53 protein-coding genes (1 of these 53 running past the window's edge) are annotated in these 56930 nt (G+C 69.8%); 27 read left to right on the top strand and 26 right to left on the bottom strand.

The window, feature by feature from the left end; translation table 11 throughout:
• Both AC5592_RS21815 and AC5592_RS21810 read right to left on the bottom strand, forming a co-directional pair.
• Positions 1 to 429, bottom strand: the beginning of a protein-coding gene (locus tag AC5592_RS21815) for a TFIIB-type zinc ribbon-containing protein (protein WP_198163909.1). The gene continues 708 nt to the left of window position 1, outside the view; 429 of the gene's 1137 nt are visible here — the first part of the coding sequence; it begins with the start codon at positions 427 to 429; the stop codon falls past the left edge of the window.
• Positions 430 to 986: 557 nt separating this feature from the next.
• Complete coding sequence (locus tag AC5592_RS21810; RefSeq protein WP_063065282.1) at positions 987 to 2159, bottom strand: SPFH domain-containing protein; 1173 nt, start codon at positions 2157 to 2159, stop codon at positions 987 to 989.
• Between the two features lie 84 nt (positions 2160 to 2243).
• Here AC5592_RS21810 and AC5592_RS21805 point away from each other — a divergent pair, with 84 nt between their 5' ends.
• Complete coding sequence (locus tag AC5592_RS21805; protein WP_036501087.1) at positions 2244 to 2759, top strand: NUDIX domain-containing protein; 516 nt, start codon at positions 2244 to 2246, stop codon at positions 2757 to 2759.
• A 30-nt stretch (positions 2760 to 2789) separates the two neighbouring features.
• Here AC5592_RS21805 and AC5592_RS21800 read toward each other — a convergent pair whose 3' ends face one another.
• Positions 2790 to 3617: an SDR family NAD(P)-dependent oxidoreductase gene (locus tag AC5592_RS21800; protein ID WP_036501086.1), complete on the bottom strand. Its 828-nt coding sequence runs from the start codon at positions 3615 to 3617 to the stop codon at positions 2790 to 2792.
• Positions 3618 to 3654: 37 nt separating this feature from the next.
• Complete coding sequence (locus AC5592_RS21795; RefSeq protein ID WP_036501085.1) at positions 3655 to 5226, bottom strand: succinic semialdehyde dehydrogenase; 1572 nt, start codon at positions 5224 to 5226, stop codon at positions 3655 to 3657.
• Positions 5227 to 5356: 130 nt separating this feature from the next.
• On the opposite strand from AC5592_RS21795, the gene AC5592_RS21790 reads away from it, so the two are divergent.
• Positions 5357 to 6061, top strand: coding sequence for a TetR/AcrR family transcriptional regulator (locus tag AC5592_RS21790; RefSeq protein WP_051024566.1), 705 nt, complete (start codon positions 5357 to 5359; stop codon positions 6059 to 6061).
• Positions 6062 to 6082: 21 nt separating this feature from the next.
• Here AC5592_RS21790 and recD read toward each other — a convergent pair whose 3' ends face one another.
• The 3 genes from recD to recC are packed head-to-tail and all read right to left on the bottom strand — an operon-like array spanning position 6083 to position 15005.
• Entirely contained in the window at positions 6083 to 7963 is a 1881-nt protein-coding gene (gene recD / locus AC5592_RS21785) for an exodeoxyribonuclease V subunit alpha (protein ID WP_063065281.1), read from the bottom strand.
• Positions 7960 to 11541, bottom strand: coding sequence for a UvrD-helicase domain-containing protein (locus AC5592_RS21780; RefSeq protein ID WP_084506992.1), 3582 nt, complete (start codon positions 11539 to 11541; stop codon positions 7960 to 7962). Before AC5592_RS21780 ends, recD begins: the two co-directional genes overlap by 4 nt.
• Positions 11538 to 15005, bottom strand: a complete 3468-nt coding sequence (gene recC / locus AC5592_RS21775; RefSeq protein ID WP_063065280.1) for an exodeoxyribonuclease V subunit gamma — start codon at positions 15003 to 15005, stop codon at positions 11538 to 11540. The genes AC5592_RS21780 and recC overlap by 4 nt, the downstream gene beginning before the upstream one ends.
• A gap of 364 nt (positions 15006 to 15369) precedes the next feature.
• Here recC and AC5592_RS21770 point away from each other — a divergent pair, with 364 nt between their 5' ends.
• Both AC5592_RS21770 and AC5592_RS21765 read left to right on the top strand, forming a co-directional pair.
• Positions 15370 to 15576, top strand: a complete 207-nt coding sequence (locus AC5592_RS21770; RefSeq protein WP_036501065.1) for a hypothetical protein — start codon at positions 15370 to 15372, stop codon at positions 15574 to 15576.
• 126 nt (positions 15577 to 15702) lie between these two features.
• Entirely contained in the window at positions 15703 to 16593 is an 891-nt protein-coding gene (locus AC5592_RS21765; protein WP_036501074.1) for a serine hydrolase, read from the top strand.
• Here the strand turns inward: AC5592_RS21765 and AC5592_RS21760 are convergent, their stop codons facing one another.
• A complete protein-coding gene (locus AC5592_RS21760) occupies positions 16594 to 18057 on the bottom strand; it encodes a cytochrome P450 (RefSeq protein WP_036501072.1) in 1464 nt (487 codons plus the stop codon). It abuts the gene before it with no gap.
• 86 nt (positions 18058 to 18143) lie between these two features.
• On the opposite strand from AC5592_RS21760, the gene AC5592_RS21755 reads away from it, so the two are divergent.
• Together AC5592_RS21755 and AC5592_RS21750 are read left to right on the top strand one after the other, a co-directional pair.
• Entirely contained in the window at positions 18144 to 18809 is a 666-nt protein-coding gene (locus tag AC5592_RS21755) for a TetR/AcrR family transcriptional regulator (RefSeq protein ID WP_157122108.1), read from the top strand.
• A gap of 138 nt (positions 18810 to 18947) precedes the next feature.
• Positions 18948 to 20486, top strand: a complete 1539-nt coding sequence (locus tag AC5592_RS21750) for an NAD(P)/FAD-dependent oxidoreductase (protein ID WP_063065279.1) — start codon at positions 18948 to 18950, stop codon at positions 20484 to 20486.
• A gap of 90 nt (positions 20487 to 20576) precedes the next feature.
• Here the strand turns inward: AC5592_RS21750 and AC5592_RS21745 are convergent, their stop codons facing one another.
• From AC5592_RS21745 to AC5592_RS21730, 4 genes are all read right to left on the bottom strand, one after another.
• Complete coding sequence (locus tag AC5592_RS21745) at positions 20577 to 21257, bottom strand: urease accessory protein UreD (RefSeq protein ID WP_036501061.1); 681 nt, start codon at positions 21255 to 21257, stop codon at positions 20577 to 20579.
• On the bottom strand, positions 21247 to 21960 hold the full coding sequence (gene ureG, locus AC5592_RS21740) for an urease accessory protein UreG (RefSeq protein ID WP_063065278.1): 714 nt from the start codon (positions 21958 to 21960) through the stop codon (positions 21247 to 21249). Before ureG ends, AC5592_RS21745 begins: the two co-directional genes overlap by 11 nt.
• Positions 21961 to 22057: 97 nt before the next feature.
• The gene (locus AC5592_RS21735; RefSeq protein ID WP_063065277.1) at positions 22058 to 22690 is read right to left on the bottom strand and encodes an urease accessory protein UreF; all 633 of its coding nucleotides are present in this window, start codon (positions 22688 to 22690) and stop codon (positions 22058 to 22060) included.
• 46 nt (positions 22691 to 22736) lie between these two features.
• Complete coding sequence (locus AC5592_RS21730) at positions 22737 to 23576, bottom strand: oxidoreductase (protein ID WP_063065276.1); 840 nt, start codon at positions 23574 to 23576, stop codon at positions 22737 to 22739.
• Between the two features lie 149 nt (positions 23577 to 23725).
• Here AC5592_RS21730 and AC5592_RS21725 point away from each other — a divergent pair, with 149 nt between their 5' ends.
• The 3 genes from AC5592_RS21725 to AC5592_RS21715 all read left to right on the top strand — a co-directional run bounded on the left by AC5592_RS21725 (position 23726) and on the right by AC5592_RS21715 (position 26250).
• A complete protein-coding gene (locus AC5592_RS21725; RefSeq protein ID WP_174372355.1) occupies positions 23726 to 24277 on the top strand; it encodes a TetR/AcrR family transcriptional regulator in 552 nt (183 codons plus the stop codon).
• Positions 24278 to 24310: 33 nt separating this feature from the next.
• Positions 24311 to 25285: a zinc-binding dehydrogenase gene (locus AC5592_RS21720; RefSeq protein ID WP_063065275.1), complete on the top strand. Its 975-nt coding sequence runs from the start codon at positions 24311 to 24313 to the stop codon at positions 25283 to 25285.
• Between the two features lie 137 nt (positions 25286 to 25422).
• Positions 25423 to 26250, top strand: a complete 828-nt coding sequence (locus AC5592_RS21715) for an alpha/beta fold hydrolase (RefSeq protein WP_036507680.1) — start codon at positions 25423 to 25425, stop codon at positions 26248 to 26250.
• Positions 26251 to 26282: 32 nt separating this feature from the next.
• Here AC5592_RS21715 and AC5592_RS21710 read toward each other — a convergent pair whose 3' ends face one another.
• Entirely contained in the window at positions 26283 to 27149 is an 867-nt protein-coding gene (locus tag AC5592_RS21710; RefSeq protein ID WP_232329492.1) for an SDR family NAD(P)-dependent oxidoreductase, read from the bottom strand.
• 64 nt (positions 27150 to 27213) lie between these two features.
• A complete protein-coding gene (locus AC5592_RS21705) occupies positions 27214 to 28740 on the bottom strand; it encodes an MFS transporter (RefSeq protein ID WP_063065274.1) in 1527 nt (508 codons plus the stop codon).
• 83 nt (positions 28741 to 28823) lie between these two features.
• Here AC5592_RS21705 and AC5592_RS21700 point away from each other — a divergent pair, with 83 nt between their 5' ends.
• Positions 28824 to 29540 (top strand): TetR/AcrR family transcriptional regulator, encoded by a 717-nt coding sequence (locus tag AC5592_RS21700; protein WP_084506990.1) that lies wholly within the window; start codon positions 28824 to 28826, stop codon positions 29538 to 29540.
• A 7-nt stretch (positions 29541 to 29547) separates the two neighbouring features.
• On the opposite strand, the gene AC5592_RS21695 is transcribed toward AC5592_RS21700, so the two are convergent.
• A complete protein-coding gene (locus tag AC5592_RS21695; RefSeq protein WP_198163908.1) occupies positions 29548 to 29952 on the bottom strand; it encodes a nuclear transport factor 2 family protein in 405 nt (134 codons plus the stop codon).
• 107 nt (positions 29953 to 30059) lie between these two features.
• Between AC5592_RS21695 and AC5592_RS21690 the strand changes: the two genes are divergently transcribed.
• Positions 30060 to 30629, top strand: coding sequence for a PadR family transcriptional regulator (locus AC5592_RS21690; protein WP_036501030.1), 570 nt, complete (start codon positions 30060 to 30062; stop codon positions 30627 to 30629).
• Here AC5592_RS21690 and AC5592_RS21685 read toward each other — a convergent pair.
• The 5 genes from AC5592_RS21685 to AC5592_RS21665 form a co-directional block, all read right to left on the bottom strand.
• Complete coding sequence (locus tag AC5592_RS21685) at positions 30619 to 31281, bottom strand: O-methyltransferase (protein ID WP_063065273.1); 663 nt, start codon at positions 31279 to 31281, stop codon at positions 30619 to 30621. The genes AC5592_RS21690 and AC5592_RS21685 overlap by 11 nt on opposite strands.
• A 78-nt stretch (positions 31282 to 31359) precedes the next feature.
• Positions 31360 to 33081 (bottom strand): urease subunit alpha, encoded by a 1722-nt coding sequence (locus AC5592_RS21680; protein ID WP_036501028.1) that lies wholly within the window; start codon positions 33079 to 33081, stop codon positions 31360 to 31362.
• Complete coding sequence (locus AC5592_RS21675; protein ID WP_051024561.1) at positions 33081 to 33464, bottom strand: urease subunit beta; 384 nt, start codon at positions 33462 to 33464, stop codon at positions 33081 to 33083. The genes AC5592_RS21680 and AC5592_RS21675 overlap by 1 nt, the downstream gene beginning before the upstream one ends.
• A 9-nt stretch (positions 33465 to 33473) precedes the next feature.
• Positions 33474 to 33776, bottom strand: a complete 303-nt coding sequence (locus tag AC5592_RS21670) for an urease subunit gamma (protein ID WP_036501026.1) — start codon at positions 33774 to 33776, stop codon at positions 33474 to 33476.
• 94 nt (positions 33777 to 33870) lie between these two features.
• Complete coding sequence (locus tag AC5592_RS21665; protein WP_198163907.1) at positions 33871 to 34329, bottom strand: PaaI family thioesterase; 459 nt, start codon at positions 34327 to 34329, stop codon at positions 33871 to 33873.
• Positions 34330 to 34543: 214 nt separating this feature from the next.
• Between AC5592_RS21665 and AC5592_RS21660 the strand changes: the two genes are divergently transcribed.
• Both AC5592_RS21660 and AC5592_RS21655 read left to right on the top strand, forming a co-directional pair.
• Positions 34544 to 35086, top strand: a complete 543-nt coding sequence (locus tag AC5592_RS21660; protein ID WP_036501023.1) for an OsmC family protein — start codon at positions 34544 to 34546, stop codon at positions 35084 to 35086.
• Positions 35087 to 35176: 90 nt separating this feature from the next.
• On the top strand, positions 35177 to 36502 hold the full coding sequence (locus AC5592_RS21655) for a bifunctional o-acetylhomoserine/o-acetylserine sulfhydrylase (protein WP_036501022.1): 1326 nt from the start codon (positions 35177 to 35179) through the stop codon (positions 36500 to 36502).
• 219 nt (positions 36503 to 36721) lie between these two features.
• On the opposite strand, the gene AC5592_RS21650 is transcribed toward AC5592_RS21655, so the two are convergent.
• Positions 36722 to 37429, bottom strand: coding sequence for a hypothetical protein (locus AC5592_RS21650; RefSeq protein ID WP_063065272.1), 708 nt, complete (start codon positions 37427 to 37429; stop codon positions 36722 to 36724).
• Between the two features lie 100 nt (positions 37430 to 37529).
• On the opposite strand from AC5592_RS21650, the gene AC5592_RS21645 reads away from it, so the two are divergent.
• From AC5592_RS21645 to AC5592_RS21615, 7 genes are all read left to right on the top strand, one after another.
• On the top strand, positions 37530 to 38600 hold the full coding sequence (locus tag AC5592_RS21645; RefSeq protein WP_063065271.1) for a FecCD family ABC transporter permease: 1071 nt from the start codon (positions 37530 to 37532) through the stop codon (positions 38598 to 38600).
• Positions 38601 to 38842: 242 nt separating this feature from the next.
• Positions 38843 to 39877, top strand: coding sequence for a FecCD family ABC transporter permease (locus AC5592_RS21640; RefSeq protein WP_084507013.1), 1035 nt, complete (start codon positions 38843 to 38845; stop codon positions 39875 to 39877).
• Entirely contained in the window at positions 39874 to 40761 is an 888-nt protein-coding gene (locus tag AC5592_RS21635; RefSeq protein ID WP_063065270.1) for an ABC transporter ATP-binding protein, read from the top strand. Before AC5592_RS21640 ends, AC5592_RS21635 begins: the two co-directional genes overlap by 4 nt.
• Positions 40762 to 40838: 77 nt before the next feature.
• Complete coding sequence (locus AC5592_RS21630) at positions 40839 to 41276, top strand: BlaI/MecI/CopY family transcriptional regulator (RefSeq protein ID WP_051024559.1); 438 nt, start codon at positions 40839 to 40841, stop codon at positions 41274 to 41276.
• A 63-nt stretch (positions 41277 to 41339) separates the two neighbouring features.
• Entirely contained in the window at positions 41340 to 42317 is a 978-nt protein-coding gene (locus tag AC5592_RS21625; RefSeq protein WP_036501017.1) for a M56 family metallopeptidase, read from the top strand.
• Between the two features lie 262 nt (positions 42318 to 42579).
• Complete coding sequence (locus tag AC5592_RS21620; RefSeq protein ID WP_232329491.1) at positions 42580 to 44229, top strand: DEAD/DEAH box helicase; 1650 nt, start codon at positions 42580 to 42582, stop codon at positions 44227 to 44229.
• 246 nt (positions 44230 to 44475) lie between these two features.
• On the top strand, positions 44476 to 44778 hold the full coding sequence (locus AC5592_RS21615; RefSeq protein ID WP_198163906.1) for a GNAT family N-acetyltransferase: 303 nt from the start codon (positions 44476 to 44478) through the stop codon (positions 44776 to 44778).
• A gap of 1 nt (position 44779) precedes the next feature.
• Here AC5592_RS21615 and eutC read toward each other — a convergent pair whose 3' ends face one another.
• Positions 44780 to 45664 (bottom strand): ethanolamine ammonia-lyase subunit EutC, encoded by an 885-nt coding sequence (gene eutC / locus AC5592_RS21610; protein WP_083870747.1) that lies wholly within the window; start codon positions 45662 to 45664, stop codon positions 44780 to 44782.
• A gap of 32 nt (positions 45665 to 45696) precedes the next feature.
• Positions 45697 to 47118, bottom strand: a complete 1422-nt coding sequence (locus tag AC5592_RS21605) for an ethanolamine ammonia-lyase subunit EutB (RefSeq protein WP_063065269.1) — start codon at positions 47116 to 47118, stop codon at positions 45697 to 45699.
• A gap of 146 nt (positions 47119 to 47264) precedes the next feature.
• Here AC5592_RS21605 and AC5592_RS21600 point away from each other — a divergent pair, with 146 nt between their 5' ends.
• The gene (locus AC5592_RS21600; RefSeq protein WP_063065268.1) at positions 47265 to 47792 is read left to right on the top strand and encodes a DnaJ family domain-containing protein; all 528 of its coding nucleotides are present in this window, start codon (positions 47265 to 47267) and stop codon (positions 47790 to 47792) included.
• On the opposite strand, the gene AC5592_RS21595 is transcribed toward AC5592_RS21600, so the two are convergent.
• The gene (locus AC5592_RS21595) at positions 47789 to 48247 is read right to left on the bottom strand and encodes a PPOX class F420-dependent oxidoreductase (RefSeq protein ID WP_063065267.1); all 459 of its coding nucleotides are present in this window, start codon (positions 48245 to 48247) and stop codon (positions 47789 to 47791) included. The two genes, AC5592_RS21600 and AC5592_RS21595, sit on opposite strands and share 4 nt — an antisense overlap.
• Positions 48248 to 48315: 68 nt before the next feature.
• Between AC5592_RS21595 and AC5592_RS21590 the strand changes: the two genes are divergently transcribed.
• The 4 genes from AC5592_RS21590 to AC5592_RS21575 all read left to right on the top strand — a co-directional run bounded on the left by AC5592_RS21590 (position 48316) and on the right by AC5592_RS21575 (position 53421).
• Entirely contained in the window at positions 48316 to 49752 is a 1437-nt protein-coding gene (locus AC5592_RS21590) for a GuaB1 family IMP dehydrogenase-related protein (RefSeq protein ID WP_063065343.1), read from the top strand.
• Between the two features lie 333 nt (positions 49753 to 50085).
• Complete coding sequence (locus tag AC5592_RS21585; RefSeq protein ID WP_063065341.1) at positions 50086 to 51468, top strand: hemolysin family protein; 1383 nt, start codon at positions 50086 to 50088, stop codon at positions 51466 to 51468.
• Positions 51461 to 52525 (top strand): hemolysin family protein, encoded by a 1065-nt coding sequence (locus tag AC5592_RS21580; RefSeq protein ID WP_063065266.1) that lies wholly within the window; start codon positions 51461 to 51463, stop codon positions 52523 to 52525. Before AC5592_RS21585 ends, AC5592_RS21580 begins: the two co-directional genes overlap by 8 nt.
• A complete protein-coding gene (locus tag AC5592_RS21575; RefSeq protein ID WP_232329490.1) occupies positions 52522 to 53421 on the top strand; it encodes a 3-methyladenine DNA glycosylase in 900 nt (299 codons plus the stop codon). The genes AC5592_RS21580 and AC5592_RS21575 overlap by 4 nt, the downstream gene beginning before the upstream one ends.
• Before the next feature lie 16 nt (positions 53422 to 53437).
• Here the strand turns inward: AC5592_RS21575 and AC5592_RS21570 are convergent, their stop codons facing one another.
• Both AC5592_RS21570 and AC5592_RS21565 read right to left on the bottom strand, forming a co-directional pair.
• Positions 53438 to 53911, bottom strand: a complete 474-nt coding sequence (locus tag AC5592_RS21570; protein ID WP_036500964.1) for a nuclear transport factor 2 family protein — start codon at positions 53909 to 53911, stop codon at positions 53438 to 53440.
• A gap of 58 nt (positions 53912 to 53969) precedes the next feature.
• The gene (locus AC5592_RS21565) at positions 53970 to 54344 is read right to left on the bottom strand and encodes a DUF8021 domain-containing protein (protein ID WP_227463122.1); all 375 of its coding nucleotides are present in this window, start codon (positions 54342 to 54344) and stop codon (positions 53970 to 53972) included.
• Between the two features lie 256 nt (positions 54345 to 54600).
• Between AC5592_RS21565 and AC5592_RS21560 the strand changes: the two genes are divergently transcribed.
• Together AC5592_RS21560 and AC5592_RS21555 are read left to right on the top strand one after the other, a co-directional pair.
• Positions 54601 to 56178, top strand: coding sequence for an LVIVD repeat-containing protein (locus tag AC5592_RS21560; RefSeq protein ID WP_063065265.1), 1578 nt, complete (start codon positions 54601 to 54603; stop codon positions 56176 to 56178).
• Positions 56179 to 56826 carry a DUF305 domain-containing protein gene (locus AC5592_RS21555; protein WP_063065264.1) on the top strand — a complete coding sequence of 216 codons (648 nt, stop codon included), beginning with the start codon at positions 56179 to 56181 and terminating at the stop codon, positions 56824 to 56826.
• The last annotated feature ends 104 nt before the right edge of the window (positions 56827 to 56930 follow it).

Genomic DNA, 56930 nt, shown 5'->3' with positions numbered 1-56930 from the left:
GAACGCGGTCGGGGCGAACCACCGTCCGGAGACCCACTTCTCGACGCGTTCACGCGCGGTCTTCTCGTCGATGCGGAACGGGACGACACCGTCCACCGGCAACCGGGCGGGAGCATTGTGCACGTCGTCACGCTGGATCGGCGTGGCACAGTAGGGGCAGCGGGTCGCGGTCAGACTGCCGACGAAAGTGGTTGTGCCACCGCAATTCTGGCACTTCACCTCTCGTTCCCCGGTGACCTCCGGCCCGGCGGTCACGGCCTGCAGCGCACGCAACTCCCCCATCGCCTGCCGCAGATCCCGCGCGACGACCGGCGCCCGCGGCGCCGACAGCGGCGAGTAGTTCCCGCAACTGGGACACCGCAACTGCTGCGAGGCGATATCGAACACCAACTGGCCACCGCAGGCCGTACAGGGGTAGGTACGCGTCATTTCGGTCCGGTGCAGCATGGCCTGATCTGCGGAACCCTGCGGGGCCATACGAGGTAGCGACCCATCCTCGAAGCCGCCGGATAGGTCGTTCCCGCGACCGAGGGGCGTCGTGGCGGGCGGCGGGACGGGCGGTGTCATGCCTGGCTGCGCGCCACCTGGTCGCGTGGCAGGCGGCGGAATGAGGGCCGTTGTGCCAGGCGTCGAGCCGAGTGGGGGCATGGCAGGCGGCGCGCCGAATGGCGTCGTGGCCGCCGGCGGATAGAGCGCCGGGCCGACGCCCACCGGTGGCGGCGTCGTGCCGTCCCGCATGCGGTAACCACCGCCCGGCATGGGTGACGGGGGCATACTCCCCGGCTCGCGATTGCCACCGGGCGCATGTGACCGCAACGGAGGCACCCCCTCGGTTTCGCGATAACCATCCAGCGCAGGCGGCCGCAGCGGAGGTGGCGTCATACCCTCGGATTCGCCGTCGCTGCCCCGGAGCGGTGGCGGCACCGGAGACGAGTTCGGTTGTGGGCGTGGGTCGTTCATCGGTCCCCCGGTTCGCTGGTGTGCGGCTAGCCGGCGGGAGGCGGCGGGGGCGGGGTGCCGGGCAGCGGCGGCGGACCACCGAACAACGACTGCAGCGCGGGGACGGTCGAGGCCGCGGCCCACGCGGACATGCCGGTGGTCCAGACGTTCGTCTGCGGGGTGAGGCGGCCGGCGGCGACGAACTGGCGTAGCTGGTCGACCGGGAAGGGACCCGCCGCCTGCCCGTCGAGGTCGATGTGGAACTGCTGCTGCACCGGAAGCGGCGGTGGCTGCTGCCCGTAGCCCGGCTGGGCGTAGCCGGCGGCGGGCTGGGCGAACGCGCCCTGCATCGCGCCCGCCATCTGCCCGCCCAGGGCCACGCCCATTCCGGCCTGCATCGCCGCGCCCATCGCACCGCCGCCGGGATTCTGCGCGGCGGCGAGCATCGCGTCGGCCGCCTGCACCTGCTGGTACCGGTTCGGATCACGGACGTTGTCGGCGAATCCACTGGCCTCGACGCCCCGGGCCACACCGCGGGTCATCGCCTGCTGGATCTCCTCCGGCAGCGAGATGGTCATGGTGACCGCGTCGACGCCCAGTCCGAACGGCGCCACCCGCTGCGCCACGAATTCGCGGAGCTTGTCGGACAATTCGACCTGACGCCCCTGCAGATCGATCGCGCCGAGACCGGTGGCGAGCACCATATCCGAGAACGCGAGCGCGACCGTGCGCCGCAGCAGATCGGTGATCTGCTCCATGTCGACGACGCTCTCGGTGCCGATCACCTGGCGCAGGAACACGGCCGGGTCGACCACCTTCACGATGGTGGTGCCGTTGGCGCGGACCTGCACCATGCGAAAGTCGGGGTCGCGCACCGTCACCGGTTGCGGTGTGCCCCAGCGGAAATCGGTGACCGGCCGGGTGTTGACGAAATACACCTCCGAGCGGAACGGGCTGTTGAACCCGTGCTTCCACCCCTGCAGGGTGGACATGATCGGCATGTTCTCCGTGGTCAGGGCGTAATGGCCGGGCTCGTAGCGGTCGGCCAGCTGCCCCCGGTAGACGAAGACGGCCTGCTGGCCCTCGCGCACGATCAGTTCGGCGCCGTTCTTGATCTCGTTGTCGTAGCGCGGGAATCGCCACGCCAGCGTGGAATTCGTATCGTCGAGCCATTCGATGATGTCGACGAATTCACCGCGGATCTTGTCCATCAGGCCCATGCGTACTTCCGTCCTCCCTCGGCGCATTCCGCCGCGCCGAGTATGGCACAAACGGATTCACCGCGGCCGCTAGCATGAGGCGTTGTGGAGCAGCGATACGTGCGCAGGTCGGGACGGGTGATCCTCGCGGACGCCGACGACCGGATTCTGCTCATCGCCTATCGCGGCACGCTGGATCCGCTGTACTGGATCACCCCCGGCGGTGGGATCGATGCGGCCGAGTCGCCCGCGGAGGCCGCGGCGCGGGAATTGGGCGAGGAGACCGGATTACGGGTCACCGCGGCCGATCTCGGACCGCAGGTGGCGGTGGCGGCCGGACATCTGGAGATTCCCGGCTGGCTGTCGGGCATTTTTCGCGAGGACTATTTCTTCTACCGGCTGCCCACCGCGGGCACCGACCTGGATACGAGTGGGCTGCTGACCTACGAAAGCACCGCCATCGACGAATTCCGCTGGTGGAGTGTCGATGAGCTCGCGAGCACCGATCAGGAGGTCTACCCGCTCGGTCTCGCCGGGCTCCTCGCCGATCTGCTGGCGGGTCGGATACCACCCGAACCGGTCACGCTCCCCTGGCGCGTCCGGCCCGGCGAAGCCTCGTGAATCGGCGAAGCCGCTGAAATCGACTGGGCCTCAGGACTTGCGGCCGGTGAATTCGTCCATCGAGTGATAGACACCCACCTTGTTCAGGTAGTAGTCGCGCACCTTCAGCGGCAGCAGACCGGAGATGGCGCGGTTGAGCCGGGAGGTCCACGGCAGCACGACCAGCGCCGCACCGTTCTTCATCTCCCGCCACGCGGTGTCGACGACCTCTTCCTGCTCCAGGATCGGCGTGAACCAGAAACCCTTGGCGCCGTCGAACATTCCGGTGTTGATGTAGGTCGGGCACACCGTGGTGACCTTCACGTGCTCGTTGCCGGACTGCTCGAGTTCCAGGCGCACCGAATCCGACCAGCCCAGCGCCGCCCACTTGGAGGCGGCGTAGACACTCATGCGCGGATTGGCCACCAGCGCCGCCGAGGAGGCGATGTTCAGCACCCGCGCCGGGGTCTTGCGGTTGACCATGGCGGGCAGGAATTCCAGCGCGATGTACATGGGCGCCAGTGAATTGATCGCCATCGTCTTGTCGATGTCGGCGCGGTTCTCGGTTTCCCAGAAGTAGCCGTTGCCGCGCACGATTCCGGCGTTGTTGACCAGCACGTCGATATCGCCGACCTCCGATCGCACCGCGGCGCCGGCCTCGATGATCGACTGCTGGTCGGCGACGTCGACCACGTAGTGGTGCACCCGGCTCACCGATCCGGAGGACAGTTCGGCGGCGGTCTGCTTCAGCGCGGTCTCGTTGACATCCCAGAGCACCACGTCGGCGGCCTGTTCGCGCACCGCCCGCTGGGCGAAGGATTTGCCCAGGCCCATCGCCGCGCCGGTGATCAGTACCCGCTTGCCCGCGACCGTATCCATATCCGTTCCCTTTCCCGATGTGCCCGAGCGGGCGAGATCATTTCTGCCGCAACGCCTTCATCACGCCGAAGTAGAGCGTCATGGTCTTCGCCCACAGTGCTTCCGACATGCCCGGCAGCGGCGCGATCGGCAGCGCGCGCTGGACCGCGATGGTCTGGGTGTCGACGTATTTGAGCAGCCCCTCCGGCCCGTGGCGGCGGCCGCTACCGGAGATGCCGAGCCCGCCGGAGGGGGCCGCGACACTGCCCCACGCGGCGATGAAGCCCTCGTTCACATTCACCGATCCGGCGTGGATGCGGGCGGCGATCTCCCGGGCGCGTCCGGTATCGCGGCTCCACACGCTGGCGTTGAGACCGTAGGCGGTGTCGTTGGCCTGCTCGACGGCCTCGTCGTCGCTGTGGACGCGGTAGATCGAGACGACCGGGCCGAAGGTCTCCTCGCGGTAGACGGTCATCCCCGGTCGCACCCCGGCCAGGACGGTCGGCTCGTAGAAGTACGGGCCCAGGTCCGGCCGCGCGCGGCCGCCGGCCAGCACGGTCGCGCCCTTGGCGACGGCGTCCTGGACGTGTTCGGTGACCGTGTCGAGCTGGCGCGGGAAGGTCAGCGAACCCATCTCGTAGGAGTAGTCGAGCGCCGAACCGAGCCGTAAAGCCTTTGTGGCGGAGGTGAATTCGCTGACGAACCGATCGTAGACGCGGTCGTGCACGTAGATGCGCTCGATGGATTCGCACAGTTGCCCGGCCGAGGCGAAACAGGCGCGCACCGCGATCTTGGCGGCCGCGCTCACATCGGCGTCGGCGAGCACCAGCAGCGGATTCTTGCCACCCAGTTCGAGCGAGTAGCCGATCAGCCGCTCCCCCGCCTGCCGGGCGATGGTGCGGCCGGTGGCGCTGGAGCCGGTGTAGTCGACGTAGTCGGCACGCGCGATCACCTCACCGCCGATCACCGAGCCGCGGCCCAGCACCGCCTGCCACAGCCCCGCGGGCAGGCCGGCGCGTTCAGCGGCGTCGATCGCCCACAACGCGGTGAGCGCGGTCTGGTTGTCGGGTCGCGCGACGACCGCGTTGCCGGCCATGAGCGCGGGCAGCGCGTCGGACACGGCCAGGGCCAAGGGGTAGTTCCACGGCGAGATCACCGCGACCACACCCTTGGGCCGGTTGCGGACCTCGATTTTGGTAAGCACCGGCAGCACACCGCGCGGGGTGCGCGAGGCGAGCAGCCGTTCGGCCGCGGCGGCGTAGTAGCGAGCGTTGACCGCCACATCCCCGACCTCGTCGAAGGCGTGCACGCGGGACTTGCCGGCCTCGGTCTGGACGATGTCGAGGATGGTGTCCTGCTCGGCCAGGACCAGGTCGTGGAAGCGGCGCAGCACACCCACGCGTTCGCGCACGGGAACCCGCGCCCACCGCTGCTGAGCGCTGCGGGCGGTCGCGAAGGCGGACTCGATATCGGCGGTGGACGACTGCGGCAGCTCGGCGATCTTGGCGCCGGTGGCCGGGGCGAGGACCGCCACCGAGGCAGCGCCACCCGCGGTGGCGTGCGCGAGCAGGCGGTCCACCAGCTCCTGCGGCAGGGCCGGAGCAGCGGCGAGGTCTGGGGCGGTCGTCATTGTCGGCCCTCTCGGTCGGCAGGCGCCAACAATTTGTTGAACACCAGTGTTAGATTAACACCGATGTTAGATTAATCGGGCGATGCCGGGCCATGTCAAGTCCGCACAACCGATCAGGGAGGTACCACGGATGCCGCAGGACGGGGTGCTCACCACTCACAACGGCGCCGCTCGCCGGGGCCGGCCGCCGCAGACGCCCGCACAGGCCGACGAGGTGCGCTCCCGCATCGTCGCCGCCACCGCCGCGGTGTTCACCGAATCCGGTTCGCGCGGACTGAGTGTCGCGCGCATCATCGAACAGGCCGGGATCTCGCGGCCCACCTTCTACCGCTATTTCGCCAATGCCACGGCCCCGCTCGACGTCGTCCTCACGCAGTCCAACGAGGGCCTGGTGGGCGGTATCCGCCGGGCACTGGAAGAGTCCGAGGAGCCGGTGGCGCTCGGCATCGGCATCATCGACGCCTACCTGGACTGGGCCCGGGGGCACGGGCCGATGCTGCGCCCGGTGTTCGCGGAACTGCACGATCCGGCCTCACCGGTCTCGGCGTACCGAGAGCAGGCCTTCGACGATATCCGCGCGCTGGTGCGGGAGAAGTTCGCCGTGCTGGGCCGGCAGTTGCCCGCACCGCTGGACCTCGACACGGCACTGCAGGTCTGCGCATTCGTGGTGTACCAGGTGTCGCTGGCCACCGCACCGGGAGACGATCCGGATCCCGAGGCGGTCGCCGAGGCCCGGCTGACGATGATCCGCACGGTGCTGGTCACCCTCGGTCGGCGCGAGGATGTCGAACTCGCCCTGACGATTCCGGGCATCTTCCTGCCCGTGCAGGGCTGAATCCCGCGACAACGCCCCGGATCAGCCGCGCAGCCCGCTCGCCCGCAGCACCCGCCGCGAGATCCCGGCCTCCAGCGCCTCTGCTGTACCGATGATGCGGACCCGCTGCCGGGCGCGAGTGATCGCGGTATAGAGCAGCTCACGGGTCAGCAGCGTCGACTCCGGGCCCGGCAGCACGATCGTCACCGCACCGTACTGGCTGCCCTGGCTGCGGTGGATGGTCATCGCGTACACCGTGGTGACGCCCGGGAACTGGGTGGGATGCACCAGATACGGTTCGCTGCCACGCTGCAGCGCCGCGCGCAGGCCACCGTCGCCGGACCGCACGATGACACCGGTGTCGCCGTTGTAGATGCGGGCCTCGTGGTCGTTGGCGGTCACCAGCAGCGGTTGGCCCGGAAACCACTGCCCGGCAGCGGATTCCGTGCCGATCCCGGCCGCGGCGACCCAGCCGCCGGCCATGCGGTCCCACCGTTCGACGCCGAACGGCCCCTGCCGGTGCGCGCACAGCAGGCGATGCGATTCCATCGCCCGCAGCGCCGCCGCGGCGTCCCCGGCCTCGGCGGCAGTGGTGGATTCGCGGGCGGCGCGTACCACGTCGGCACGCACATCGGCGATGTCGTCGGGTTCGTGGAGGGACAGCTCCGCACCGCCGTCGTGCAGCAGCGCGAGCGCCGTCTCGGCGTCGCCGGCGCGCACCGCCACCGCCAGATCGGCGATCCGGCCACCGAACCGGCGGCCGCGGGTCAGGCGAATCATGCCGCCGCGCAATCGGTTTCGTTCCCGTTCACTGAGATCCTCGGCACCGGCCACCGGACCGGAACCGGTGTCGAGGATCCGCTCGAGGATCGGATTCGGCGGCCCGGCCACCGGTCCCGCGACCAGATCGGCGAGGACCGCACCGGCATCGACCGAGGCGAGCTGGTCCGGGTCGCCGACGAGGACCAGCCGGGCGTCCGGGCGCACGGCCGGCAGCAGCCTGCTCATCATGGTCAGCGACACCATGGAGGTTTCGTCGACGACGATGACGTCGTAGGGCAGCCGGTTGTGGGCGTGATGGCGGAAGCGGGTGGTGCCGCCGCGCTGCCAGCCCAGCAGCCGGTGCACGGTGGCCGCGGTCAGCTCCGGCAGGTCGAGGTCACCGGCCTGTTCACGCACCGATTCCTGCAGGCGCGCAGCGGCTTTGCCGGTCGGCGCGGCCAGCGCGATACGCAGCGGTGCGGTGTCGGCGACCGCGCGCTGATGCGCGACCAGCAGTGCCAGGATGCGGGCGATGGTGTGGGTCTTACCGGTACCGGGACCACCGGCGACCACCGTGGTCCAGCTGGTGGCGGCGACGGCGGCGGCGATGCGCTGACGGTCCGGGGCGGCGGCGGGCCCGCCCGTGCCGGGGAACAGCCGGTCCAGTTCCCGGCGCACGGTGTCCGGGTCGACGAGCGGATGCCCGTGCGCACGGTCCGCCAGCACCTCGCGGATCGTCTGCTCCTGCCGGTAGTAGCGGTCCAGATACAGCAGCGGCCCGCCCTCGGAGTCGACCAGCCGCAGCGGGCACAGCGGCCCGGCCGGGCTGCCGCACACCAGTGGGCTCGCGCGCAACCGCTCGCACAGGCTGTCGACGTCCGGCCAGGGCAGCAGTGCGGGATCGATCGCTTCCGCCTCGCCGAGGTCGAAACCCTCACCGTCGACACCGATTTCGTGCATGCGCCGCAATTCCAGGCATACCGACCCCGACCGCACCGCACGCACGGCGAGCGCGGCGGCCAGCAGCACCTGCTCTCCGGATTCACCGCCGAGCTTGCCCAGCCGCAACGCCACGTGCACATCGGCCGCCGACAGCACGCCTGCGGTGTTGAAGGTTCGCAGCAGGCCGGTAGCGCGCTGCGCCAGAGCAATCGCCGTCATCGGTCCTCCTGGCCGGCCAGCAGATCCGACAGCGCCACGATCAGCTCGGCCGGGGGATCCCAGTCGAAGACGCCGTGGCCGGGTGGGGTGGCGGGGCCGATCATGCCGCGCACGAACAGATAGCGCACCCCGCCGAGGTGGCGAGCCGGATCGTAGTCGGGCATGCGCCAGCGTAGATAACGGTGCAACGCGGCCGAATACAGCAGCGCCTGCAGCGGATAATGCGAGCGCATCATCTCCTCGGCCATGCGGTCGCGCCGATAGTGCGCCACGGTCAGCTCACCGGTCCCGAGCCGGTTGGTCTTGTAGTCGACGACGAGGAAGCGGGGGCCGTCGGTCCGCAGCACGGCGTCGATACTTCCGGTCAGATATCCGCGCAGCGGAATGTCGTCGAGCAGGTCGAGGGCGTCGGCGTAGGTGGCGAACGGATCGTCGGACCGCAGATGTTTCCGCAGCAGGGCGCCGATGCGCCGGACCGTCACCCGCTGCGCCACCGGGTCGTCACCGCCCGCGAGCGGCAGTTCGAATTCCAATTCGTTCAACCGATCCCGCGACCGGATGTCGGCCAGCGCGACCGGATCGCACGGTGTGCGCAGCACCGCGACCAGCGCGCGGGCGAGTTCGCCGGGATCGATATCGGCCATGAGTTGCTCGACGGCCTGTTCGCAGCGCAGCAGAACCTCGGCGGCCAGATCCGGCGCATCGGTGTCGACCAGCTCGAGCACGCCGTGCACGAGCGTGCCGAATTCGGCGCCGTAGGGCAACTCGTTCATCAACGACGGTGCCGCACCGGCGAACTCATCCTCCGCTCCGAGGTCGGGACCGAGTTCCGGCGCCGGCGACAACGGCTCGTCGGTGCCGCCTTCGACGGGATCCGATACCACCAAATCCGTTGCGCCATGGGCTGTTTCGTGCGCCGAGGCGGTGAGCGCCGAGTACGAGGTACGGCGCCAGTCGTGGTCGACGGAGCGGGTGAACCGCGCCGCCTCGAGCGTCCGGTCGCCGGTCTGTCCCCGTTCGGTGCGCAGCTGCGCCTCGACCGCCGCGCGGACGGGCTCGATCTCGATCAGGCCGGGACCGGCGGTCGCGGCCCATTCGCGCAACTGCTGCAACACGATCGGGTCCGCGGGCACCTCGCTGCGGGCCGGCACCTCGGCGCTGCCGGGGTCGCGGCCCAGGATCATCCGGTGCAGCGGCGCGGCGGCCGTACCGTAGGCCGGCGCCCACCAGGCCACCACCTGGCACTGTGCCCGGGTCACCGCGACGTACAGCAGCCGCAGCTCCTCCCCCGCTTCCTCGGCCTCACAGCGACGGCGGTGCTCGGCGTAACCGGGCGCCTCGGGACCGCCGACGTCCAGGACCCGTTCGTCGCCGTCGTGGAACAGCAGCGTCGACGGATTGGGGTTCTTCGCGCCGTCCCACGCGAAAGGCAGATAGACGACGGGGAATTCCAGGCCCTTACTGGCGTGCACGGTGGCGATCTGCACCGCGGCGGCATCGCGGTCGAGGCGGCGGCTGCGTCCCGCGACGGCGCCCGAGGACGGATCACGCACCCGGTCGGCCAGCCAGCGGGTCAGCGCGGTGAGTCCGAGCGATTCCCGCGCGGCGACCTCGTCGAGCAGTTGCGCGATATGCCGCAGATCGGTCAGGCGCCGTTCGCCGCCGCTCTGGGCCAGCAGTCGCGGCGCGGGCTGGGCCTGGGCGGACAGCCGGTCGAACACGGCAGCGAAACCGGAGCGCGCGAACAGCCGGGCCGCGTCGCGCAGCTGGGTGCTGAGCCTGCCCACCAGATCCGCGCCACCGGCGTCGATATCGGCCGCGGACAGTCCGAGCAGCGGGGTGGTCGCCGCCAGCCGGACCCGGTCACCGCGGTGCGGTTGTTCCAGCGCGCGCAGCACCCACAGCCAGTCGGTGGCACTGCGGGTGGCGAAAACGCTGGCGCCACCGGCGAGTACGGACGCGACACCGGCGCGGTCCAGTTCCGCGCGCACCAGGTCGATCTGCGCGCGGGTGCGGACCAGCACGGCGATATCGCCGGGTCCCAGCGGGCGGTCGCCCAACCGGGCCCCGGACTCGAGGGTGCGGACGATATCGGCGGCGAGGTCGGTGGCCACCCGATCGCGCTGGCGGCCCACCACCGGGAATCCGCTCCCGTTCAACGCTCCGGCGCCCTGGCGGGGAAAACACCTGAGCCGCAACGGAACCGCCGCACCCTCGGGCCCGGTGAGCCGGCTGTGCGGCCGTACCGCCGTAACCTGCGGCACCGTGATCTGCGGATGTCCCAGGGCGGCACCGCCGAGCATGTGGTGCAGTGCCGCCAGCAGACCGGCGTCGCTGCGGCGGTTGGTATCGAGTTCGCGACGGGTGTCGGCGTGGGCGACGGCGTCCAGGTAGCTGAGGACCTCGGCGCCGCGGAAGGCGTAGATCGCCTGTTTCGGATCGCCGACCAGCACCAGGGTCGTGTGGTCGTGGAAGACCCGCCGCAGGATGTCCCACTGCAGGGGGTCGGTGTCCTGGAATTCGTCGACCAGCGTCACGCGGAAGCGGTCGCGGATGCGGCAGCACGCGCGCTCGCCGTGGACCGGGTCGGCGAGTACGTCGTGCAGTAGCACCAGCTGGTCGTCGAAGTCGCGAATGCCCGAAAGCCGTTTGCGCCGATCGACTTCCGCGCGCACCGCCGCCGCGAACGCCGCCGCCTCGGCCGCCGGGTGATCGCCGAGTTCCTCCCCCGGCACCAGCCGCGCGCGCCGGTCCGCCACCGCGGCCGCCGCCAGCGACAGCGCCTGGCGCACCGGCATCGGCGCGCCGCCACGGGCGTAGCGGGCCAGGTACAGATCCTCGGCGACGGTGCTCACCAGTTCCTCGATGCCCTCGACCAGCCGCACCCGCGGATCGTGTTCGCCCGCGATGCCGAGTTCGTCGAGCATGCGCTGACAGAACCCGTGGGTGGTGGAGATGGTCCCGGCATCGAAATCCGACAGCGCCGCGACCAGTCGCCGGCGTCGCCGCGCCACCTCGGCCGGATCGGCGTCGGCCAGATGGGCGATCAACTCGTCGGTTCCGGCGCGCGCGGCCTCCGGATCGTCGAGTGCGGCCGCGACGGTGACGAATCGCTCCCGCGTGCGTTCCCGCAACTCCTGGGTCGCGGCCCGGGTGAAGGTCACCAGCAGCAGCTGCGAGATGTCGACCAGCCCCTCGGCGACGAACCGCACCGCCAGCCCGACGATGGCGTAGGTCTTGCCGGTCCCCGCGCTCGCCTCGAGGACCGTTGTCCCCGTGGGCAAGTCACCGCACAGGTCGAACTGGCCGAACGATGCGGAGCCACCTGCGCGGACGCGGCGGCCGACATCCGAACCACCGTTGCGCTGCTCTTCGACACCGCTGTCGGCGGCGGTATCGGAGGGCTCGGCAGCCGTATCGAGAAGGTCCGTCTCGTGTTCCGGTCGGAGCTCGTCGAGGGCGAAAAGTTCGGCCGGGCCGGTCGATTCATCGGCCTCACGAGCGCGGCGGCGGGTGGTGGTGTGCGCCGCCGCTTCCGGGGTGCGCAGATCGGTGACGGGGAACAGTTCCTCGGTCATGGCTGCCCCTGGGATTCGTTGGCCAGCAGCGGATTCCACAGTCGCCGGGCGACCGAGCCGAAGGTGGTGGTCTCGCCGTAGCGGTCCGGTTCGGGCAGTGGGGTTTCCAGTTGCTCGAAGCTCGGTTCGGGTCCTCGGACGTAGGTCAGGTAGCGGTCGGTGTGGTCACCGAACGGGCGCGGTCCCTTCGGCCCGCCGTAGAACTCCTCTTCCGCGGCGGCGCGGGCGGAGTCGAGATCGGCTCCGCGGCAGCGGCGTTCGGCGTACACCGCCGAGGCCGACGGCGCGAACGACAGTGGTTCGGTCAAGCCCTCCTCGCGCAGGTCGGCCAGCTCGCGCAGCAGGTCCGCAGCGAGTGCGGGGGCCGGTGCGGTCAGCGACGAACGCCAGGCCGGGCGGCCGAACTTGCCGCGCCCGATGCTCACGGCCCGCCAGCTCTGATGGCGTTCGGTGGCGGCCAGCGCCAGCAGCCGCACCCACGCCGCCATCCGATGTTTGGGCGCGAGCCGCGAATAGGTGGCGCGCACGACGGCGTCGTCGTGCACATCGGCGACCGTCCCGGTCAGCCGCCGCCCCGACCCCAGATCCACCGCGATATCGATGGTGCGGGCCGGCGCCTGCTGCAGTGGCGCGGCGACCTGCACCAGCCGGTCCACGGTGGATTCCACCTCGGCGAGCACCGAAGCGCCGAGACCGAACGGCGGCAGGGTGCCGCGCCGCCATTCCGCGGCGCGCAGGGCGCCCGGATCGGCGCCGGTGAGCCGGGCCGCCAGCATGCGTTCGCCGATGTTCCAGGTGGCCAGCCCGGTCAGTTCGATGGGCAGGCGTTCATCGATGTCCTCGTCCTCCTCCGGCACCCGGATGCCCAGCCGCTGCCACAGGAAGGCCCGGATCGGATGTTCGGCGAACGACACCAGTTCCGCCAGTTCCACATCCGTGCGCGCCACTGCCGGCAGGGGGCCGGACAACCACGGCGGGCTCGGTTGCGCGGGGCGGTCCGCGGCGCGGGCGGCGGCCAGCGCGAGGGTGTCGAAACCGAACGGGTCGCGCGCGTCGAAATTGCGGCGGTCGTATGCCTGCAGCGGATGCCGACGCACCACCTCACCGGTCCCGCGGTGGGCGCGCACCACGTCGATCAGTTCCGCGAGCGGTGTGACCGGCGGCCGGGGTGTACCGGTCACCGGATCGGCACCGGTGTAGAGCACCACCAGATGCTGGCGCGCGGCCAGAACGGCATCGAGCAGCAGCCCGCGGTCCTCGCTGCGCGGATCACGTTCTCCGACAAGCGGTTCCCGCGCGGTGACATCGTCGCCGTCGATGCCGCCGGTGCGCGGGAACACCTCGTCGTCGAGCCCGAGCAGCACCACCACCCGATGCGGAATCGACCGCATCGGCGCCAGCCCACAGACGGTGAGCTCACCGGTGCGGTAATTGGAGCGCGGCGCCCGGGCCCGGGACCGCGCCCGCAGGGCGGCGATCACATCGGGCAGCCGCAACTCGGCCGCGTCCGCGTGTTCGAAGGCGGCGGCCAGTTCCCGGCGCGCCTGCACCCCCTGCCAGGCCGCGGCGGCCGGTAGATCGGTGAGCAGATCGAGCGCGCGATGCAGGATCTGCAGCCACTGCCGGGCGGGGCGCGGTGCGCCGGCGGGTTCGGCCGGGGTGGGTCCGCTCAGATCACGCACGCAGACCGCGAGCCGGTCGACGAATTCGGCGAAACGCCCGGCCAGGTCCACATCGCCGGAGTCGACGTCGTCCAGCGGCAGCGCCAGATCCAGCCAGTCCTCGCCCGATTCCCCCGCGGCGACGCCGAGCAGAATCCGGTCGACCGCCGCGTTGAGGGTGTTCTGGCCGAATTCGGCGAGTCCGAATGCCTGCCGCTGCCGTTGCCCGATCCCCCAGCGGGCGCCGGTTTCGGCGGCCCATTCGCGCAGCCGCTCGATATCGTCGTCGTCGAATCCGCAGCGATACCGGACGGGTTCGGTGGCGGCGAGGTCGAGCACCTGAGTGACGCCGACACGACCCTCGGCCAGCGCCAGCAGATCCTCCAGCACCGCGAGCACCGAATTCGCCGCGCCCGCACTGCGTTCGGCGGGCCGCACCCGTAAGCCGTGTGCGGGATTCGCGTCGGGGTCGTCCAGGGCGGCGGGCCCCTGGCCGAAGGCGGCCCGCACCAGCGGGGCGTAGCCGTCGGGATCGGGGCACAGCACGATCACGTCGCGCGGTTCGAGAGTGGGATCGCGCTGGAAGAGGCCGAGCAGCACATCGCGCAACACCTCCACCTGCCGGGCGGCGCCGTGGCAGGCGTGGATCTGCACGCTGTCGTCGGCCTCGCACGCCACCGGTGGCCAGTGATCCGCGCGGATGGCCGCTTGCAGCTCGGAAAGCACTGTGCCCGAACTCTTTTCGTCACCCGCACGATTCGGCTGGTGATGCTGGTCGGCGAAATCCACGGTCGCCAGCCTGTTCTGCACCTCGCGCACGTCGCGGCCCAGCGCCGCCAGCAGGGGATGCCGGGCGATCGGATCGGCCACCACCCGCCGGGGAGCGGCGAGAGGGCTTCGCACGACCGTCGCCGCACCCGCGAGCCCGGCAACGGCTTCCGCGCTCTCGCCGGATCGGCTCGCGCCGGCTCCCGCCGGACGGGCGACCTCGGCACCCTCCGCCACGGCATCCGCGCCGGTCCGCAGCCGCTCCCACAGCGCCGGGCTGGGATGGGCCAGCCAGAGGTGCACCTCCCGGTGTTCGGCCACCGCCGCGAGTACCGCGAGCTGCGCGGCCGCGATCCGAGGCAGTCCGAAGACCGAAAGACGCTGCGGCAGATCGATACTCGCGGGATCGGTGCGCAGCCGGTGGCAGACGGTGTCGAGCCGCTGCGCCGGTGCGGGAATGCCGATCGCCTCGCGCACCCGCCGCCACAGTCGCGGCTGCCACCGCAGGTCGTCGGGTAGGTCGGCGCCGCGGCCGTCGGTGTCGGCGCCGTCGGCCCAGTCGGCGATCAGGGTGGGGCGGGTGGTGCCGTAGGTGTCGAACAGGGTCGCGATATGCGTCGCGGTGCTCAGCCGCCGCCCTGCCCGGTACGCCTCGTCCGGGCCGGCGCCCACACCCAGATGCCGGGCCAGCACTGCCGCCCACGGCTCGCCGATCGCGGCGTCCATCGCCGCCAGTACGGGCCACACCAGCCGGTCGGGGGCCCACGGGTCGGCGTCGGCGGCGATATCGGAGGCCGCGGCCGAGATGTCGGCGACCAGCGCCGCCGGGGTCGGGTAGTCGATGTTGGCGGCCACGCCGTCACCGGTTCGCGCGCCCAGGGTCACCGCGAGCCGCTGGTTGAGCCAGCGTTGCACGCCGTGTGCGCCGACCGCGACGACCTCGGCGGCGAAGGGGTCCGGCAGCGGGTGCGACAGCATCGCGGCGAGCGCGTCGGCGAGCGTGCGCGCCGACTCGGCCCGGTGGATGTGCAGCACCTGCGCACCGCCTCTCTCGTCCCTCGCGCGCGATCCCTTGTCGCGGTGATGCGGCGCGCCCGATCCTACAAACCCGGCCACCGCTCCCGGCGGCACCGGCCCGTCTCGGAGCGCCGCACCCTCCGAACGCCGCGGTACGAGCCCTCCGCAACCGACCCGTCATCGCCCGTTACCACCGATTTGCCGCTCTTCGCAGCATGTCACCAAACATTCGGCAACACAATCGAATCCGGCCATCATGACCATTCGGCTATCACGAACGCAATTCGCCACCGCGTGTCATCCGCACACCGGGTCCGTCCTGTGCCACAGTTTTCCGCGGGGAGGTTTCGGGAGAAGCGGTATCGAAAGGCTGGTTCGATTCATGTCTGCGACGGTGGTCCCCCTCGTACCCAGGTCCGGGTTCACGGTACGGCGATCGGGCGAGACGTGGGAATTGATCAACTCCCGGCACTACGGCCGCGGCGTGGTGCTGCACAGCTGGGCTCGCGACGGACATTCCGAGGCCTTCGAGCACTGCTATCGGCTCAACGGCCGCAGCGTCGAGGGATTGCTCGCGGCATTCCGCTGACCTGCGCCGTTGCGGTCGATATGGCCGAAATGCGCTGGCCCGCAACGATCTCCGCGTAGCTAGCACATCCGCAGGCCGACCTCAAGACGTGCGTGATCGGCGCATTTGTGGCTATTGTGGCTCACCGTGCGTTATCCCCGGACCGCGTCCCGCGGCATTCGAACCACCCGCCTGGCCGCCGGTGCCTGCGTCGTCGCCGCCGCGCTGATGGCGGGCACCCCCGTGCTGGATCCCGCTCCGGCCGCCGCCGTCCCGCTGCGTATGCAGGGCTGCCGCGACGGCTTCGACTGCGATATGAGCAGCCGGATCGCGGCCGTCGACAACTATCTGGCCTCCCGGCCCGGCGTCACCGGCTATGTGGTGCGCGACCGCGTCACCGGCGGCACCTATGCCAACGGCAACGCCGAGACTCTGTTCTGGACCGCCTCCACCATCAAACTGGCCATCGCCGAGGATCTGCTGAACCGGGCGCGGGTCGGCGCGATCGCGCTGACGCCCGAGGACCGCACCCAGATGGAGTCCATGCTGGCGACCTCCAACGACGCCGCGGCGGACTTCCTGTGGAACAAGTACGCGGGCCCGGATCGGCAGGCGTTCAACAACGCCTTCCGCGCCAACGGGATGACCGGCCTGGTGCCGCGCCCGACCAACGGCAGCGGACATCTGTTCCCGGACTGGGGTTTTCAGCAGTGCACGCCGTCCGATCTGGACCGGCTGATGAACAACGTGCTCGACCACATGAACCCCGACGACCGCGGTTATCTGCTCGATCGGATGCGTAAGGTCGACACCAATCAGCACTGGGGCGTCTGGGGCGCCGGCGATGCCATGCATCCGGGCCTCAAGAACGGCTGGTCCGACGAGAACGGCGGCTGGGTGGTCAACTCGGTCGGCTTCGCCGGGCCCGGTGAGCGCTACACCCTCGCGGTGATGAACTCCCTCGGCGACCAGGGCGGCTACACCGACGGCGAGGAGACCACCACGCATGTCGCGCAGCTGCTGTTCGCCGGACGCTAGTCACAGCCGCGCCAGCCGCATCGGCGCCCCGTCGCGCGGGAACGGGATGGTGTTGAATCCCCACGGCATCAGATAGTCGTCGGGGATGTGCCAGCGGTAGGCGCGCACCATCGCCGCGATGACCACCTTCACCTCGAGGGTGCCGAAATGCATGCCGATACATTTGTGCGCTCCCGCGCCGAACGGCATCCACGCCAGCCGGTGCGATTTGTCCTCGCGCCGGCCCTCGGTGAACCGTTCCGGGTCGAAACGCGCGGGATGCGACCACAATTCGGGCATCAGATGGTTGACGCCGTAGGCGACGTCGACGTGGGTGCCGGCCGGAATGTAGTGACCGGCCACCTCGGTGTCGCGTACGGCGCGGCGCACCAGGCCCGGCACCGGCGGCACCAGCCGCAGGCTCTCCTTGATCACCAGATCCAGATCACGCAGGCGATCCAGGTCGGCGATCGTCGGCGGCGCGCCGTCGAGCTCGTCGAACAGTGCCCGCGCCTCGGCGCGCACCCGCTGCTGCCAGTCGGGGTGGCGGCCCAGGTAGTAGGCGACCGAGGTCGCGGTGGTGGTGGTCGTGTCGTGGGCGGCCATGATCAGGAAGATCATGTGGTTGACCACGTCGGCGTCGGAGAACATCGCGCCGTCCTCGGCGCGGGCGTGACACAGCGCGGAGAAGAAGTCCGCACCCTCTTCGCGGCGCTTGTGCGGCACCATCGCGGTGAAGTACTCCTCCAGCGTCTTTCGCCCGCGCAGACCGGCCCGCCACGCACCGCCGGGCACCGGATAGCGCACCAGCGCCAGCGGTGCGTGGGTGCAGTCGAGGAAGGCCCGCCCGAGCCGGTGGCGTTGCGGCCCGGCATCGACGCCCATGAAGGTTTCGGTCGCGATCTCGAGAGTGAGATCTTTCACCGTCGGATACAGCCGCAGGGTGCGCGCACCGGCCGGACTCCAGCGCTCGACCGCGGACTCGACCACCGGGCTCAATTGCGCCAGATGCGATTCCAGCCGCTCGCGGGTGAACGCCTGCTGCATGATGCGCCGGTGGAACATGTGCTCGGAGAATTCCAGCAGTAGCAGCCCGCGGCGGAAGAACGAGCCGATCAGGAAGTCCCAGCCCTGCCCGAAATCGTTGCGCCGCTTGCCGAGTACCTCGTCGACGGCCTGCGGACCGGCGACCAGGACGCGGTCGACACCGAAGGATTTGTTGTAGCTGACCGGGCCGTAGCGGCGGTACCGGTCGTACATCTCGGCCGGACCCCAGCGCAGATACTGCAGCGAGCGGCCCAGCACCGGCAGTCCGGTGTCGCCGCGCACGGCAGACGCCGCACTGCCCCGCGGCGGTGTCGCCAGGACCTGCTCCCGCGCCGGTAATCGGTGCAGCAGCCGGTCGATCGGACGGCCGTCCGGTATTTCGATGAAGCCGATGTTCTCCCGCTCGGCGCCGGAGGGACGCGGGTCGACGCTGACCATGATGATGCCTCCCGAACACAGCGACCGCGCCACGCCGCCCGGCCGCAAGAAAAGTACACCTCGTACATTAGAGGTAGAATCGCGCTGTGACAAGGGACACAGAAATTCGGCGTCCAGGCCGCCCGCCCGGGCCACCCCGGGATCCCGGCCGCCGGCGCGCGGAGATCCTCGACGCGGCCGAGCGGGTGGTGGCCGGCTCCGGAGCGCGCATGACGATCGCGCAGGTCGCCGCCGAGGCCGGATACGCGCGCACCGCGGTGTACGCGGTGTTCCCGGACCTCCCGGCGCTGATCGACGCGCTGGCCGAGCGGCATATGAACGCGATCATCGCCGCCGCCGACCATCTGCTGGCCCAGCCGCTACCCGCCCGGCAACTGCTGCGGGCGGTGGTGACCCTGATGTGCGATTTCGTCGACGCCAATCCCAACCTGCACCACGTCATGATGCAGCGACTCGAGCACGGCGACGCCGAGCACCGGCCGTTCTTCACCCGCGTATCCGATTGGGCGACATCGATTTTCGACATCATTCTGCGCCGCCTCGACGCGGACCCGGCGCTGGCGCGGATCTGGGCGACCGCCACCGTCGGCGCCATTCTGATGTCGGCCGAGGCCTGGATACAGCAGCCGATCCGATCCCGCGCCGAATTCGTCGACCAGCTCGCGGCCTTCCTGTGGCCGAGCGTGGAGAGCATCGGCGGCGACCGCCTCGTCGGGCCGCTGGTGGGCGCGGCGGAGCCGGTGCCGAAGTGAACGCATACCCGCCCTGCGCGGGCCGAAACCGGGGCCAGAAGCGCGGACGCGCCGACATTCGATGCTCGTCGTGACTGCCTCCGGGCAGCCGACTACCGTTGAGCCTGTCGTAGACCGAACGTCCGGCGAGGAGCGCTGATGGGAACCGAAACTGTCGAGAATCGACGCCACCGCGTGGTGGTGATCGGATCCGGCTTCGGCGGCTTGTTCGCGTGCAAACATCTCGAGCACGACGACGTCGATGTCGTACTGATCTCCAAGACCTCCACGCACCTGTTCCAACCGCTGCTCTACCAGGTCGCCACCGGCATTCTGTCCACCGGCGAGATCGCCCCCGCCACGCGCATCGTGCTGCGCAAACACCACAACACGCGGGTGATCCTGGGCGAGGTCCACGATATCGACCTGGTGAACAAGACCGTGACGTCGAAATTGCTCAACCAGGACACCGTCACCTCCTTCGACAGCCTGATCGTCGCGACCGGCGCCCAGCAGTCCTATTTCGGCAACGACCAGTTCGCCACCTACGCGCCGGGGATGAAGACCATCGACGACGCGCTGGAACTGCGCGCGCGCATCCTCGGCTCGTTCGAGGAGGCCGAACTGGCCAAGACCCAGGAGGAACGCGACCGGTTCCTGACCTTCGTCGTGGTCGGCGCGGGCCCGACCGGCGTCGAACTGGCCGGCCAGATCGCCGAACTCGCCGATCGCACCCTCGTCGGCACCTTCCGCAACATCGATCCGCGCGACGCGCGCGTCCTGCTGGTCGAAGGCGCCGGCGCGGTGCTCGCGCCGATGGGCCCCAAACTCGGCGGCAAGGCACAGCGCCGCCTCGAGAAGATGGGCGTGGAGATTCAGCTCAACGCCATGGTCACCGACGTCGACGCCCGTGGTGTGACGGTCAAGGACAAGGACGGCAGCGAGCGTCGCATCGAATCGGCGTGCAAGGTGTGGTCGGCCGGCGTGCAGGCCAGCGAACTCGGCAAGATGCTGGCCGAACGATCCAAGGGCACCGAAACCGACCGGGCCGGGCGAGTCGTGGTCGAACCGGATCTGACGATCAAGGGATATCCGAACGTCTTCGTCGTCGGCGACCTGATGGCCGTGCCCGGCGTCCCCGGTCAGGCCCAGGGCGCCATTCAGGGCGCCACCTACGCGGCCAAGCAGATCAAGGCCGAGGTCGCCGGTAAGCAGACCCCGGATCAGCGCAAGCCGTTCAAGTACTTCAACAAGGGCAGTATGGCGACGGTGTCGCGGTTCAACGCCGTGTGCCAGATCGGCAAGCTGGAGTTCTCCGGGTTCCTCGCGTGGCTCATCTGGCTGGTGCTGCACCTGTACTACCTGATCGGCTACCGCAGCCGGACCGTCACGGTGTTCCAGTGGTTCGTCGCCTTCCTCGGCCGCAACCGCGGGCAGATGGCGGCCACCGAACAGTGGGTCTTCGCCCGGCTGGCACTCGAGGCCATGAACGGCAACGAGACCGATGCCCGGGAGGTACAGGCCGAGGTCGGCAATACGACGCCCCCCGCCGCACCGGGCGAACCTCCGGCGAAATCGGCGGCCGCTACGCCGGACGGCGAAAAGTTCTCCGGCACAAGCGAATCCGCCGACCGATCCCCCGCCTCCGGCAGCAGCGAGTCGACCACCTCCGGCTCGTCACGTCCGAAGGCCGGCTGAGCACACCGGTTTCACCACCGAGGGCCGCGAGCCGATGAGCTTGCGGCCCTCGGGTATTTACGACAGGACGCGGATCCACGCCCCGGCGGGTCATCCGGCGTCGACGCGGACACTGCCGGACGCTTCGGACAGCCGCGCACCCGTCCACGTCGACAACGAGCCACCGGCGGCGAGCGGAAGCAACGCGCCCGCCACACCGAGGGTGGCGGCGGGGCTGTCGTCGGGGTATCGCAGTTCGCTGGACAGCGCGCGCGGGGCCGACAACAGGTCGTCGGCGGCGGTGCCGGCGCCGAGTTCGAGGCGATGCCGCAGCAGCGGCAGGGCGGAGAGGTCGGCGACGAGATCCCCGCACCAGCGGCCGTGATCCTCGCCGGTGCGGCCGATCTGCACGCGTTCGCGAACGCGGATGCGGGCGTCGCCGGCCAGCCGCACGGTGGTGACGGAACGATGGCCGGCTCCCCCGGCGACGACTGTCGGTTCCGGATCGAAGTCCAGTTCACCGCCCGCGCCGACGTCGAAGGACCACGACGCCGTCGACGTCCGGGTGGTGCGGCCGGGCAGCACGATCGTCGCCGCCACCGAACGAACCACCAGGCGTGCACCGGGCTCGACCACGATGCGGATATCGAGTTCGTCCCCGCCGAGCGGCGTGGCCGCGGCACCGATCAGATGCACCGTTTCCGGTCCGGTGCAGCGGACCGCCAGCGCGCCGGTGGCCGCCGACCACGGCAGCGCCCCGGCGCGCGCGACGATGCGAATCTCAGTGCGCAACAGCGCTTTCCCCGGTGGCCTCGGCGGCCGCCACCGCGTCCAGCTGATCGCGCACCCACGCCAGCACCGGTGTCGCCGCCGGATCCTCGGTCAGCGAGCTGAAGACGAACGGGCGGCCCGCGCGCACCGCCGCGGAATCGCGGCGCATCACCTCGAGGTCGGCGCCCACCATCGGGGCCAGGTCGGTCTTGTTGATCACCAGCAGATCCGAGAACGTCACCCCCGGACCGCCTTTACGCGGGACCTTGTCACCGCCGGCCACGTCGACGACGAAGATCTGCGCATCGATCAGGCCCGCGGAGAAGGTGGCGGTGAGGTTGTCGCCGCCGGATTCGACCAGAATCAGATCCAGCCGCGGATTCGCCTCGATCAGATCGTCGATGGCGTCGAGGTTGGCGGTGATGTCGTCGCGAATGGCGGTGTGCGGGCAGCCGCCGGTCTGCACCGCGCTGATGCGTTCGTCGGGCAGGACCGCGTGGCGGCGCAGGAAGTCGGCGTCCTCGGTGGTGTAGATGTCGTTGGTCAGCACCGCCAGCGACAGTTCCGCACGCAGCTGCCGGCACAGCGCCGCGACCAGCGCCGTCTTCCCGGATCCGACCGGTCCGCCGATCCCGATGCGCACCGGCTCCCCCGGAGTGCGCACTCGCTTGGGACGGTCGTGGGCGTGATCGTGCGGTTCGCCGTCGATCAGATGGGGCGGCATGAGCTCTCCTTCGGGCCTCGACTCTCGACGATCATCGTGGCCGATTCATGTGAACCCGGTGTTACCTCCCCGGCCGGCGATTGCACCGCCGCGCCGGCTACGACGCGAACAGCGGCATCTCACGGTCGAGATGGCGTTGCGCGAGCACGTCACCGAGCGGATCGGACAGGGCCGCCGGGCCGATCGTGGCCGCGCGGGCGGTCTCGTCGCACAGCGCGGCCAGCTCCAGCGTGATCGCCGCGACCGCGGCCGGATCGAGGGCAAGTAGCCGCTGGGCCGCGGTGGCGGCTCCGGTCATCGTCGTATACACCACGACCCCGGCGATCTCCACCGGCTGCACTCCCGCGGCCCGGCCCACGACTCCGAATACCGTGGGCAGATGCGGCCGCATGCCCAGGCCGGACCAATCATGCTGCGGCCACGCCTGTTTCGCGAGCCGCAGCAGTCCGCGCCCCTGTGCCCGCGAGGCCGTGCGCGCCGCCGGGGCCGGGGTGCGGGCGTCGGCTTCCGCCTCGGCCGCCGAGGGGGTCAGCGCGCCCGCGCAGACAGCCGCCGACAACGACGCCGCGACCAGACCCGTGGTGCGGATCCGGCGTCGCAGATAGGCCGCCACCGTGTCGAGGTCACGCACGAGCCCGGAGGTGACGGCCTCCTCGACCCCGCCCGAATGTACGTGCCCGCCGATGGGCAGCCGCGAATCGGCGAGCGACATCACCATCGCGAGACTCATGGGCATCTCCTGCGGCCGGGCACGATCCGATTCTAGAACCGCACGGTCAGCCGGCCGGTGCGAAGTCCGCCGAGGCGCTCACCGCGGCCCACTTCTCGGTTTCCTCGGCTCGCGCCTGTCCGGCTGCCCGGGCCGCGGCCAGCGCATCACTGCCCAGCAGCAGGCGCCGTGGCGGTTCGGCCGAGTCGGCCACCTCGACGATGATGCGGGCCGCGCGAGCGGGGTCGCCGGGCTGGGATCCGTCGTTGTCGCGGCGGAAGCGGTGGACGGCGCCGACGGTCGCCTCGTAGTCGGCTCCCACCGGATGGATGGTCATCGAGGCGCCCTGCCAGTCGGTGCGGAAGGCGCCCGGCTCGACGATCACGACCCGGACCCCGAACGGGGCCACCTCACTCGCCAGCACTTCGGAGAATCCCTCGACCGCGAATTTCGCCGTCTGATAGGCGCCCAGACCCGGCGAACCACCGACCCGGCCGCCGATCGAGGAGATCTGGACGAAGGTCCCCGAGCGCTGGGCCCGCAGCACCGGGAGGGCGGCGCGGGTGACGTGCACGACGCCGAACAGGTTGGTCTCGACCTGCGCCCGGAAATCGTCGGCGGCCATCTCCTCGATCGGCGCGCTGTCGGCGTATCCGGCGTTGTTGACCACGACGTCGAGGGAGCCGAAGGTCTCGGTGGCCGCGCGCACGGCCGCCTCGGCCGCCGCTGGGTCGGTGACGTCCAGTCGCACCGGCAGGATGTGCGAGCCGCAGCGCGCGACCAGGTCGTCGAGCTGTTCGGGGCGTCGCGCACCGGCGACGACCCGATGCCCGGCGGCCAGCGCGGCCTCGGTCAGCTCCCGTCCCAGGCCCCGCGACGCACCGGTGATCAGCCATGTTCCGGCCATGTTCTCTTCTCCGTCCCACACGGTCCGGCCGCTGGCGGGGCGACCGGACACCATTAACTGTCACATCACTGTAGCACTTTTCTGATGTTTTGCTGCTTCATCGCAGCGATTTTTTCTGGATCTGCTGCTCAAATGTGTACATTGAAGCCGTGAGAGCTGACGCCGCCCGCAATATCGAGCAGGTGCTGACCACCGGAGCCCGGCTGCTCGCCGACGATCCGTCCGCGAGCCTGTCGGCCATCGCCGCCGAAGCCGGCGTGGACAGGCGCACCGTCTACCGCCGCTTCGCCTCGCGTGACGACCTCCTCGCGGCCGTCTACCAGGCTCGATACGACGCGGTCGAGGAAGCCATCGCGAGTGCCCGGCTCCGGGAGGCGCCGGTCGCGGTCGCCCTGCACCGGTACGTGGAGGCGATCATCGGCGTCAACCGCCGCTGGCCGGTGCAGACAGCGAGATTGGTGGCCGACGAAACCGTTCGCGAGCGCCGGGCACCACTGATCGCCGAGGTCGACACGTTTCTCCGGCGAGCCACCGACGAAGGCCTGCTACGCCCCGGCCTCCCCGAGGGCTGGGTGTCGACGCTCCTGGCGCAGCTGATGGTCAACGCCGCCGAGAACCTCCCCCAGCACGATCCGGGCCGCGCGGCCGACATCGTGGTCGACACCCTGCTGCGCGGCGTGGGCACCTCCGCGCCCACTTGACCTCAACAATGGTGAAGGTTGCAGGCTGGGCTCGTGAAAGCGATACGCCTGCATGAATTCGGTCCGGCCGAGAACCTGCGCTACGAGACCGCCCCCGATCCCCTGCCGGAACCCGGACAGGTCCGAATCGCGGTGGCCGCAGCGGGAATTCACCTGGTCGACACCTATCTGCGCCGAGGCCTGCCGGGGCCCTATCCGCTGCCGCGGTTACCGACGATCCCCGGCCGGGAGGTCGCGGGCGTCGTCGACCTGGTCGGTCCCGGCGCCGACCCGGATCTGCTGGGCGCTCGGGTCGTGACCCATCTGGGCGCCGCACCGGGCGGCTATGCCGCGCTGGCGGTCGCGGATGCGCAACGGCTGCACCATATTCCGGACGCGCTGGATGCGGCCGCGGCGGTGGCGATGATCGGTACGGGGCGAACCACTCTGGGCATTCTGGGATTCGCCGAGGTCGAGCCGGGACAGCTCGCGGTGGTGCCTGCCGCGGCGGGTGGGATCGGCACACTGCTCGTGCAGTATCTGCGCGCCGCCGGGCTCACCGTCGTCGGCCTGGCCGGCAGCCCGGCCAAGGTCGCGACCGTGGCGGCCAACGGCGCCGACCTCGCCCTCGACTACACCGACCAGGGGTGGCCGGATGCGGTGCGCGCACGCTTCGGCGACCGGCCCGCGCACTGGGTCTTCGACGGTGTCGGCGGCGCAGCGGGCCGGGCGGCGGTCGAATTGCTCGCACCCGGCGGCACCCGCCTGGTCTTCGGCTGGAGCGATGCCGCACTGAAATTCGCCCCTGGCGACCTCGCCGCTCGCGCCATCACCTCACGGTCGGTTCTCGGTCCGGAAATGCTCGAACGCGGCGGCGGAATCGCGGCGCTCGAGACGCGCGCCCTGGCCGCGGCGGGAGCCGGCCGGTTGCGCCCGGCGGTGCACCGGTTCGCCCTCGCCGATGCCGCCGCGGCGCACCGGGCCCTCGAGGACCGCGCCACCGTCGGCAAGGTCGCCCTCGAGCCGTGACAGTCGATAGCTGCTCGATTGCTGACGTAACCGATTCGTAGCCCCTCGCCTCGGTCGCGGCTCCTACGCTGGAGGTCGCGTCTCGTTCTCACGGCCCGCGACCGAGGCCGGCGGGCGCACGCGGAGGAGGTTCGTCCATGCCTGTGTGTACGACGCGCGACGAGGTCGACATCTACTACAAGGATTGGGGTGCGGGCCGCCCCGTGGTCTTCATCCACGGCTGGCCGCTCAACGCCGACGCCTGGGACGATCAGTTGAAACACGTGGCGGACAACGGCTTTCGCGGTATCGCACACGATCGACGCGGACACGGGCGCTCGGCACAGCCATGGGGCGGATACGACTTCGACACCTTCGCCGACGATCTCAACGATCTGCTCAGCCGGCTCGACCTGCGCGATGTCACACTCGTGGCGCACTCCATGGGCGGCGGCGAACTGGCCCGCTACATCGGCCGCCACGGCACCGGACGGGTGCGCTCGGCGGTGTTGCTGTCGGCTATCCCGCCGCTGATGGTGCGCACGGAGGGCAACCCGGAAGGCGTGCCCGACGAGGTGTTCGATCAGATCAAGAAGGGCATCCTGACCGAACGTTCGCAGTTCTGGCGCGACACCTCCGAGGGCTTCTTCAGCGCCAACCGGCCGGGCACCAAGGCCACCCAGGGCAACCGCGACGCGTTCTGGTTCATGGCGATGCACGAGTCGATCGAGGCCGGGGTGCGCTGTGTGGACGCCTTCGCATACACCGATTTCACCGCCGACCTGCAGAAGTTCGATGTCCCGACGCTGATCGTGCACGGCGACGACGACCAGATCGTGCCCATCGACGCCACCGCCCGCAAGGCGGCGAAGATCATCCCGGACGCGACCCTCACCGTCTACGAGGGCGGTTCACACGGCATCGCCCTGGTGCCCGGCGACAAGGAGCGTTTCAACGCCGATCTGCTGGCGTTCCTGCAGAGCTGAAACCAATCCCGCCATCGGCCCACGCACGCGGTTCAGGTGAAGCGGATGCTCCGGGCCATCAGCCGCTGCATCGGGCCGCGGGTCAGATCCGTCCACGCCTGAAGCGGACCGCTCCACCACGGCGAGATCTCCACCGGTTTCGCGACGACGGCGTGACACACCAGATCCGCGGCCTCGACGGCGGTCAGGCCCGGCATGGACCCGAAATCGGTGGGCGCGCTCATGCGCGTATGCACCAGCGGCATGTAGATCGAGGTGGTGGTGACGCCGTCGGCCGCCACCTCGGTCGCCACCGTGCGCAACCACTGGTCGAATGCCGCTTTCGACGCACCGTAGGCGGCCCACCGCGGCGCCGGCGGCATGCGCAGCCCCCAGGTGGAGATGTTGACGATATGCCCGCGACCGCGCTCCCGCATCGCCGGCAGCAGGGCCAGCAGCAATCGCACCGGGCCGAGGTAGTTGATATCGATGGTCCGCGTGAAATCGTGGAAACGATCGTAGGACTGGTCGATCGAGCGCCGGATCGAGCGGCCCGCGTTGTTGATCACCACATCCACCCGCCCGTGTGTGGCGAGGATGTCGCGGGCCAGCTCGTCCACTGCCTCCATATCGGTCAGGTCGGCGCTGTAGGTGTGCGCGATGCCGCCGCTCGTGGTGATCTCGTCGGCTGCGGCGTCCAGCTCCGCCGTCGAGCGCGCCACCATCACCACCACGGCTCCGGCGGCGGCGAATTTGGCGGCGGCGACCTTCCCGATACCGTGCGAGGCACCGGTCACCAGCACGACCCGACCGGAGACGGCCTCGCGCAGCGACGTGTCGCGGGGCCGCGACGTGGGATACAACAACCGCGTCGCGACCCGCTCGGCCAGCGGACGGCCCGGTGAGGCGGTATCTGTCACAGCCGAAACTGTATTGGGCCGCCTGCGCCGGCGGGCCGGAATCGTCACCGCGACCGGGAACCGGTCAGCGCGATCCCGCCGCCGCGGAGGCGGTATCCACCGCGATCGCGCGCCGGCGCCGGCGGCCGGAGGTCGCCGCGGCCGTCACCGCCATCATGATCAGCAATGCCGCACCGACCATCAGCGCGGTGTGCATGCCGGTGACGAACGAGCTCTGCGCGGCATGGATCACGGCCGGATCGCCACGGTGGCGCACCAGCGTCTCGCCGAGCGTGTCGGCGAAATCGCCACCCGATCGGAACACCAGCGCCGCCAGCGAACCCAGCAGCGACAACCCCAGGGCGTTACCCAGTTCGAAACTGGTTTCGGAGATGCCGACCGCCGATCCCGCACGTTCGGCCGGAACCGAGGACACCGCGACCTCCGACACCAGGGTGAACACGATGCCGTAGCCCAGGCCCGCGATCGTGGATCCCGCGATGTACCAGCCGATTCCGCCGTCGACGCCGATACCGAGCAACAGCAGATTGCCGAGCGCGGCCGCAGTCAACGCCAGCACGAACGAGCCGCGCGTACCGAGCCGGCGCGCCACCCGCGCCCCGCCCATCGAACACACGAACACCGCCACCGCCGCCGGAATACCCAGCAGCGCCGCGCCCAGGACGTCGCGACCGGCCACCGACTGCAAATACATGCTGGTCAGATAGCTCATTCCGGCCAGCGACATCATGCCCACCGTGGACGACCCGATCGCCACGCGGAACAGGCCGCGCCGGAACAGGCTCAGATCCAGCAGCGGTTCGGCCAGAGTGCGCTGGCGCCGCACGAATGCCACCAGGACTACGACACCGGCGAGGCCGAGCACCACCGAGACCGCGTCGACGCCCTCGGCCGCCGCTCGTTTCACCGCGTACACCAGCGGCAGGATGCCGCCGATGGACATGATCACGCTCACCGGATCCAGCGGTCCGCGACCGGCGGAGCGGTGTTCGGGCAGCAGCAGCGGTCCCAGCGCCAGCAGCACCAGCAGTACCGGCGTATTGATCAGGAAGATCGACCCCCACCAGAACTTGTGCAGCAGCAGGCCACCGATCACCGGTCCCACCGCCGAACCGCCGGCGAAGAACGCCGTCCAGATGCCGATGGCGGTGCCACGGGCCCGCGCCTCGGGGAACAGGCTCGAGATCAGCGCCAGGCTCGACGGCAGCAGCGTCGCACCACCGACACCCATCAGCGCGCGCGCCGCGATCAGCACCCCGGCGCTGGGCGCGAAGGCCGCCAGCAGCGAGGCGATGCCGAAAACCGTTGCGCCGGCGAGCAATATGTTGCGCCGGCCGATGCGGTCACCGAGATTGCCCATGGTGATCAGCAGTCCGGCGATCATGAATCCGTAGATGTCGAGAATCCACAGCTGCTGTTCGGCCGAGGGGTCCAGATGCTCGGTCAGCGTCGGCATCGCCAGGTACAGCACCGACATGTCCATCGACACCAGCAGCACCGGCAGGATCAACACCGCCAGACCCAGCCACGCCCGCCGGGGGGTTGCGCTCGGCGCGGTGTAGCCCGCCGCCGAGGTCTCAATGCCGACCATCACCTATCCTTCATCTCGTGCGTACGTCGTACGCGACCGGGTACAGCGTACGCATCCGGCCGCAGAAAGGAAAGCGAGTTTCGATGCCGAAACCTTCCCACCCGTCCTCACCTGCGCCTTCGGGCTCTCCGAGCCCGTCTCAGCCCGAGCGGCTGACGCGGGCGGCGATCGTCGACACCGCCATCGCATTGGCGGATGCCGACGGCATCGACGGATTGTCCATGCGCCGCATCGCCGAGCGGATGGGTGTGGGCGCGATGTCGCTGTATCGGCATGTACCTAACAAGGACGCGCTGCTGGCCGATATGACCGACGAGGTCGCGCGCCGCTACCCGTATCCGGCGCCGGAACCCGGCTGGACCTGGCGTGACCGCGTGCGCGCGGCCGCCGACATCGACTGGCAGCTCTACCGGTTGCACCCGTGGGTGCTGTTCACCTTCGCGGTGCCGCGCTACAACTTCGGCCCGCACAGTCTGGCGTGCTTGGGCTGGCTGACCGAAGGTCTGCTCGAACTGACCGATGATCGCCGCGAGGCCACCGCGATGGCTCTCGAGGTCTGGAGTTATATCGCCGGCATCGCTCTCCAGCAGGTCAGCGCGACCATTCTGGCCGCCCGCGAGGACGAGCACGACGAATCCTCCGGTCTGACGGCACTTCTCGAGGGCACCCCGCGCTGGCCGAGCCCGCCGGCGCTGGCGCCCCTCGAAGGCACCGGACTCGGTGATCTGCTCGATCCGGTGCGGCAATTGCATTCGGGCCTGTCGGCGATGTGCGACGGTTTCGCCGCACGCCACGGCTGACCGTCGCTCAGTAGTACGACCGGCCCTGGACGCCACCGGAGACCGACCACACCTCCACGATCAGCCCGTCCTCGACGCGCAGGATATCGGTGCCGCTCACGGCGATCTCACCGCCGGCGACCGGTCGCCGCGAACCGTAGGGCCGCGCCACGGTCCCGGTACGGCGGTCGTCGATGTCGACGACCGCTTCGCCCTGGGTTTCGAATCGCTGCCCGGGCGCGGCCGCGCGGAAGTCCGCGATCCGGCGCGCGAACGTCTCCGGGTCATGGATGCCGTCGTAGGCTTCGGCGCCCGGCTGGGCATACCGGAGTGTGAAGTGCGGGGCCATGATTCGGCTCGCGAGCTCCAATTCCCCGTTCCACATCGCCGTCCACCGGTCGAAGAGTTCGATTCCGTATGCGCGCACGTCCACTCCAATAGTCTCATTGATACGGTATGACGGATATGAAGCTATAGTCTCAGCGAGACCGTGTCAATGCCGTTCCGAACCGAGACGTGCCGAACCGAAAGCTGACGACCATGGCGGATCTGGGAGCGCAGGACCATATCGTGCTCGGGCTCATCGCCCGGCACGGCCCGCTCACCCCCTATGAACTCAAAGCGCGCATGGAGGAGAGCGTCGACTACTTCTGGCCGGTGCCGCACGCCCAGCTCTACCGCATTCCGGCCCGGCTGGCCGAGCGCGGCCTGCTGCACGAGGACGCCGAGGAGACCGGCCGCCGGCGCCGGGTATTCCAGCTCACCGACGCCGGACGCGAGGCGTTACGCGCATGGCTGGCCGACCCCGGGTGCCCGCCGCCGGAGACGCGTGATCCAGCGCAGGTGAAACTGTTCTTCGCCGACCTCGGCGCACCGGAGGACGTGATCGCCCTCGCGCGCCGCCAGGCGGCCGAGCACCGCCGCTGGCTCGACCGCTACCGCGCCATGCACGCCGAGATCGACCCGGCCGATACCGTGCGCGCCCAATCCCGCTCCCGCATCCTGGAACTCGGCATCGGCCACGAACAGGCGTACGTGGACTTCTGGACCGAACTCGCCGACCGTCCCGACCGGGTCGGGCACGGCGATTCGGCACCGGTCAGCCGGTGACCACGGCGTAGGCGAATCCGTCCCAGCCCTTACTGCCCACGGTCTGCAGCACGGTGGCCTCGAGCCGCGGCTCGTCGGCGAGCAGTTCCAGCGCTTCCCGGGCCCCGCGGACCGCGGGGTCGCCGGGATCGCCGTCGGCCAAGGCGCCACGACGCACGACATTGTCGACGATGATCACCGAACCGGGCCGGGTCAGCCGCAAGGCCCACCGCACATAGTTGGCGTTGTTGACCTTGTCGGCATCGATGAAGACCAGGTCGAAGGGCTCGCCGTGGTCCTCGGCGACTCCCGGCAGGGTGTCCAGCGCCGCGCCGACCCGGATCTCCACCCGCTCCCCCACCCCCTTGCGATCGAGGTTGGCGCGAGCCACCTCGGCGTGGTGCGGATCGTATTCCAGCGTCACGACGCTGCCCTGCGGTCCCACCGCGCGCGCCAGCCACAGGGTGCTGAACCCGCCGAGCGTGCCGATCTCGAGGACGCGCCGCGCCCCGGCCGACAGCGCGAGCAGATACAGGAATTTGCCCTGCGCCGGCGAGACGTCGATGGGCGGCAGGCCCGCCTCGGAATTCGCCTGCGCCACATCGGAATCGGCATCTCCGATCAGAGTGTCCACGACGTAGCGATCGACCGCGCCCCATTCGGCATTCGTCATATCGGCCAGTGTGCCACCGCGACGCCGCCGGTGCAGCGCAGCGCCGTCGGCGACCCCTCACGGCGGAATCGTGCGGGCTCAGAACAGGAAGTAGCGCTGCGCCATCGGCAGCTCGGTGGCCGGCTGCTGGTCCCACACCTCGCCGTCGATGCGGACGGTGAAGGTGTCGGGTTCCACCTCGATGCGCGGCATCGCGTCGTTGAGCGGCAGATCGCTCTTGGTCCGGCGGCGCACATCGGCCACCGGCACGAGTGTGCGCCGGACCTGCAGTCGCTCGGCGAGTCCGTCCTCGACGGCCTGCGGGGAGACGAAATGCAGTGACGTCCCCGCCGCCACCACCGGCGCGGCGCCGAACATCGGCCGCGGCAGCACCGGCTGTGGGGTCGGGATCGAGGCGTTGGCATCTCCCATCGCGGCCCAGGCGATCGCGCCGCCCTTGAGCACCGCATGCGGGCGCACGCCGAAGAAAGCCGGCTCCCACAGCACCAGATCGGCCAGTTTGCCGACTTCCACCGACCCGATCTCGTGGTCCAGGCCGTGCGTCACCGCCGGGCAGATCGTGTATTTCGCGATATAGCGGCGGACCCGATGATTGTCGGCGGCCCCGTCACCGGGCAGCGCGCCGCGGCGGACCTTCATCATGTGCGCGGTCTGCCACGTCCGCATCACCACTTCCCCGATGCGGCCCATCGCCTGGGAATCCGAGCCGATCATCGAGATCGCGCCCAGATCGTGCAGCAGGTCCTCCGCGGCGATGGTGGAGGGCCGGATCCGGCTCTCGGCGAAGGCGAGATCCTCGGGCACGGCCGCATTGAGATGGTGGCACACCATCAGCATGTCCAGATGTTCGTCGAGAGTGTTGACCGTGTGCGGGCGAGTCGGATTGGTGGAGCTGGGCATCACATTCGGGTGCGAGGCGACGGTGATGATGTCCGGCGCGTGCCCGCCGCCGGCGCCCTCGGTGTGATACGAGTGGATGGCCCGCCCGGCGATCGCGGCGAGGGTGTCCTCGACGAATCCGGCCTCGTTGAGCGTATCGGAATGCAGCGCGACCTGGACTCCGGCGGCATCGGCCACCCGCAGGCAGGCGTCGATCGCCGCCGGGGTGGTCCCCCAGTCCTCGTGCAGCTTGAATCCGCCCGCGCCGCCGCGCAATTGCTCCCACATCGCCTCGGGACGCACGGTGTTGCCCTTGCCCAGGAGCAGGATGTTGACCGGCCAGCCGTCGGTCGCCTCGAGCATGCGGCCCAGATGCCAGGCGCCGGGAGTGACCGTGGTGGCCTTGGAGCCCTCGGCCGGTCCGGTTCCGCCGCCGATCAGGGTGGTGATACCGCCGCCGAGCGCCTCGTCGAGCAACTGCGGGCAGATGAAGTGGACGTGGCAGTCGATCGCGCCGGCGGTGAGGATGCGGCCGTTGCCGGCGATGATCTCCGTCGACGGCCCCACCACCAGATCCGGATGCACACCGTCCATGGTCTCCGGATTGCCGGCCTTGCCGATCGCGCAGATGCGCCCGTCGCGAATGCCGATGTCGGCCTTGATAATTCCCCAGTAGTCGACGATCACCGCCCCGGTGATCACGGTGTCCGGGGTGCCCTCGGCGCGAGTGGCGCGAGCCTGGCCCATCGATTCGCGCAAGACCTTGCCGCCGCCGAAGACGGCCTCGTCACCGGCCAGGCCGGGTCCGCCGCAGCGGTCTTCGGTGATCTCGATCAGAAGATCGGTGTCGGCCAATCGAATTCGATCCCCGACCGTGGGACCGAAGAGTGCGGCGTAACGAGCGCGGGACAGTTCTGCCATCAGTCGACCGGCCTTTCTGTCTGCTCGGACCGGTTCACCACCGGGCCGAGCGGCCCCGGCGCATCCGGGCCGATCCCGTACACCTCACGGCTGCCGCCCAGCGGTACCAGCGAAACACGCTGCGCCAGGCCGGGTTCGAAGCGCACGGCGGTCCCCGCCGGAATGTCGAGTCGGCGGCCGTGTGCCGCGACCCGGTCGAACTCGAGGGCGGTGTTGGCCTGCGGGAAGTGCACGTGACTGCCCACCTGCACCGGCCGGTCGCCGGTGTTGACCACCTCGAGTTCGATCCGGTCGGCGGCGGCGTTGAGTTCGATGGGGTCGGCGGCGAGCAGATACTCTCCCGGCACCGGGCTGTGGCCGCTCTCGGCGGATATCGCGCTCATCGGTGCCCCTCAGCCGATCGGGTGATGCACGGTCACCAGTTTCGTGCCGTCGGGGAAGGTGGCCTCGACCTGGACGTCGGGGATCATCTCCGGCACACCCGCCATCACGTCGTCGCGGGTGAGCACGGTGCGGCCCGAGGACATCAACTCGGCGACGGTGCGGCCGTCGCGGGCGCCCTCCAGGACGTGGTCGGTGATGACGGCGACCGCCTCGGGGTGGTTGAGTTTGAGCCCGCGCGCCTGCCGCCGCCGCGCCAACTCGGCCGCGTAGCTGAGCATCAGCCGTTCCTGCTCGTGCGGTGACAGACGCACATCGCCTCCTCGGCTGCTCGGTCGTACGGTGCTCGATATCTTGGCACGGCCGTACCGGGTGCGCTCGTCGTCGTGTCGGCGCTCGCTTCAGGGGCTAGCTCTTGACCGCGCCGTCCGCGGTGAGATTCTGCAGCCGCACCTGCCCGCGCGCGACCACCCGGTCCTGCTCGTCGGTGATCTGCACCTGCCACAGCTGCTGCGATCGGCCCTGGTGAATCGGGGTCGCGACACCGCGCAGACTGCCCTCGCGGACCGCGCGCAGGAAGTCGGTGTTGTTGTTGACGCCGACCACATGTCCGCGGTCGCCGAACCAGACACCGCCGCCGACACTGGCCAGGGTTTCGATGATCGTGCAGTACACCCCGCCGTTGACGATGCCCGCGGGCTGATGCAACTGCGGCGAGACCACCCACTCCCCGACCACACGATCGGGCCCGACCTCGGTGTACTTCAGACCGATGAGGTCGGTGAAGGTCCCCTCGCTGTAGCGGGTCATCTGCTCGGGCGTGACATCCGCCAGGGAACGAGCCTCGAATCGGTCGTGCTGTGTCATAGAAAAACACTTACACCACCTGGGTACCGCCCGGTACGGCGGTGCCGCACGCCCGGGCGCGGGCGAGCCCGGTAATCGAGCAGCACACCTGGTGATAACATGTGAAAATCGTTGTACCGCAGGGGTATACGCACTCACAGCGATCCGGCTACGGTTGTGATCACGGCGAACGCAACCCTCGCTCCCGCATCCGCGCGGCCCTACCGTGGCGGCCATGACAGCCGCATCGGACACTCCGCTCAACGACATCGTCGACGCCACCGCACAGGCCGTGGCCGGCGATCCGGCGAAGGCGCAGGTCCTGTTCTCCGCCGCCGGTATCGCGGAGGGCGCCGTCGGCAGCGCCGTCACGGCCGGCACCTACACGGTCCGGGTGGACGAGCCGGCCGCGCTGGGCGGCGCGGGTACGGCACCCAATCCGGTCGAGTTCTATCTCGCGGCGCTCATCTCGTGTCAGGTGGTGACCTACCGGTTCTGGGCGCAGCGCCTGGGCATCGTCGTCGACGATCTGCGCATCGACGCCGAGGGCGACCTCGACGTGCGCGGCTTCTTCGGCCTCGACGACACCGTGCGCGCCGGATTCCAGCAGGTCCGGGTGACTGTGCATATCGACGGCCCGGAGCCGGCGCAGCGTTACGCTGAACTGCAGGCCGCCGTGGACGCCCACTGCCCGGTTCTCGACATCTCCACCGGGCCGACGCCCGTGCTGACCAGACTGATCACTTCCGAATCGGAAAACTCCACAGTTTCCGCCTGATTCTTCGCGAATCGGGCATCCTTGGGGGCGGCGCACCGCCGCCCCATGCGCGACGACCCATCCCATCGACACCTTTTGGAGCTGAAACCCATGACCGACTCCGTCGAGCCGAACGATCCGGCGCAGAACTGGAGCTTCGAGACCAAGCAGGTTCACGTCGGCCAGATTCCCGACGGCACCACCAACGCTCGCGCGCTGCCGATCTACCAGACCACCTCCTACACCTTCCGCGACACCGATCACGCGGCGGCACTGTTCGGTCTGGCCGAGCCCGGCAACATCTACACCCGCATCATGAACCCCACCCAGGACGCGGTCGAGCAGCGCATCGCCGCCCTCGAGGGCGGTGTGGCGGCGCTGCTGCTGTCCTCGGGCCAGGCCGCCGAAACCTTCGCGATCCTCAACATCGCGGGCGCCGGTGACCACATCGTGTCGAGTCCGCGCCTCTACGGCGGCACCTACAACCTGTTCCACTACACGCTGCCGAAACTGGGCATCGAGGTGTCGTTCGTCGAAGATCCCGACGATCTGGATCAGTGGCGCGCCGCGATCCGCCCGAACACCAAGGCGATCTACGGCGAGACGGTGTCCAACCCGCAGAACCACATCCTGGATCTGCCGGGCCTGGCCGAGGTCGCGCACACCGCCGGTGTGCCGTTCATCGTGGACAACACCGTGCCGACCCCGTATCTGATCCAGCCGCTGAAGCACGGCGCCGACATCGTCGTGCACTCGGCGACGAAGTACCTGGGTGGCCACGGTGCGGCGATCGCCGGCGTGATCGTCGACGGGGGCACATTCGACTGGACGGTGACCGACGAGCAGGGCAACTCGCGCTTCCCCGGCTTCACCACCCCGGACCCCAGCTATCACGGCGCGGTCTTCGCCGATCTGGGTGCGCCGGCCTACGCGCTGAAGGCGCGGGTGCAGTTGCTGCGCGACCTCGGCTCCGCGGTGGCCCCGTTCAACGCGTTCCTGATCGCCCAGGGGCTCGAGACGCTGAGCCTGCGGGTGGAGCGCCACGTCGCGAACGCGCAGGCGGTCGCTGAATTCCTCACCGAGCGGCCGGAGGTCACCAGCGTCTTCTACGCGGGGCTGCCGTCGTCGCCGTGGTACGAGCGCGGCCGGGAACTGGCCCCGAAGGGCGCCAGCGCGATCGTCGGCTTCGAACTGGCGGGCGGTGTCGACGCGGGCAAGAAGTTCGTCGACGCGCTGACCCTGCACAGCCATGTCGCCAATATCGGCGATGTGCGTTCGCTGGTCATCCACCCGGCCTCGACCACGCATTCGCAGCTGACTCCCGAGGAGCAGCTGTCCGCGGGCGTGACGCCGGGCCTGGTCCGGCTCGCGGTGGGTATCGAGGGGATCGAGGACATCCTCGCCGACCTGCGGACCGGTTTCGACGCCACGCACTAGTTCTCACCGATGCCCGGTTCGCCGCCACCCTGCGGTGGACCGGGCATCGTCATGTCTGCGAAACACCAACCGGCACATCGGGATTCGCGCGCGAATGTTCGGAAACGACGCGGCGGACCCTCCAGACGAAGGGCCCGCCGCGGGCAGTGGATCGGGGAGTCGACCGCAGCCCTCGGGACTCTCGCTCGATCCGGACGCCGAGTTGAGTGTAGGTCAGCCTTACCTAACTAAGCAAGAGCGTCGCACCGGCAACCCTCGATCGGCCAGCGCCAGTAGCAACGCCTGCCCTCGCTCGGTCCCGGCATCCGCGCCGGTCCGCGCCAGTTCCGGCACGTAGGTGGCCGCGCCGACGATGGATTCGCCCACCAGATTCCAGAATCGCGCCCGGCTCAGCCCGGCACAGCGATACAGGCTCTCACACACCAGCGTCAGCGCCGCCTCACAGCGATGCGCCAGCCACACCGACAGCGCCCGATCACACGGCAGCGTCACCACACCCGGACGCCCGGCCAGCGGATCACCCGCCACCACGCGAATCGTCGTGTCGGACAGGCCCGCCCAGTCCAGTCCGCCGTCGTTGTCGGTGTGCACCCACAGATTCTCGAGCCCGGGATCCCAGGCCCGGTTGTCGCAGACCGCCAGCGCGACCACCCGGCCGACCACGGCATGGATCAGGGCGGTGGCGACCACCTCGGCGGCGATCTCAGCGCTGACCATCTCCGCCGCGTGCCGGCGATACATCAGCTCGATGCGACCTTCGCGCACCCCGTCGGCCAGTCGCCACCAGCGCCGGCGACCCTGTTCGGCCATCGCCGCCATGGCGTAGACCCGCGGATGGCCGGGCTGCAGCGCGCGCAGCCGGACGCAGATCTGTTCGAACGCCGGCTCGAGACGGCGAGCCGGGAAAATCGTCACTGGTTCGGACATCGAACCCCCTCAACGTTCGGCATTACGGTCGACAACGGAAGATAGGTTAGGCTTACCAGACTTGTCCGGCGATGGGTCGCCGCGCAAGTGCCCGATCGCCATGAAACGCGTCACCCAGGAGTCGTTCGCCGCCGTGTCCGCCGCCGTCACCACCCCCCGTCGCCGTGCGAGCGGCCTGGCACTCCTGGCCGGGGTGCTGCTGCTCGCCGTCGTCGCCGGACTCGCCGTCGGCGCGAAATCGCTGTCCCCGGCCGAGATCTGGCATGCCGTCTCCTGTCCGGACGGCGTGCCGTTCACCTGCCCGGCAGACGGGCAGGCCGATCGGATCGTGCGCGAATTGCGCCTGCCCCGAACGATTCTCGCACTGCTCACCGGCGCCGCGCTCGGTATCGCCGGTGCGCTCATCCAGGGCTACACGCGCAATCCGCTCGCCGATGCCGGATTGCTCGGCCTCAACGCGGGCGCGGCGTTCCTGGCCGCGCTCGGCATCCATCTGTTCGCGCTCACCCAGCCGAGCCAGTACATCTGGTTCGCCTTCGCCGGGGCACTGGTGGCGGGTGTGGCGGTGTTCGGCGCCGCGGCGACCGGCGGCAGCCGGTCCACCCCGTTGACGCTGGTCCTGGCCGGTGCGGCGGTCACCGCACTGCTGCAGGCGCTGACCAATGCGGTGATCCTGCTCGATCCGGCCGCGCTGGACACCTACCGCTTCTGGGTGGTCGGCACACCCGCCGGTCACGACCCCGCGGTGGCGGCCCAGGTGGCGCCGTTCATCCTCGCGGGAGCGGTGCTGGCGATCCTGGCCGCGCCCGGGCTCAACGCGATCGGCCTCGGCGAGGACGTCGCACGCGGACTCGGGGTGAACATCGCGCGCAACCGCGCGATCGGACTCACCGCGGTGGTGCTGCTGACCGGCGCCGCGACGGCCGCGGTCGGCCCGATCGCCTTTCTCGGATTGGTCGTTCCGCACCTGGGCCGCATGATCACCGGCCCGGATCACCGCTGGCTGATTCCCTATTCGGCGCTGCTCGGCGCGATCGTGCTGCTGCTGGCCGATGTCGTCGGCCGGGTGATCGCACCGCCCGGCGAGTTGCAGGCCGGTATCGTGCTGGCCGCGATCGGCGCCCCCTGTTTCATCGCCCTGGTGCGCCGGCGGAAGGTGGCCGAACTGTGAACGCGCGCAGCGATATCCGCACTTCCGACGCCGCGGGCACGGAATCGAATACCGGGGCGGGGACCACTGGAGACGAACAGACCGGGAGCGCCCGCACCGAGGCGGTGTCCGGCTTCGGCGGCGACTCTCCCGGTGCTGTCGAGGCGGCGTCCGGCTCCGTCGACGATTCGAGGAACGCTCCCGACGGGGGCCGATCCGGCGCGGAGCTGACCCGGGTCCAGCCGGCCGTGCGAATCGCCGGAATGTCTGCGGTACTTCGCCTTTCGATGCTGCTGTCACTGCTCGCGCTCGCCGCGGCGATCGCGGTGCTGTTCGTGGTCGACATCTCGGTTGGCGACTATCACATCGCGCTCGGACGGGTGCTGGACGTGCTGACCGGCGGCGGGACCCGCTCGCAGCGCTACGTCGTCATGGAATCGCGATTGCCGCGAGCGGTCACCGCGCTGGTGGCCGGAGCGGCGCTCGGCATCGCGGGTGCGATCACCCAGTCGATCCTGCACAATCCGCTCGCGAGTCCCGACGTCCTCGGCATCACCTCCGGGGCGAGCTTCGCCGCGGTGGCGGTCCTGGCCGGAGCGGGTGGCACCGCCACCGGAATCGTGGCATCGCTGGGCGTTCCGCTCGCGGCGCTGGCGGGCGGGCTGGCCACGGCCGCACTCATCGGCGTCCTGGCGCTGGGGCGCAACAGCGGCGGCGACACCGGGCTGAGCGGAATGCGATTCATCCTCATCGGCATCGGGGTCAACGCGCTGCTGCTGGCCGGTATCAACTGGCTCGTCACCCGGGCGAGCCTCGACGACGCCACCCGGGCGCAACTGTGGCTCACCGGCTCGCTCAACGGCGCGGACTGGAATCGGACCGCGGCCGCGGCCGCGGGGCTCGTCGTCGTGATCGCCATCGCGGCGGGCTCGGCGCGCACCCTCGCCGCGCTGCGCTTCGGCTCCGACACCACCCGCGCGCTCGGTGTGCGCGTGCAGACTCAGCAGTTGGTGCTGATCGGCGCCGCGGTGGCGGCGGCCGCGCTGGCCACCGCGGCGGTCGGCCCGCTCGCCTTCGTCGGATTGGCCGCGCCGCAGATCGCGCGCCGGCTGCTGCGCACTCCCGGCGAGCCCGTGATCGGCTCGGCTCTGACCGGCGCGCTGATCGTGGTCGCCGCCGATGTCGCGGCCCGCACCGTCGTTCCGGTCGATCTGCCGGTCGGCCTGGTCACCGCCGCGTTCGGCGGACCGTTCCTGCTGTTGCTGCTGATACGCGTGAACCGGAAGGCGACCTTGTGAGCACCCGAACCCCGCACCGGAGCACCGGCCACGACGACGCGCACCGCCTCGCCGCGGAGAACATCACCCTCGGCTACGGCGGCCGCGTCATCGTCGACGGCCTCAGCGTCGATATCGAACCCGGCCTCATCACCACCGTGATCGGCCCGAACGGCTGCGGCAAATCCACCCTCCTGCGTGGACTGGGCCGCCTGCTGCGGCCGAACGCGGGCCGAGTCCTGTTGGACGGCAAGGCGATCGCCACCATGAAAACCCGCGACGTCGCCCGCATCGTCGGCATGCTGCCGCAGACCCCGGTCGCGCCGGAAGGCCTGACCGTGGCCGATCTGGTCGCGCGCGGCCGCCATCCGCATCAATCGTGGCTGCGCCAGTGGTCGGCCGACGACGAAACCGAGGTCGCGCACGCCCTCGCCCAGACCGGCGTGGCGGAACTGGCCGACCGCACCCTCGACGAACTGTCCGGCGGGCAGCGTCAGCGCGCGTGGATTTCCATGGCGCTGGCCCAGGGCACCGACATTCTGCTGCTCGACGAGCCCACCACCTATCTGGATCTGGCCCACTCGCTGGAGGTGCTCGACCTCGTCGACCGGTTGCACGACGATCTGGGCCGCACCGTGGTCATGGTGTTGCACGATCTGAACCTGGCCATCCGCTACAGCGACCGGCTGATCGTCATGCGCGAGGGCCGCATCGTCGCCCAGGGCGCGCCGGGTGAGGTGATCGATACCGAACTGTTGCGAACGGTATTCGGCCTGCGCGCCGAGGTGCACACCGATCCGGTGTCGGAGCGGCCGATGATCGTGCCGATCGGATCCCGGCACGTGATCGGCGCGGTCGGCGGACCACGCGCGACCGATTCCGCGAGTTCCCCGACCACCCTATGAAAAATCCCACACAGCTACCGACCGGTTACGACGAACTGTAGTACGCATTTGTGTCGTTGCCTCCGTAAGCTGGAGGGATGGCAGGTCTTGGTGAACTCGAGAAAGCGGTCATGGACCAGTTGTGGTCGGCCGATGAACCGCAGACGGTACGGCAGGTCCACGAAGCCCTCGCCGCGCGCCGCGAGCTCGCGTACACCACGGTGATGACGGTGCTACAGCGGCTGGCGAAGAAGAATCTGGTCGTGCAGCAGCGCGACGACCGGGCACATCGATACGCGCCCGTGCACACACGCGACGAACTCGTGGCCAGTCTGATGGTCGACGCGCTGCAGCAGGCCGACGAAGTCGGTTCCCGGCGCGCCGCGCTCGTGCACTTCGTCGAACAGGTCGGAAAGGATGAGGCTGCCGCACTCCGGGATGCACTCGCTAAGCTCGAAGCAACCGAGACCGCGCGCAACCCGTCCGAGGACGAGAACACCGCGTCCGACGACAACGGAGTCGCCCCGCCGCAGTAGCTGCGTGGTGCTCTCCGCCGCCGCGATCTCGGGCCCCTGGCCCCACAACGCAGTGAGCTGAGTATGAACGCAACCGCGCCGGTCTTCGCCGGTCTCGCCTTGCTTCTCGCGGGACCGGTCCCGGCTCTGCTCAGCCGAGCCACCTGGCCGTACCGGACACCCCGCGCGGCGCTGGTGCTGTGGCAGGCGGTCGCGCTGGCGGCGGTGCTGTCGGCGTTCGGATCCGGGCTGGCCATCGCCAGCCTGCTGCTCGTCCCGGGACCCGACGGCCGCCCCACCACCTCCCCGACCAAGGAGATCGACGCGCTCGGTCTGGGGCTCTGGCTGATCTACGTCGTCGTCTTCGCGCTGACCCTGCTGGTCGGCGCGCGCCTGATCTATGCCGCGATCCGGGTCGGCGTGCACACCCGCCGCCGCCGCGCCCGGCACCGGATGCTGGTCGACCTGCTCGACCAGGGTGGCGACCCGACCCACGGCGATCTGATCGCGACCTCACCGCTGGCCGGTACCCGGGCCGCCGATATCCGCGTCCTGGCCGCCGCCGAACCCATCGCCTACTGCCTGCCCGGTCTGCGCCAGCGCGTGGTGCTGAGCCAGGGAACGTTCGCGAATCTGTCGAAATCCGAGCTGACCGCGATCGTGAGCCACGAGCGTTCGCATCTGCGGGCCCGCCACGACCTGGTGCTGGAGGCGTTCACCGCCGCGCACGAGGCGTTCCCACGGGTGGTGCGCAGCAAATCCGCGCTGGATTCGGTGAAACTGCTGATCGAACTGCTCGCCGACGATTCCGCCGTCAAGGTCACCGGCCCGACCCCGCTGGCCCGCGCCCTGGTGACCTGCTCGAATTCCACCGCCCCCCAGGGAGCGATGGCCGCCGGCGGCCCGACGACGCTCATCCGCATCCAGCGCCTGACCGGTCCGCTCGGCGATCTGCGCATCGCGACCGCGGCCTATGCGACGGCCGCCGCGATCCTGGTGGTTCCGACCCTCGCGGTGGCGATTCCGTGGCTGGTCGAATTGAACCGGTTGCTGAGTGCCTGAGCGACGGCGTTCACCGGGAGCTCGCGGCCGGCAGTCGAACAACCGCGGGGACAAGCCCTTCGGACGCGGCGGGCCCCGGGGCACGCGATCTTCGGGAGGTTCCGGGCGGACCGCGGGCGGCCGGCCGACGAGCGAGCCCAAGGGACGATCGGACCGCACGTCGAGTGCCGGAGACCGGGCGCCGAAGGACGGTCGCCGAGCCGGCCACGACACCGAACTGTCGACCTCATCGCCCGGCAGCGAAAATTCTCCAGGTCCGGCCGTGCTCGCAGGGCCCGGATTCGCGGAACTCGGCCTGCCGGTCGATCTGGTCCAGGCGTTGCGGCGCGGACGTCTCGAGACCGCCTTTCCCATTCAGGCCGCGGCGATTCCGGATGTGCTCGCCGGTCGCGATGTGCTGGGACGCGCTGCCACCGGTTCCGGCAAGACACTGGCCTTCGGCCTGCCGATGCTGGTCCGGCTGCGGCGCGGTGCGTCCACACCACGCCGTCCTCGTGCTCTCGTACTCGCCCCGACCCGCGAGCTGGCCGCGCAGATCGAGGCGGCCCTGGACGAGGCGGCGCTGGCGCTGGGCCTGCGAGTGGCGACCGCCGTCGGCGGCGTACCGATCAAACGGCAAGCCGATCGCCTGGCTCGCGGGGTGGACCTGCTGGTCGCGACCCCCGGCCGGCTCACCGACCTCATCGACCAGGGCAAGGTCGGCCTGGACGCGGTCCGCGTGGTCGCGGTCGACGAGGCCGACCACATGGCCGAACTTGGCTTCATCGACCAGATCCGAGCGATCCTCGACCGCCTCCCCGCCGACACCCAGCACCTGCTCTTCTCGGCAACCTTGGACGCCGCCGTCGACACACTGGTGCACACGTATCTGAACGACCCCGTCAACCACGACGTGACGACCACCGCCGCGACGCGGCGACCCTCCGAGCAAGCCGGGCGTCGCGCGGGAGAAGCCGAGCCCGGACTCGCCGCTCCTGGCACGCAGGCCATCGCGGTGCCAGTCGAGGGCGGGGCCGGTGACACCGAAAAGCACGCCGGGCGCCACGCCGCAGCGCTCGAGCCGGGCGCGTTCGAAACCGGCACGGATTCCGGGACGACCGGACAGCCGGCCGAATCGGCACATGGACGAGCCGTACGTGCCGCGCGGACCGAATCGCTCTCCGAGGCAACGGATTCGGTGGCTGCACCCGAGACGGCCGACGCTCCGGCTGCCGGGGCCGGCAGCTCGCGCACCGGCAGCGAGCTCGGTGGGCTCTCCCCTTCCGGCACGGCGAAGGTCGCCCACTATTTACTGCAGGTGCGAGCATCCGACAAGCGCGCGGTGGTCACGGAGATCGCCGGGCGGGAGGGGCGCACGCTGCTGTTCGTCCGCACCCAGTACGGCGCGGACAAACTCGCGCGGAGGCTGCGGGAAGCGGGCGTCGGGGCCGTCGCGCTGCACGGCGGGCTGAGTCAGGCGCAGCGCACGCGCACCCTGGCCGTCTTTTCGTCCGGCGTGGCACCGGTCCTGGTAGCCACCGACGTGGCAGCGCGCGGTATCCACGTCGACGAGGTCACGCTGGTGGTGCATGTCGATCCCGCCGCCGACGCCAAGGACTATCTGCATCGCTCCGGTCGCACGGGCCGCGCGGGCGCGAGCGGCGTCGTCGTCACGATCGGCACCGATGCGGGCACGGAGACAGTACTCCACGACGCCGCAATCGAGTTCCATCACATACGCGTACGCGCGGGCGATCCCCGGCTCACCGACATCACAGGGGCGCGGCCGCCGACCGGGCGCCCGATCTCCGATCCGGCCGCCGCCCCACCCGCGGCCGCCGACACGCGGAAAGTCGACACGCCCGGCACGTCCCGGCGAAACACCCGGCCATCGCACGCCCCCCACCGCCCTCGCACGCGCCGCGCCCACTGAACACCCACCGGGATCTGCCTGGCCCAGCGCCGACTCGCTACAGTCACCGAGTGCTCGACCTCATCGCGCCGACCACGCAACTGCACAGCGCCTGGCTCGATGCGCATGCCGAATGGGGCCCCGGCGCACATGAAGACGGGTTCGGGCTGACACCGGCCGACGACGTCGACTCGCCGGCCGGATTCGCGACCTGGGTGGCGCGGCTGGCCGACGAGTCGACGCACACGACATACCGGTGGGTCGTCCGTGACCAACACGTCCTCGGCGGGATCGCGCTGCGTCACCATCTCGACGAGTACGTGCGCTGGGCCGGCCACATCGGCTTCGGCATCCGCCCGGCCGCGCGGGCTGGCCGGCTGGGCGCTGGGACGAATGCTCGACCACGCCCACCAGCTCGGCATGGACCGCCTTCTGCTCGTCTGCGCCGTCGACAACGTCGCCTCCGCGAAAACCATCCAGAGCCAGGGCGGAGTGTTCGAAGGAATTCGCGACACCGCTCTCGGCCCCGCGCGGCGGTACTGGATCACGCTTCCGCACCCGAGCAACTGATTCATGAACCAGCACCGGTGTGGTCGACGGGTCCCCATAAGGTTCGTATTCGACGGGGCGGCGTCGCATCGCCTCTCGGAATACCTTCCACCACAGCGGTTTTCACGGCATCGGTGCATGAGCCGTCCTTCAGGTCGACACCGGATCGGCCCAGCGCACGGGCGCCTGCCACCAGACCCGCGACCACGGAGGCAGCCTGCCGATACCCCAACCCGTCGGGCGGGTGGATATTCGACACGCAATTGCGTTCGGCGTCGGTGCGGCCGGGGCGAGGCCGGTGAGTCAGGTAGATGCCGAGGCTGTCGGCCACCGACAGGCCGGGGCGTTCGCCTATCAGAATCAGCACGGTGCGCACGCCGAGAGCCGCACCGAGATGGTCGCCGATCGCCACCCGCGCCTGGGTCGCGATCACCGGCGGGGCCAGCGCGTAGTGCGGGGCGAGTTCGTCGACCAGGGCGGCGAGCAGGTTCGGCCCGTGTGTCGCGAGCGCACGGGGTGACAGACCGTCGGCAAGAACGAAGCCCACGTCGAAACCTGTGGGCGAGGGGAACTTTCGTATCGCGGAAGTATCCTCGGGCGCTCGCCCGAGATCGGGCCGGCGCAGATATTCCGCGCGGTCTCGCGCCCGGCTGCGCACCCGGATCGGCGTCCCGATGTCCAGCGCGGCGACCCGTTCGCACAGCGCATCCACGTCCACGGATGTGTGCACCGCGTCGCGCGCCGCCGCATGCGCGGCCCGGAATTCCAGGACCCGCGCGGTGGGCAGTGCGTCACCGGTCCGGCCGAGCCCGATCCGCGCCTGCGTCGCCGCGCGCAATTCCCGCCAGAACGACTCGCTGTCCGCGCCACCTCCAGCGGTATGGCGCGCCCGCCCGACGCCGGCCATGTCCATCTCGCCCGCGTCACCGCGCCCCGCGCTCATCGGGGACCCGCCAATTCCCGCAGCGGCGAGCTCAGCGGTTCCACCGCGGCGATACCGCCCGCCGCGTCCAGCATCCCCAGCCCCGCCAGCCACTGCTCGAACTCCGGCGCGGGCGCTAGTCCCAGCAGCCGGCGCACGTACAGCGCGTCGTGGAAGCTCAGGCTCTGATAGCCGAGCATCACGTCGTCGGCCCCGGGCACCGCGATCACGAACGCGACGCCGGCCGCGCCCAGCAGCGTGAGCAGGGTGTCCATATCGTCCTGATCGGCCTCTGCGTGGTTGGTGTAGCAAACGTCGACGCCCATCGGCAGGCCGAGCAGTTTGCCGCAGAAGTGATCTTCGAGCCCGGCCCGCACGATCTGTTTGCCGTCGTACAGATATTCCGGGCCGATGAACCCGACGACCGTGTTGACCAGTAACGGCTCCAGTTCCCGCGCGACGGCGTACGCCCGCGCCTCGAGCGTCTGCTGATCGACGGGCCTGCCGCCGGTACCGAGATGCGCGCCCGCCGACAATGCCGAGCCCTGCCCGGTTTCCAGATACATCACGTTGTCGCCGACGGTTCCGCGCCCCAGCGACCGTCCGGCGGCATCGGCCTCGCGCAGCAGCGACAGATTCACCCCGAAACTCGCATTCGCCGCCTCGGTCCCCGCGACCGACTGAAAGACCAGATCCACCGGCGCCCCCGCCTCGATCAGCCCCAGCGTGGTGGTCACATGGGCGAGCACGCAGGACTGGACCGGGATGTCGAATCGGGTCCGCACGTCGTCGAGCAGCGTCAGCAGCTCGGCGGCGGCTCGCGGCGAGTCGGTGGCCGGATTCACGCCGATCACCGCATCACCACAGCCGAGCAGCAATCCGTCGAGTACCGCCGCGGCGATTCCGCGCGGATCGTCGGTGGGATGATTGGGCTGCAACCGGGTGGCCAGCCGCCCCGGCAGTCCGATAGTGGTGCGGAAACCGGAGCGCACGTCGGCGGCCCGCGCGACCGCGATCAGATCCTGATTGCGCATCAGCTTGCTCACCGCCGCCACCATCTCCGGCGTCAAACCCGCTGCCACGGAACGCAATACCGCTGCCGGTGGTTCCGGCTCCGATCCGGCGGCCACCGCGAGCAGCCAGTCCCGCAGCCCGCCGACGGACAGGTGCGCGATCGGCGCGAAGGCGGCGCGATCGTGGTTGTCGAGAATCAAGCGGGTGACCTCGTCGGTCTCGTACGGCACCACCGGATCGTTCAGGAATTCGCGCAGCGGCACCTCGGCCAGCGCCCATTGCGCCGCGGCCCGCTCCGCGTCCGAACTCGCCGCGCATCCGGCCAGTTCGTCGCCGCTGCGCAGCGGTGTCGCCTTCGCCAGCAGCTCGACCAGCCCGTCGAAGGCGTAGGTCCGGCCGTGGAGGGTCTGCTGATACCGCGTCATCGGGTCTCCTGCGGATACGCGCGTCCTGTCCACCCTCACCGCCGGTGGTGGCTGCCAGCGTACCGCCGCGCCCGCACCCTGCGATGTCCGTTATGTCCCAACGCGTTACGATCGGGTAAGCACTCCGACACCACGGGGAGGCGCGCATGACCGAACGCAAACCGGCCCGCATGGGATTCGAATCCTGGATCGACAAGCAGATCCGCGAGGCGACCGAGCGCGGCGAATTCGACAATCTGGCCGGCACCGGCAAACCCCTGCCCGGCATGGGCGAGCCGTACGACGAGAACTGGTGGCTGAACAACTACCTGCGCCGCGAGGGCGTGGGCGGGGAGGCGTTGCTGCCGACCTCGCTGACGCTGCGCCGCGATCTGGAGCGGTTGCCCGAGCGGGTCGCGGAGATGGACTCCGAGGCCGAGGTCCGCGCCTACGTCTCCGAGCTCAACATGCGCATCGTGGAATGGATCCGGATGCCACACGGACCACACGTCCGCCTCGCCCCCGCACGAGCCGACGAGGTGGTCGCGCGCTGGCGCGCCGACCGGCGCATCCGGCAACGGCCGGCCACCGGTAGCGGAAAGGCCTCTCCCTCAACCACTTCCACGCGCCGACAGGACAGCCGCCCACCGTGGTGGCGCCGACTGCTCCGCCGCGACCGCCCCGGCGCCGCCTAATCCTGCGAAGGCGGGAATCCGCCCGTGGCGACCGGCCCCCACCGCTGCACCTCGATCCGGATCAACGACTTGTTCTGCCGCGCCATCGCCGCGCGATAGTCGTCCCAGTCCGGATGCTCACCCGCGATGCAGCGGTAGTAGTCCACCAGTCCGTCCAGCGCTTCGGGCATGTCGAGCACCTCGGCGCGCCCGTCGATCTGGACGTACGGGCCGTCCCAGTCGTCGGACAGCACACAGATCGACACCTGCGGGTCGCGCCGGACGTTGCGGGTCTTGGCCCGCCCGGGATAGGTGGAGATCACGATCCGGCCGGAGCCGTCGACGCCGCAGGTCACCGGAGACATCTGCGGGGCGCCGTCGGCGCGTGTGGTGACCAGGACGCCGCGGTGACGCTCGCGGGCGAAGTCGAGCAGTTCGGTCCGGTCGACCTCGGTGGCGGTCGCGATCCGTGGCATGGGCGATCCTTTCTCGACGGTCCTCTCGCACCCACCCTGCCATGATCGATTCCCCTACAATGGCCGGAGTGCAGTTTCTCCCAGGACACACGCCGCCGTACGACCTCACCTACGACGATCTTTTCCTCGTACCCAATCGCACCGATGTGTCGTCGCGGTTCGATGTGGACCTGTCCACCAGCGACGGAACCGGCACCACCATTCCCATCGTGGTCGCGAACATGACCGCGGTCGCCGGGCGCCGCATGGCCGAAACGGTCGCGCGCCGCGGCGGCATCGTGGTGCTGCCGCAGGACCTGCCGATCACCGCGGCCGCCGACACCATCTCCTTCGTCAAGAGCCGTTCGCTCACCGCCGACACCCCCGTCACGCTGGGGCCGGATCATTCGGTGTCGGACGCGCTGGCGCTGATCCACAAGCGCGCCCACCGCGCCGTGGTGATCGTCGAGAACGACAAGCCGGTCGGTGTCGTCACCGAAGCGGCCTGCGCCGATGTGGACCGCTTCGCCCGGCTGCGTACCGTCGCCGACACCGATTTCGTCAGCGCCGCCGCCACCGCCTCGCCGCGCGAGATCTTCGACCGGCTCGAGGCGGCCCATGCCGGTCTCGCGGTGCTGGTCCACGACGACGGCACCCTCGCCGGTGTGGTGACCCGCACCGGCGCGGTCCGCGACGGTATCTACACCCCCGCCGTGGATCGTCACGGCACACTGCGCATCGCGGCCGCGGTCGGGGTGAACGGCGATATTCCGGGGAAGGCGAAGGCTCTGGTCGACGCCGGCGCCGACGTCCTGGTCATCGACACCGCCCACGGGCATCAGGAGAAGATGCTCGAGGCGTTGCGCGCGGTCGCCGATCTGAAACTGGGTGTGCCGCTGGTGGCGGGCAATGTGGTGTCCGCGGCCGGAACCCGCGACCTGGCCGAGGCGGGGGCCGACATCGTCAAGGTCGGTGTGGGCCCGGGCGCCATGTGCACCACCCGCATGATGACCGGCGTCGGCCGCCCGCAGTTCTCCGCGGTCGCCGAATGTGCCGCGGCGGCAAAGGATCTCGGCGTGCACATCTGGGCCGACGGCGGCGTCCGTCATCCCCGTGACGTGGCGCTGGCACTGGCCGCGGGCGCGTCGAACGTGATGATCGGCTCCTGGTTCGCCGGCACCTACGAATCGCCCGGCGATCTGCGCGTGGACCGCGACGGCAACGCCTACAAGGAGAGCTTCGGCATGGCCTCCAAGCGCGCCGTGGCCGCCCGCACCGCCGCCGACAGCGGATTCGACCGCGCGCGCAAGGCGCTGTTCGAAGAGGGCATCTCCTCCTCGCGGATGCGGCTGGATCCGGAACGCCCCGGCGTCGAGGACCTCATCGACCACATCTGCTCCGGCGTGCGCAGCGCCTGCACCTACGCCGGCGCCCGCACGCTCGCCGAACTGCACGAGAAGGCGGTGCTCGGCGTGCAGTCGGCCGCCGGTTTCGCGGAAGGACGCCCGCTGCCCTCGGGGTGGTGAGGCTCACCCACGCGGACGGCGGGCCAGGAGGAGCCCGCCACACACCGGGCGTCTCCGCGGCCGCCGCGAGCCGATTCGCCGCGCCGCAGGGGGCGCGGCGCGCCGTGCCGCTCGGTCGCCGCGGGGATCCCGGTAACATAGGCTGTGCCGACCGGCGGGGACTGCTCCGCCGACCGGCATTGCGTTTTTGTTCGGCTCGTCCACTTGCGAAAGGAACCAGTTGTCACCCGCGTCCGAGGGCGCCACACAGGAGGGCTCCTCTACCGAGCCGGGTGACCAACCCGGCGCCTCCGTCTCCGCAGATCCTCCGTTACCCGGTGGGCGGTGCCGATCGTGTCCGTAGTGCTCACCATCGTCAGCCTGCTGGGATTCATCGCGCTCACCGCGGGCACGGCGATCTTCGTCGCCGCCGAATTCTCGCTCACCGCACTCGAGCGCAGCACCGTCGAGGCGCACGCCCGCGAGGGTGACCGTCGCGCCCGCCAGGTTCGCCACGCGCATCGCACCCTGTCGTTCCAGCTGTCGGGCTCGCAGCTCGGCATCACCATCACCACCCTGGTCACCGGTTATATCGCCGAACCCGTGCTGGCCCGCCTCATCGAGCCGATCTGCACCGCACTCGGCGCCGGCCCCGGGACCGCGCAGGGTATTTCGCTGGTGATCGCCCTGGTGCTGGCGACCTCGCTGTCGATGACCTACGGCGAGCTCGTTCCCAAGAACATCGCGATCGCCAAACCGCTGACCACCGCGCGCTGGACGGCCGGTCCGATGATCGTGTTCACCACGGTCTTCTCCTGGCTGATCAAACTGCTCAACGGCGCCGCGAACTGGGCGGTGCGCCGGATGGGTATCGAACCGGCCGAGGAATTGCGGTCGGCACGCTCACCTCAGGAACTGGGCTCGCTGGTGCGCACCTCCGCCATGCGCGGATCGCTCGATCAGCGCACCGCCCTCGTGGTGGACCGCTCGCTGCTGTTCGGCGAGCGCAGCGCCGAAGACCTCATGACGCCACGGGTGAAGATCGAAACGCTGGATCAGAACGACACCATCACCGATCTCATCGCCGCCGCCGGCCGCACCGGACTGTCGCGTTTTCCGGTCATCGACGGCGATCTGGACAACACCCTCGGCATCGTGCACGTCAAACAGGCGTTCCTGTATCCGGGCGGGCAGCGTGGCACGATCGCGCTGTCCTCGATCGCGCGTCCGGTGCCGATCGTGCCCGCCAGCCTCGACGGTGACACCGTGCTGGAACGGGTGCGCGCCGACGGGATGCAGCTCGCGCTGGTCGTCGACGAATACGGCGGCACCGCGGGCCTGGTGACCATGGAGGACATCATCGAGGAGATCCTCGGCGACGTCCGCGACGAGCACGACGAGGAGGAACTCGACGTGCGCCGCACCGCCCTGGGCTGGAATTGCTCCGGCCTGTTGCGCATCGACGAGGTGTCGCGGGCCACCGGCTACGACGCGCCCGAGGGTGAATACGACACCCTCGGCGGGCTGGTTCTGACCACCCTGGGCCGGATTCCGGTGGCCGGCGACGAGGTGTTGCTGCCCACCCCCAGCTCGACCAACGGGCACGCGATGCAGCCGCATACCCACGGCGGCTGGCTGGCCCGGGTGGAACGAATGGACGGACGACGCATCGACCGGGTGCTGATGCAGCCGGTGGACGCCGATGCGGTGACGACGTGGGAGCTCAGCCATGGGTGATCTGTTCGGACTGTTGCTGACCGTCGTCCTGCTCGGCACCAACGCCTTCTTCGTCGGGGCCGAGTTCGCGCTCATCTCGGCCCGCCGAGACCGGCTGGAAACCCTTGCCGCCCAAGGCAAACGGGGAGCCGGCACGGTGATCGGCGCGGCCGAGCATCTGTCGATGATGCTGGCCGCCGCCCAGCTGGGCATCACCATCTGCTCGCTGCTGCTGGGCCGCATCGGCGAACCGGCGATCGCACATCTGCTCGAGCGTCCGTTCGATCTGGTCGGCGTACCGGATCAGCTGCTGCATCCGGTGGGATTCGCGCTGGCCCTGGGGATCGTGGTGATCCTGCACATGCTGATGGGCGAGATGATCCCGAAGAACATCGCCTTGGCCGGGCCGGAGCGGGTGGCGTTGCTGCTGGTTCCGATCATGCTGTGGTGGCTGCGCCTGGCCCGCCCGCTGATCGGCCTGTACAACCTGGCCGCCAATCTCACTCTGCGTGCACTGCGCATCGAGCCCAAGGACGAACTCGACGCGACGGTGTCGTCGGTGGAGCTGGCGGAGATGATCGGCGAATCCCGCTCGGAAGGTCTCATCGACGAGGAGGAGCACCGCCGCCTCACTCAGGCGCTGGGCACCACCGACCGCATCGTCGCCGATGTGATGGTCCCGCTGGCCAAGACGCGGTGTGTGCCGCTGAGCGGTGACGGCACCACCCTCGGCGATATCGAATCCGCGGTCGCCGAAACCGGCTTCTCCCGCTATCCGGTGCGCGCCACCGACGGCTCGCTGGTGGGCTATCTGCACGTCAAGGACGTACTGGACAAGGTGGCCGACGATTCGGCCGGACCGTCGACACCGATCCCGCGCACCGATATCCGGCCGCTGCCGACGCTGAGCATGGGCACCACGCTCTACGAGGCACTGGCCCGGTTGCGCCGCACCAGCAGCCATCTGGGCCGGGTCATCGACACCCGCGGCAACACCGTCGGCATCGTCGCGCTCGAGGATCTGGTGGAAGAGTTCGTGGGCACCGTGCGCGACGCCACCCACCGGGTGGCGGAATGACCGTGGACGCGACACCGGCGGCGCAGGGGCTTCGGGTCCTGCCGCCGCACCGATGGCGGGCCCGCGCACAGGCGCATCGGGAACGGGTCGACGAGATGGTCGGCCCGTACCTGCGCCACCGCGCCGACGGCGGCACACATCCGGTGATCGACTTCCTGTTCACCTACTACGGCCACAAACCGGCCCAGCTGCGCCGCTGGCATCCGGGTTTCGGCGTGGCGCTGGCCGACGCCGAAGAGTACGCACAACGCCGCGGCTACCACCGGGTCGAGACGTCCGGCGGACCGGCCCATACCGCCGACCCGGCCTTTCTCGACCGCCGCCGCGACACCGTGGAATTCGTCGCGGCCCTGCTGTCGGCGACCGCGGACCGGCCGGCGCACCTGTCCTGCTTCGGATTACACGAGTGGGCGATGGTCTACCGCAGCGACGACGTGCGCCACCGGCAGGTCCCGCTGCGGCTCGGACGCGCCGGAACCGACGCCGTGGTCGATTCGATGTCGTTGCGCTGCACGCACTTCGACGCCTTCCGCTTCTTCACCCCCGAGGCCGCGCCACGCAATACCGAACAACTCACGCGCGAGGACCAGGTCCGCCGGGAACAGCCCGGCTGCCTGCACGCGGGCATGGATCTGTACAAATGGGCGTTCAAACTGGTGCCGCTGATCGATTCCGATCTGCTGCTGGACTGTTTCGCTCTCGCCTGCGCGGCCCGCGAAATCGATATGCGCGCCAGCCCCTACGACCTCACCGACTACGGCTATCAGCCGATCGCCATCGAAACCCCCGGCGGCCGTGCGGAATACGTCCGCGCTCAATCCGAGCTGGCCCGGCGGGCGCAACCGCTGCGCACCCACCTGCTCGGCCGCTGCCGGGCACTGCTCGCGTCGTTCTGACCGCGTGGTGAGCGGCTCAGCTCGCGCGCCGGATACTCAATTCCGCCGTGGCGTCGTAGATCCACGACATATCCGCCGCCGCGAAATCCGCCAGCCAGGTGGACGGCGCCGCCGAGGTGAGCGTCTCGAAGTTCCAGTAGTCCTTCCACAGCGAGACGCGCCCGTCGCGTACGCGGTGCACCGAGACGAAGGGCAGTTCGGCGCGCTCGCCGGTCGGCCACACCCAGGTTTCGGAGTGCTCGTAGATCACGTCCGGCCCCTCGGCGACCAGCAGACCGTCGTGATTGGTGTATTCGGCCAGCCCCGCCAGCCCGATGCGCAGGCGCTTGACGGTGTCGGCGGGTCCCTTCGCCGCCAGCGTGGGACCGGTCGGCACGTCGAGGTAGATACAGTCCTCGGTGAGCGATGCGGCCACCGCGTCCCAGTCGCGCCGGGCCAGTGCCGCCCACAGCCGCAGCACTACCGCCCGCGGTTCGTCGTTGTCGGACATACCTTTTCCTCGCTCTCCGGTTGGGTTCCGGTGCTTTCCGATCCCGCGCCGCGCGCGGTCACACCACCGGGTCGATGGTGGCGTTGATGGTGTGGATGGTGCCGTCGGGAATGACGAAGGTCTCGGTGATGTCGACGGTCATCAACCGCACTCCGGCGACACCGGAGTCGAGCAGATAGCGTGCGGTCACCACATCACCGCATTCGGTCATCCGCAGATCGCGAATATCCTGAATTACCGAATATTGGACGCCGTGATTCAGCTCCTGAGTAAGCTGCGGCCCCGAATAGCCCGTTTTCAGCCCGGCTTCGACCCGGGTGGCGTCCGGCGCGAACGGCACGGCACTCGCATCGTGTGAAACCAGCGCGTCGATATATGCGCGGGCGACGGCCTGCCGGGGCGTATCGGCCGGATTCGGTGCTGCCGCAGCCATTCCCACTCCGGCGTTCAACGCGGCAGCCACCGCACCCGATATGACTGCAACGTGTTTCATTCCCATGCGCAGAGTTTGTCTCACGTGTTGCTGCGGCGCAACAGCTCGGAGCACCCGGACCGCTTTCTCCGAAAACCGACCCGATGAGAAGGTGGCTGAGCTACCGTTTCGATGCGTTGTCCGCAACCGGTGGTACCGACTATCTCGGCGGCGGTGACGCCCAGCCCGTTTCACTGTGGAAAGTGGGGGTCCCGCAATGGCGCGGAGCTCTGGCAGACGCACGCCCAAACCACTCATCGCCGCGGCCGCCGCCGTACTCGCCGCCGCGATCCTGCCGGTCGGCGGCGCATCAGCGGATCTGCAATCCGATATCGCCACCCAGGTACAGGAATTCCTCGATATCGGCAAGGTCGCGGTGCCCCCGGCCGACTGCGGTCCGGGTTCGCGACCGGAAACCGGTATGCAGGGCGACGTTCCGGCCGCGGACCGCGCCTCCGGTCGCAGCACGCAGGGCTACACCTGCAATATGTCGTTCGTCGGCGGATATGCCGGGCACGGCGCCGGCATCACCTCGACCACCTACGATCACTGCTCCTACACAGGCTCGTTCTTCCCCGGCGATCTGCTCGGTCCCGCACAGGGCGTGCAGGTGATCGACGCCTCCGACCCGGCGCATCCGGTGTTGAGCACCACCCTCACCGAACCGGCGATGATGGCCGGCACCTGGGAGAGCCTGAAGGTCAACACCGCACGGAAACTGCTGGTGGGCACCGGAGTTCCGTTCCTCGAGGGCACGGGCTACCTGTCGGTCTACGACATCTCCGACTGCGCGCATCCACGACTGCTCAACCCGGGACCCGGCACCAACCTGGCCATGCCCCTGCCCATCACCACCCACGAGGGCGGCTTCTCCCCCGACGGCCGCACCTACTGGGCCTCGGGCATCGCGCCCGGATTCGTCAGCGCGGTCGACCTCACCGATCCGGCGAACCCCCACGTGATCTGGCAGGGGCTCACCGGCATCGAGGCGCACGGCTTCGGCATCAGCCCCGACGGCAACCGCATGTATCTGTCTGCACTGGGCGGATTCACCGTGCTCGATATCAGCGCGGTGCAGCGTCGCGATCCGAATCCGCAGGTCAACCACATCGGCCGGGTGTTCTGGACCGACGGCTGGGCGACCCAGCACAGTGTGCCGGTCAGCTACGACGGCACGCCGTATCTGTTCACCGTCGACGAGGCGGGAGCCGGCGGGGTGAAACTGGTCGACCTCTCCGACGAGAACAACCCCAAGGTCGTCGAGAAGATCAAGTTGCGGATCGATCTGCCGGAGAATCAGGACAGCATGCTCGCCTCGTCGATGGGCGGGTCGGTGTTCTCCTACGATCCGCACTACTGCGCGGCCGACCGTCCCGAGAATCCGACGGCGCTGGCCTGCGGATGGGAATCGTCCGGCATCCGGGTATTCGATGTGCGCGATCCGTTCCGGGTGCACGAGATCGCCTACTTCAATCCCCCCGCCCGCACCGGACAGAATCTGCAACTGTGGAACTCCCCGCACGCGCTGGGTTCCCTGATCGGACCGCCCGCGCTGGAAGGGTTTTCGGTGGCGCGCGCCATTCTGGACGGCAAATTCGATCCGGCCCAGGCCTTGTCGCCACGCACCGGGATGCTGGCCTTCGGTGACGTGTCCTCGGACTGGTGTTTCGCGCCGCCGGAATGGCACGGCAGCCAGCTGTGGACCTCCTGCAACGACAACGGATTCATGGTGTTGCAACTGGACAACGACGTGTATTCACCACCCGCCGACCAGCAGTCGATCGTGGGGTCCTAGATGTCGCGGTGGCTACGCTGGGGATCCTACGCGGCGGTGGCGTTGATCCTGCTGGTGATCGGCGCCGCGCTGCGTCCGGTCGTCCTGCCCGAGAAGCACACCGCCGCACCGGTTCTCGATGCCACCGAAATCGGGTTCGCCCAGGATATGACGGCTCATCACCAGCAGGCGATCCAGATGGTGCAGCGCCTGGATCCCAGGGTGGATCCCCAGGTATCGCGGCTGGCGCAGCAGATCGACCAGTCACAGCGGGTGGAGATCGGCACCATGCTCGGCTGGCTGCGTCTGGCGAACGCCGCTCCGGCAACGGACCGGCCGATGGCCTGGATGACCGCGGATACGACTGCGGCTCACCATCATTCGATGAGCCCGACGTCCACTGCCGCCTCGCCCGGTATGCCGGGGATGGCGACCATGGCCGAACTGGATCGGCTCTCGGCCGCTCGCGGCCGCGATGCGGAAGTCCTGTTCCTGCAATTGATGTACCGCCACCACCAAGGCGGTATCGCGATGGCTCGCGCCGCCGATCAACAGATCGCCTCCGGTCCGGTGAAGGAGCAGGCCCGGGCCATGCTCGTCGCCCAGAGTCAGGAGACCGGGTTGATCGCGCTGATGCTGAACCAGCGTGGGGCACAACCACTGCCCTAGGCTCTTCCGGCACGGCGCAGGGGCACACCACTGCGGTGTCCGCCGGCTCGGCGTCCCCACGAGACGGCCGGTGGGCCGGAGTGACTTCCCCGGCCGGCGCAGGT

It is taken from the genome of Nocardia violaceofusca NBRC 14427 (assembly GCF_963869435.1).
Lineage (GTDB): Bacteria > Actinomycetota > Actinomycetes > Mycobacteriales > Mycobacteriaceae > Nocardia > Nocardia aobensis.
The sequence above is the reverse complement of the archived record's forward strand: the minus strand, read 5'-3'. Positions and strand labels throughout refer to the sequence as shown.

Excerpts from the sequence above, each read along its gene's own strand:
- AC5592_RS21810 (WP_063065282.1), bottom strand. The coding sequence starts at position 2,159 with ATGGGCCTGATGGACAAGATCCGCGGTGAATTCGTCGACATCATCGAA.
- AC5592_RS21800 (WP_036501086.1), bottom strand. The coding sequence starts at position 3,617 with ATGGATACGGTCGCGGGCAAGCGGGTACTGATCACCGGCGCGGCGATG.
- AC5592_RS21795 (WP_036501085.1), bottom strand. The coding sequence starts at position 5,226 with ATGACGACCGCCCCAGACCTCGCCGCTGCTCCGGCCCTGCCGCAGGAG.
- AC5592_RS21790 (WP_051024566.1), top strand. The coding sequence starts at position 5,357 with ATGCCGCAGGACGGGGTGCTCACCACTCACAACGGCGCCGCTCGCCGG.
- recD (WP_063065281.1), bottom strand. The coding sequence starts at position 7,963 with ATGACGGCGATTGCTCTGGCGCAGCGCGCTACCGGCCTGCTGCGAACC.
- AC5592_RS21780 (WP_084506992.1), bottom strand. The coding sequence starts at position 11,541 with ATGACCGAGGAACTGTTCCCCGTCACCGATCTGCGCACCCCGGAAGCG.
- AC5592_RS21770 (WP_036501065.1), top strand. The coding sequence starts at position 15,370 with ATGTCTGCGACGGTGGTCCCCCTCGTACCCAGGTCCGGGTTCACGGTA.
- AC5592_RS21760 (WP_036501072.1), bottom strand. The coding sequence starts at position 18,057 with ATGGTCAGCGTCGACCCGCGTCCCTCCGGCGCCGAGCGGGAGAACATC.
- AC5592_RS21750 (WP_063065279.1), top strand. The coding sequence starts at position 18,948 with ATGGGAACCGAAACTGTCGAGAATCGACGCCACCGCGTGGTGGTGATC.
- ureG (WP_063065278.1), bottom strand. The coding sequence starts at position 21,960 with ATGCCGCCCCATCTGATCGACGGCGAACCGCACGATCACGCCCACGAC.
- AC5592_RS21735 (WP_063065277.1), bottom strand. The coding sequence starts at position 22,690 with ATGAGTCTCGCGATGGTGATGTCGCTCGCCGATTCGCGGCTGCCCATC.
- AC5592_RS21730 (WP_063065276.1), bottom strand. The coding sequence starts at position 23,576 with ATGGCCGGAACATGGCTGATCACCGGTGCGTCGCGGGGCCTGGGACGG.
- AC5592_RS21715 (WP_036507680.1), top strand. The coding sequence starts at position 25,423 with ATGCCTGTGTGTACGACGCGCGACGAGGTCGACATCTACTACAAGGAT.
- AC5592_RS21705 (WP_063065274.1), bottom strand. The coding sequence starts at position 28,740 with ATGGTCGGCATTGAGACCTCGGCGGCGGGCTACACCGCGCCGAGCGCA.
- AC5592_RS21700 (WP_084506990.1), top strand. The coding sequence starts at position 28,824 with ATGCCGAAACCTTCCCACCCGTCCTCACCTGCGCCTTCGGGCTCTCCG.
- AC5592_RS21690 (WP_036501030.1), top strand. The coding sequence starts at position 30,060 with ATGGCGGATCTGGGAGCGCAGGACCATATCGTGCTCGGGCTCATCGCC.
- AC5592_RS21685 (WP_063065273.1), bottom strand. The coding sequence starts at position 31,281 with ATGACGAATGCCGAATGGGGCGCGGTCGATCGCTACGTCGTGGACACT.
- AC5592_RS21680 (WP_036501028.1), bottom strand. The coding sequence starts at position 33,081 with ATGGCAGAACTGTCCCGCGCTCGTTACGCCGCACTCTTCGGTCCCACG.
- AC5592_RS21675 (WP_051024561.1), bottom strand. The coding sequence starts at position 33,464 with ATGAGCGCGATATCCGCCGAGAGCGGCCACAGCCCGGTGCCGGGAGAG.
- AC5592_RS21665 (WP_198163907.1), bottom strand. The coding sequence starts at position 34,329 with ATGACACAGCACGACCGATTCGAGGCTCGTTCCCTGGCGGATGTCACG.
- AC5592_RS21660 (WP_036501023.1), top strand. The coding sequence starts at position 34,544 with ATGACAGCCGCATCGGACACTCCGCTCAACGACATCGTCGACGCCACC.
- AC5592_RS21655 (WP_036501022.1), top strand. The coding sequence starts at position 35,177 with ATGACCGACTCCGTCGAGCCGAACGATCCGGCGCAGAACTGGAGCTTC.
- AC5592_RS21650 (WP_063065272.1), bottom strand. The coding sequence starts at position 37,429 with ATGTCCGAACCAGTGACGATTTTCCCGGCTCGCCGTCTCGAGCCGGCG.
- AC5592_RS21645 (WP_063065271.1), top strand. The coding sequence starts at position 37,530 with ATGAAACGCGTCACCCAGGAGTCGTTCGCCGCCGTGTCCGCCGCCGTC.
- AC5592_RS21640 (WP_084507013.1), top strand. The coding sequence starts at position 38,843 with ATGTCTGCGGTACTTCGCCTTTCGATGCTGCTGTCACTGCTCGCGCTC.
- AC5592_RS21630 (WP_051024559.1), top strand. The coding sequence starts at position 40,839 with ATGGCAGGTCTTGGTGAACTCGAGAAAGCGGTCATGGACCAGTTGTGG.
- AC5592_RS21625 (WP_036501017.1), top strand. The coding sequence starts at position 41,340 with ATGAACGCAACCGCGCCGGTCTTCGCCGGTCTCGCCTTGCTTCTCGCG.
- eutC (WP_083870747.1), bottom strand. The coding sequence starts at position 45,664 with ATGGCCGGCGTCGGGCGGGCGCGCCATACCGCTGGAGGTGGCGCGGAC.
- AC5592_RS21605 (WP_063065269.1), bottom strand. The coding sequence starts at position 47,118 with ATGACGCGGTATCAGCAGACCCTCCACGGCCGGACCTACGCCTTCGAC.
- AC5592_RS21600 (WP_063065268.1), top strand. The coding sequence starts at position 47,265 with ATGACCGAACGCAAACCGGCCCGCATGGGATTCGAATCCTGGATCGAC.
- AC5592_RS21595 (WP_063065267.1), bottom strand. The coding sequence starts at position 48,247 with ATGCCACGGATCGCGACCGCCACCGAGGTCGACCGGACCGAACTGCTC.
- AC5592_RS21580 (WP_063065266.1), top strand. The coding sequence starts at position 51,461 with ATGGGTGATCTGTTCGGACTGTTGCTGACCGTCGTCCTGCTCGGCACC.
- AC5592_RS21575 (WP_232329490.1), top strand. The coding sequence starts at position 52,522 with ATGACCGTGGACGCGACACCGGCGGCGCAGGGGCTTCGGGTCCTGCCG.
- AC5592_RS21570 (WP_036500964.1), bottom strand. The coding sequence starts at position 53,911 with ATGTCCGACAACGACGAACCGCGGGCGGTAGTGCTGCGGCTGTGGGCG.
- AC5592_RS21565 (WP_227463122.1), bottom strand. The coding sequence starts at position 54,344 with ATGGCTGCGGCAGCACCGAATCCGGCCGATACGCCCCGGCAGGCCGTC.
- AC5592_RS21560 (WP_063065265.1), top strand. The coding sequence starts at position 54,601 with ATGGCGCGGAGCTCTGGCAGACGCACGCCCAAACCACTCATCGCCGCG.
- AC5592_RS21555 (WP_063065264.1), top strand. The coding sequence starts at position 56,179 with ATGTCGCGGTGGCTACGCTGGGGATCCTACGCGGCGGTGGCGTTGATC.